The sequence below is a fragment of the Streptococcus caledonicus genome (assembly GCF_042656225.1).
Classification (GTDB): domain Bacteria; phylum Bacillota; class Bacilli; order Lactobacillales; family Streptococcaceae; genus Streptococcus; species Streptococcus caledonicus.
Genome location: NZ_JBHSOJ010000016.1, coordinates 66,982 through 124,652, shown reverse-complemented (window position 1 = coordinate 124,652; position 57,671 = coordinate 66,982). Strand labels below are relative to the sequence as shown.

Below are 57,671 nucleotides of genomic sequence, written 5' to 3'. Positions count from 1 at the left end.
ATTAACTGAGATAAGATAGTATTAATAACTATCCTATCTCTTTTTCTTTTAGAAAAAGATTAACTCACTCTGAAGTATCCTGTCTTGAAATAGGACACATTGATTATAACAATTGGTTAAAACATGCTAAAAAATTTCAAAATACCTATTGACATTATATATATAATGCGCTTAGGAGGAATAATATATGAAATTTTTTGGTAAAATGGTAGCTAACAAATTAGCTACTGTAGTAGTGTTACTAATCATTTTAGTAGGCTTGGGCTGTTTTTTTACTTGGAAAACAAATAAATTTAATGGAACTGTCAATGCTCAGTATAATTTTGTCCTCAAAAAATTCACAAAGGAAAATCAGTTACTCGTAGCTGGTGCAGAGTGGGAAACAACTCGTAATCAGAACTTTGAATCTGAGGCTACAAAGAAGTGGCCAAAATGGACAGCTTTTTTCAAAGATTTAATTATCAGCCGAGATATCGAAGTCAAAGTTCCAGTAAAGACAGAATTTAAACTTGATTTAACACAACTAAATCAAGATGATATCGAACTCAACGATAATGTTCTAACTTTCAAATCACCTTTGACAGTCAATGTTGATAGTCAACAAGATGGTACTCCTGATATTGTTAGCACCTCTTCTGGAATTGTTGATAAGGCTGTTGACCTTCTTACTGCTAGCAAAAAAGCAATGGATTTTCTAGAAGAAAAAGCCCAAGAAACAGTATATGAAACTAGCCAAGAGGCTATAAGGGATCGTGAACGTCAGGAAAAAGTTGCTAAATATGCAGCTGAAAATCTTGAAAAACTACTCAATTTAGATAATCAAAATCAAGAAGACATCGATGTTCAAATCTCTGTTTCTGACCTAACGTTTAAAAATATAGATCCTAAAAAATAGCTAAATAAGCTAAAATAATTTTTCTCAAAGTTGACAAAGTTCCTAATCTCTGATATATTATTGTTTGGGCACCTCTTCAGAGGTCAGAAAAAAGCTCCCTAGTTTCTAGGGAGCTATTTTTGTTTTTTACAACGTTTTAGTCTTAAACATTATTAAAAGCTCCCATTTTAGTCGTCACCTTTTATCTCCTACGAGATAAGTTACTTTCTATTTATATTATGGAGGATATTTCAAGATGATTCAACAAGCTTTTAGCTCTGAACACTATTTAAACCTACAACGTGACCATATTCTTGAGAGAATTGCGCAATTTGATGGCAAACTCTATATGGAATTTGGTGGTAAGATGCTTGAAGATTTTCATGCAGCCCGTGTGTTACCCGGCTATGAGCCTGATAATAAAATCAAACTCCTACACGAACTCCGTGAGCAAGTTGAAATTGTAATTGCTATCAATGCTAGTAACATTGAGCATTCTAAAGCCAGAGGAGACCTAGGTATTTCTTACGACCAAGAAGTCTTTCGTCTCATTGATAAGTTCAATGACCTAGATATCTTTGTAGGTTCTGTCGTTATTACACAATACTCTGGTCAACCTGCAGCTGATGCCTTCCGTAAAGAACTTGATAAACACGGCATCGCCTCTTACCTCCATTATCCAATCGCTGGATATCCAACAGCCATTGATCATATTATTTCACCTGAAGGAATGGGGAAAAATGACTATATCCAGACTAGCCGTAACCTCATTGTCGTAACTGCACCAGGTCCAGGTTCTGGTAAATTAGCAACATGTATTTCCCAACTTTATCACGATCAAATCAATGGTGTCACTTCTGGTTACGCTAAATTTGAAACCTTCCCTGTTTGGAACTTACCACTACACCACCCTGTTAACCTTGCCTATGAAGCTGCAACAGCAGACCTTGATGATGTTAACATGATTGATCCTTTCCACTTGGAGACCTACGGTAAAACAACTGTCAACTACAACCGTGATATTGAAATTTTCCCTGTGGTTAAGCGCATGCTCGAACGTATCCTAGGAAGCTCACCATACGCTTCTCCTACCGATATGGGAGTTAATATGGTCGGCTTTGCCATTACTGATAACGAAGCTGCTAAAGAGGCTTCTAAGCAAGAAATTATCCGTCGCTACTATCAAACCCTTGTTGAATTCAAGGCAGAGCGCGTTGGTGAAACTGCTGTTAAGAAGATTGAACTTCTGATGAATGACCTTGGTATTTCTCCTTTGGATCGTTTGGTGACAAAAGCTGCGCGTGAAAAAGCTGAGTTGACTGGTGCACCTGCTTTGGCTATGGAATTACCAAATGGACAAATCGTCACCGGTAAAACCTCAGAACTCTTTGGACCATCTGCCGCAGTTATTGTCAATGGTATCAAAGCCCTTGCTGGCATTGCTAAAGACACTCATTTAATCGAACCTGAGTATGTCAAACCAATCCAAAACCTTAAACTGAGCCATTTAGGAAATCGCAACCCACGTCTTCACTCTAGCGAGCTATTGATTGCCCTTGCCATTACAGCTATGAATAACGAAGAAGCTAATAAAGCTATGAAGGAACTTGGCAACTTAAAAGGCAGTGAAGTTCACTCAACTGTAAACCTGCCAGAAGAAGATAAAAACGTCTTCCGTAAACTCGGTATCAATGTTACCTTTGACCCAATTTACCAAAAAGACAAGCTCTTCAGAAAATAAAGCATGCTAAAAAAACTCAGGACTAAAACGTTTACAACAGACGTAGTTCTGAGTTTTTTAGCAATCAACACTTCAATTACCTTAACAGAAAACACTTTAAAGATTTATCTAGCCATCTTAGTAGTTTATTCTCCTTGTATTATCGGTTGGTCGAACTTACTCCGGAAATTAAATTGATACTAATCAATTTCCCTTTTTTACATTTCAAGCGTTGACTACACTCTCGCTTTCTAATATATCAGTTTGGACTTTAATAGTTTTTACACAGGCTGTCACACGACTTAAGACAAGTCGTTTAATCATAGCTAACTTTTATTCCATTCACTATAACTTTGAAATAGCAAAAAGAACTCAGTATCTTGGCATACTGAGTTCTTAAGGTAAATCTATGGCATCTATGATTAGAGAAAATAATTACTGATGTTATGGCTAAAAACATCTTGAGTAATCTTCCTGTCGTTTTGCTTACACTCAAAACGACTAGAATAAGCATAAAAGGAGTGATGTGCTACCAACTTGCTTTTGTCACACCTGGAATTTGTCCCTTATGAGCTAACTGGCGGAAATTAATACGACTCATTCCAAATTTTCGCATATAGGCATGAGGACGTCCATCAATTAAATCACGATTCTTCAAACGATTTGGGTTTGAATCACGTGGCAAACGACGAAGTGCTTCATAATCACCGGCAGCTTTTAGCTCTCTACGCAAATCAGCATAGCGTTCAACAAGTTCCTGCTGTTTTTTAAATTTAGCAATTTTTGATTTTTTTGCCATCTTTTTCCCTTTCTAAATTTTTCTGCTATCAATAGATACTAGCATTTTAATTAACGAGTTAATTAAAATACTCTTTTATTATAACGTAAATTTTCCAAATTGCAAGCAAAAACTATTAACTGGTTAATTATTTTTTTGAGTATTTTTGAGTTTTTATTTCCTCGCTCAAAAAAAACTACCCTTTCGAGTAGCTTTTGTGTCTTATCGCACTTCTGCTCCAACGTTTTCAACAAGAGCTTTAGTGATTTTTTCCATGTAACCTGCGACTTCTTCGTCGGTGAGGCTATCGGTTGGATTTTGGAAAGTAAGGCTATAAGCCATTGATTTCTTATCGTCACCAAGATTTGCACCGGCATACACGTCAAAGAGCTTGATGGCTGTCAAGCGTTTCACGCCCGCCTTCTTGATGGCTTCTACAATAGCTTTATGCGTGATGTGTTTGTCCAATAGCAGAGCAATGTCACGAGACACGGCTGGGAATTTTGTGATGTCTTGGAAGACTTGTTCAGTCGTTATAGCAGCTTCAACCGCATCAAGGTTGATTTCTGCCACATACGTTTCTGGAATGCCATATACCTTAGCCGTTTGCGGGTGAACTTGACCAACAAATCCAAGGGTAGCATCGCCAAATGTAATCGCTGCGGTACGACCAGGGTGCAGGCTAGCAACTGACTTGTCTGCTGTGTAAGCAACGGCTAAACCAAGTTTGTCAAAGAGAGTTTCAAGAATCCCTTTCGCATAGAAGAAATCAACTGGTGCAGTCGGTGTTTGGAAATCTTTTTCAGACACCAAGCCAGAAATCGCAAAGGCAAAGGTGTTCACTTCCTGTGGCAATTCTGTTTTCACATCGCCTGTTTGGTGGAAGATTTTTCCGATTTCATAGATAGCCACATTGGTATTTTTACGATTCACGTTATAGGCTACCGTGTCAAGCATCCCTGAAATCACATTTTGACGGAGAGCAGAACGGTCAACCGTCATTGGCCACATGAGTTCTGTAACCTGAGTTGGTTCTGCTGTAAATTCAATTGCTTTTTCTGGTGTTGTCAGAGCATACGAAATGATTTCAGTCAAACCAGCCCCTTCAGCAATCGTACGAACCTTGCGACGGAGTTTTTGAGTAGCTGTCAATTCACCAACAGTTCCCCCAGCTTCTGGCAAAGTGGTTGGTAAGTTATCATAACCATAGATACGAGCGATTTCTTCCACCAAGTCTGCTTGAATACTGATGTCCCAACGGCGACGAGGTACAGCAACAGTGAAGCGCTCTGCATTGCCAGACAAACCAAAACCAAGTTTAGCAAAGACAGCTTCAATGTCAGCATAAGTCAACTCAGTTCCTAAACGCACATTGACATAGTCAAGGCTGGTTGAAACCTCCACTGGACTTGTCTCAACTGCTCCAGCTTGAACACGACCAGAAAGGACCTCACCCCCTGCTAATTCTGTCAGCATCGCTGCTGCAAAATCAAGCGCTTCAGTAACGGTTTCAAGGTTAATCCCTTTTTCAAAGCGTGATGAGCTTTCTGAACGAAGGTTCAAACGACCAGATGTTTTACGGATGGATTTGCCATCAAAGACCGCTGCTTCAAGAACAACCGTCTTCGAGTTATTGTCGATTTCAGTTGCTTGGCCGCCCATAACACCTCCAAGTGCCACTGGCTTATCCACAACTGTAATGACGATATCATCAGTTGTCAATTCACGCTCTTCACCGTCAAGAGTGACCAATTTCTCACCGTCACGCGCATCACGAGCGACAATAGCATTGCCTTCAAATTTATCAAAGTCAAAAGCGTGCATTGGCTGTCCAAAGTAAAGAAGGACGTAGTTTGTGATATCCACAACGTTATTGATTGGGCGAATACCGGCATTCATCAAGACGTTTTGCAACCATTGTGGACTTGGTGCCACGGTCACATTTTCCACGACACGGCTCGCGTAAATCGCTACCTTATCGCTTTCAATAGCGACAGAAATCACATCATTAGCCGCTTTGCTATTTTCCACCAAAGCCTTCTTAGGGAAATGCACAGATTTGCCGTAAATAGCAGCCACTTCGTGAGCGACACCACGCATAGAAAGCGCATCCGCACGGTTTGGCGTGATCGACAATTCAATGATTTCGTCATCTAGGTCAAGGTAGGAGAAAATGCTATCGCCTGGCACGGCATCATTAGGCAAGATTTGGATTCCATCTGAAAATGCTTTTGGAATAATGCTATCTGGCAAGCCAAGCTCTTGGAGGGAACAAATCATCCCAAGTGACTCCATGCCACGAATTTTCCCTTTTTTAATTTTGTAGTTGTCTGCAATACGAGCTCCTGGAATCGCAACAATAACTTTTTGACCAGCTGCTACATTTGGTGCCCCACAGACGATTTGACGAGGTTGGTCGTCTCCAGTATCGACTTGGCACAAGTGCAGGTGCGTATCTGGCACATCGTCACAAGACAACACGTGACCAACTACTAATTTTGACAGACCAGCTGATGGAACTTCTACACCCTCAACCTCAATCCCTGTCGTTGACATTTTTTCTGCTAATTCCGATGATGGGACATCAATGTCCACCAACTCTTTTAACCATTTATATGATACAAGCATGATTTTTTCTTTCTTTATTTATTTTTTCTTTTTTAAGCAACCGCTTAGGCTGCATGGTCGCCATGAGTTGCTTTCCAGTTTCTAAGCAACAACCTGAGATAGTCCAGTGGACTATCTCACTCTTCTTTGTCCCAACTGTGGCGCAGCAGCGGTCTTGCTTGGAATGTGCGACCTTCGGTCGCTGTGCTGTCGCTTCTCAGCTTGGTATTATTTCAATTTTTTTCTGAGTAGCCAATCCACATCAACTTGATTTTCCGAAATGATAAATTGATGTTCTGAGAATTTTTCAAAGCCGTATTTGGCATAGAATCCTTGAGCTTGGGTATTGTGTTCCCAAACACCGAGCCATACCCAAGATTTATCCATATCTTGAGCAACCTCAAGCGCATAATCAAGAAGCATTTTCCCAAATCCCTGACCCTGATAAGCCTTCAAAATATAGATTCTTTGTATTTCAAAAGCATCATCTAGTTTTCTTTCAGTTTGGGCATTTCCCCAGTTTACTTTAAGATATCCGACTGGTTCATTATTGACCATAAGGAAATCAATTTCCGTTTCCGAATGGTCCAGTTCTGCTGATAATACTGCCTTATCATACTGATTCGCAAAAAAAGTTTGTAACTGCTCCTCAGTATAGTTATCTTCAAAAGTCTCTCTGAATGTTTTCATAGCTAGTTCTTGCAAGATTGGCACTTCTTCTTTCGCTACAGGCTTAATCCCTACTGTCATCACCATTCGTTTTACCTCTAATCCTTAATACATTTCTTTTTCAACATCTCAGTTACTATTTAAATTGCTCACTAAAGCGGACGTCGCCTTGGTAGAAGCCACGAATGTCATTGATGCCGTACCGAAGCATGGCAATACGTTCTTGACCTAGACCAAAGGCAAAGCCTGAGTACTCTTCTGAGTCAACACCAGACATTTCAAGAACTTGTGGGTGAACCATACCAGCACCGAGAATTTCAATCCATCCTGTTTTCTTGCAGACGTTACAGCCGTCTCCACCACATTTGAAGCATGACACATCCACTTCAACAGATGGCTCTGTAAATGGGAAGTAAGAAGGACGAAGACGAATCTTACGCTCAGCTCCAAACATCTTTTGAACAATCATCTCAAGAGTACCTTTCAGGTCACCCATTGAGATATTTTTCCCGACCACAAGTCCTTCAATTTGGTGGAACTGGTGGCTGTGCGTCGCATCGTCCGTATCACGACGGAAAACACGTCCTGGAGAAATCATCTTCAACGGTCCTTTTGAAAAATCGTGTTTATCAAGCGTGCGAGCCTGAACAGGACTGGTGTGCGTACGAAGCAAGATTTCTTCAGTGATATAGAAAGTATCCTGCATGTCACGCGCTGGGTGATCTTTTGGCAAATTCATACGTTCAAAGTTATAATAGTCCTTTTCAACCTCATAACCATCAACAACCTGAAATCCCATACCTAAAAAGATATCTTCAATTTCTTCAGAAGTCTGCGTCAACACATGACGATTTCCTACTTTAATCTGACGCCCTGGTAAAGTGACATCCAGACTCTCACTCTCTAACTGGCGTTGAATCTTAGCGGCTTCAACAATCTTTGCCGTTTCTTCAAATGCCGCATTCAAAACGTCACGGACTTCATTGACTTGCTTACCAACAACTGGTTTTAATTCATTCGACAGGTCTTTAAGCCCTTTCAAAAGGTCTGTCAAAGAGCCTTTTTTCCCAAGAACAGCGACACGTAGGTCTTGCAATTCCTTACTATGGTCACCTGTCATTTCCTTTAACTTAGCCTGAGTTGAAACCTTCAACTCCTCTAACTGTGCCTGTAAATCCATAATTAAGATACAAAGGGACGCTTCGGTTTGCCGAAAAATGCCGTCGAAAAATAGAAAATCTGACGAAGATGTCCTAACATCTAGGAAGATTTCTCTTTTTCCTAGGCATTTAGTCCCGTGTTTAGTTCAGCTATCCCGCTAAACCAAACCTTCCTTTCCATTATTTTTAAATAATCAGTTGAATAGCAAGTCTTAGACAAACAAATAACCGCATGCCAAAACCCCATTAGCGGAGCGTTGACACGCGGTACCATCCGTTTTCGTCTCAAAAAGACCTTAATTCACTAGCCCTCACTTGAGTGAATTCGCTAAGCTTTCCACGAGGGAACTTCCAGTCCACGATTCCCACTCCCTATCATTTGCCACCTAGTTACTAGTCTCAAAGGCTCTATTCAATTAGAGTTATTTTACCAAAAAATAGCTGAATTGGCAAATAGAATATCAGCATAACTAGCTAAAAACACATCTAAAAACATCGGAACTTGGTTTAAGAGGTAGCCAATCACACTTCCAAAAATTGGTCACGTTCATAAATTTAAAAACCAGCTTTTCTGAATTCCTCTAACATTGCCTTACGACGTGGGTAGTCTTTTTTCCACCCTGTTGCAACTTTTTGACTAATCACTTTACCATCTGGATAATCTTCTAACACTTTTAAATAACTAATCAAATAACGATAGGTGTCCCTAACTGAGACACTTTCCATGCCGTGCTGAATTTCATCTAAGATCACATCTCTCACTCGGTAGGGATCATAGGACTTCAAGCCTTCCTCATAACAATCAATTAAATCCAAACGTTTGAAATGACTTGATAAAATTTCCTCTAATAATCGACCAAATAACTGTTCTTGATTCATCAATTCAAAGCGGTAGAGACGACCACGATCATTTAAGTAATGCTCACGGAACTCAATCCACTCCTGATCAGTTGAGACCTCCTTAAGTAGCATGAGACTATCTAAATTGTCATTCCAGTAGTCCCAAATATAAGTTCTCAGCTCCTCTTTATAATCCTCAAGTCTCCCTTGTTTGTCATAAATCTCCATCAAACGTTCACTGTGACGAGACAATTTATCTTAAACGAGTTTACTATTTTAAAGCTAAAACACTATAGCATAGTAAAAATAGCTCATCTCACTCTATGCCAAATTTCAATTTTTCTAAAAAATCCTAAATAATGTGCCTACTAGGAGCTTTTGTTACCTGCTTAATATATCCCAATTCCTGAAGATACTTTATAGTGTCTTTTATTTTTTTCCTAGCAAATCGATCTGATAAAAACTCAATAAGTTGCCTGTCTTCAATACCATCTTTTTTATCATCGGTAAATGTTGTTGACTGAAATAAAATAAACATAATCTCTCTTTGTAAATCTGTAAAAGAACCTTCTTCTAACTCTTGCCAAAAATCATTTAACAAGGCAATCTTTTCTTCCAACATGCTAATCATATCATCTTGTCCAGAAGCTAATAAAGACATCATGTCCCAGACAAAGAAAGTCCCTTCCCCACGATTATCAAAATCGCCAGTTTTTTGAAAGGCCTTATAATAAATCGATCTAGATGCATTGATTTTTTGTGAAATCATCAATCCAGAAAAAATGTCTAGTTTTCGAGAAAGGTACCTCGATAAGATGTAACGACCTATTCTACCATTGCCATCATAAAAAGGATGAATATTTTCAAAAAAATAGTGAGCTAAAAAGGCTTTTGTTAAAAAAGGAATAGTCCGATCATTAATAAATTGAATCCAACTTGATAGCATAAGAATAATCGTTTCTTCCATAATAGGTGGGATGTGATCAATTTTACCATGTTTATCATCCAAAACACTGACTGGATCATTTCGAAACAATCTTCCATCAGGCTTATCATCTTGCCTTATTTCACCATCTGTTAATTTATCATAAATATCTCTGATAGATTCAATCGTATCTATTCTAAACGGTTCCTGCTCCAAGATATCTTGATAAAGTCTGACTGTGGAAAATAATCTAATACCACTCCCTTTTCCATCAGAAATCGCTTGATAGGCATCTGAAACCTCTCGTCTCGTTGTTTTGACACCTTCAATCTCATTCGTATCAATGACAGCTCGATATAATTGCTCCCTATAAAGATGATTTTGAGCAATTGGAGGTAATTGCGCACTAAGAGACAATATCTGATTTGATTTTTCCTGAATTTGTTGTGATAATATTTGAATTTCTAATAAAGGCACTACAAATAATGGAAAACGACGCCCTTTTGTTTCACCACGCTTCATCAAAACAGGATACATCTCTGTCTTGACTGTGCCTATATTATTTAACCTCTCTTGATATATTCTTTCGATGTCATCTGAATGTTTAAATTTGATGATTTTTAATTCTTTATAAGTCATAATCTCTCTAACTTTTAAAAAAATAGCTATTTTTTTAAAAGTTTAACACATATTCAAAACCAAATCAAACAAAAATAGAGTTTTTTACATTTTTTGTTCATGATCACTTTCCGATTCAATCAAGAACTATGTTGAGAAAAAAGGCAAAGAGCCCAAAAAAGAAGCCTCAAGATTGAGACTCCTTATTTGGGCTCTATAACTTCCGGATCTTGGGCGGTTACTGACTGTCTCTCCTTAACCTTTCAAAAATCAAAATCCTCTATTTCGAGTTCAGATAAGATTGCTTTTGCTCTAGCGATACCGTCTTCAGTCAAGGTAATGTACTTGGCTCTGTGGGATGACTGGTAAATCAAAGCATCCTCATCAAGTTGATTAATGACATCAAAGTCATAGTCTTTCCATGACTGATAAGGTGCCCTTCACATCTCCCCATGATTTGGGGAGACGTTCTCGAAAGCGATTTAAATACATTAGTGCTAATGTCAAATCTAACTGGGCCTGCTCTGCACTTCTTTTAACCATCTTAGTCACCATTAAGTAAATTTACTTAGATAAGCTTACTCAAAGCCATTCAATCTCTTCTAAAAATATCTCTTGTATAGACTTTTTGAGAAACATCATCTAAATCATTACTATATCTATTAGCAATAATAGCATTACTCAATGATTTAAATTTTTCCAAATCATTAACAACATCACTTCCAAAGAATTGGCTTCCATCCTCAAGACTAGGTTCAAAAATAATGACTTTAACACCTTTTGCCTTGATACGCTTCATGACACCCTGAATAGAACTTTGACGGAAATTGTCACTATTACTCTTCATAGTGAGACGATAAACACCAATCGTTATCTCTTGAGCATTACTTTCATCAAAGTTTGCTAACTCAAGGACACGATCAGCAATATAATCCTTACGAGTCCGATTACTTTCAACAATTGCCGTCATCATATTCTGAGGAACATCTGAGTAATTGGCCAATAATTGTTTTGTATCTTTTGGAAGGCAATAGCCACCATATCCAAAAGAAGGATTATTATAATGTGACCCAATACGAGGATCAAGACCTACCCCATCAATAATTTGTTGTGTATCTAACCCTTTTGACTCAGCATAGGTATCGAGTTCGTTAAAATATGAAACACGTAAAGCTAAGTAGGTGTTCGCAAACAGTTTCACCGCCTCTGCTTCGGTAAATCCCATAACTAAAACTGGTGTTTCGTCATCTAAAGATTGCTCTTTAAGTAACTCGGCAAATAATTGAGCTTTGTCTGTTAGCTCTTTATCAGATAGATCAGTACCAACAATAATACGTGAAGGATGCAAATTATCTTCTAGGGCTTTTGACTCACGTAAAAATTCTGGACTAAAGATGATGCGCTTGGTATTGTATTTGTCACGAACATGGGCAGTATAACCGACTGGAATTGTTGATTTGATAACCATAATCGCATGTTCATTAACTGACATGACCTTCTCAATCACTGCCTCCACTGCAGACGTATCGAAGAAGTTTTTCTTACTATCGTAATTTGTAGGTGCAGCAATAATGACAAAATCAGCATTACTATATGCCTCATCAGCATTTAAAGTTGCAACCAAGTCCAACTCTTTATTCGCAAAATATTCCTCAATCTTATCATCTTGAATCGGTGAAATACGGTTATTAATCATTTCAACCTTCTCAGGAATGATATCCACTGCAACAACTTTATGGCTCTGTGACAATAATGTTGCCAATGACAGGCCTACATAGCCTGTTCCTGCTACTGCTATTTTCATATTTACCTCAATTTAACTTCAGAAATACTACTTTTTTACAAAATATTTCAATAAAAAAAGTAGTAAAGCAATATTAATTTTACTCTAAAATTTCCAATTCTTATGGTGATTGTAATTAGTTATTTTAGAATCTATATGCCAATCTCAATAAATATATTAAATGATATTTATACATTATAAATTTCAGTTTATTATTTTTACCTTCAATCTCTTGCAAACTAATATTTGATAAAATCCTATCAAATTCAAAGTATGAATATAACTTTTTTACTTCTTTACTTGTTGTAAACCAACCGATAGTGCATTCTTTATGAAAGTAAGTCAATAAAAGCATTTCATGAAAAATATTATAAATAAAATATTTTTTTATGTTAAAATCAACATCATATTTTTTCACTTCATCAAAGATAGATTTACAATAATCTATCATTTTATAATTTAATTTGTGAGTAATCGAACTTAGATTAACCGAGTAATTATAGGATGATAATGGAAAATAACTAATTTTAGAAGAATTTATTATAACATCTAACATAAATATTCTATCTTGGGTTTTTCTTAATTTATCTTTAAAACGAATTTTATTTGCATCTAAAAATTTTTTTGAAAAACACTTTGCCCAGATTGCACCAAAAGAAAATTCTTTAAATTTATTAGGTGCATATAGTATATTCTTTATGATTTCTGACTTATCTTTATTAATATTTAATCCATGCTCATTTAAAACATATCTTGTAAAATGTTGTGTATTTAAATTGATTATTTTGTAATCAAAAATAATCAACTCAACATTTTTTTCGAAATTTGGTAAGTTCAAAAATTTTAAGTCGAAGATATCGTCGGCATCCACAAAAAAAATATATTCCCCCGAACAATTATCTAGACCGTTATTCCTAGCTGATGCTGATCCCTGATTTTCTTGTCTAATTAAGATTAGCTTACTATAAATTTTATTAATGTCTCTCAAATAAAGATTTAAATCCTTCGAGGTACTCCCATCATCAACCAGAATAATTTCAAAATTTGAAATATTCGTATTCACAATAGAATTCAAACATTTTTCAAGTAATTCAACTTCAGTGTTATATGTAGGAACTATAAAAGAAATTTTATAATCTAATAAATTCAAACCCGGCTCCTTATCGTTTAAAAAAAGTTTTGAATAATTTATTTCTATTTTTTTTTGTACTAAACAAAAACAAGCATACTAAATAAATCAATGCGCCTATAAAAATCTGTAACCCCAAGTTTAAAACAGTAGAAATAGAGGTGAAATTTAAATTTAACACTAAAATATACATTAAAAAACCTGAAACAAAATATTTTAAAGATACATTAAAATAACTCTTTAAAGGTAAATATTTTCTAACAAAGAATAATTGAATTGCACAAACTACTAACTCTGCACAAAAGGTTCCTATAGCCACCCCTATTACACCAAGTTTTGGAATCAAAATAGAATTTATTGTTAAATTAGCAACAGCACCTAAAATTAGAGAAAATATATAAAAATTATCCATTCCTTTCGGAATCAAATATTGTGTTCTAATTACATTAGCAATCCCTAAAAAGATTCCACTCGGTAATAAAATTTGAAACAAAATAATAACTATTTCAAATCCCTCACCGTAGTACCAAGGTACAAAAGTTTTAGAAACTGCCATTAATCCAAACCCCAAAGATGTAGTTAAAAATAATACTAGCTCTAACGATAAACCAATTAATCGTTCACTAGATTTTGATTCTTTTTTGGCATATAAATTAGACATTTTGGGTAACATGACCATCCCTAACGCTGTAACCAATGCCATAGGAATCTGAATAACTTTCTCACTACTATCAAAAAATCCGACTTGTTCAGTATTAGTTAGTAAACCTAACATTATTTTATCCATTATTTTATAAATACTAATTGCTACAACAGGTATAAATAAGATAATATTTGGCTTAATATGTGAAACAATATCGGATTTATTAATTTTAATTATATTTATTTTTTTTTTAATAAACGCCCAGAGATATATTTGATTCACGAAAGTACCTAATGCCATTATCACAGCATATTTCAATAAATCATCAGAACCATTAATTAGAGCAAAAATAAGTATAGTAATAAAGATCCTTATTACTATATTTCTCAAAACTAGAGCTTTAAATTCTTCTAATCCATAGAAAAACCAGTTTATATCAAACATTGAAGAAAGTATATATATAAACATTATAATATTTAGCGTGATATTCTTTATCAAAAAAAATATCACGCTAAAATAAAATATTGAAACGATAATACCCATTCCGAATTGGAAAATATATATGCTAAAAAATGATTTAGAAAGATTATATTTATCATCTCTAACTTTTGCAATTTGTCTATTTCCATAATTATCAAGGCCCAATTTAATAAGCATCATAAAATAGTAAATAATAGAATAACTATAGGAATATTCTCCCAAAGCTTTAACACCCAAAGTCCTTGTTAAATATGGTGTTGTAACTAAAGGAATAAGTAATACTAAAACCTGATAGATTGCTTGATAAATAAAATTCTTTTTTGAACTTTTCATAATATTATTTAATTTTTATCCTCATAGTAAACACAAATCTAATCAAAAATAGAGAATATAGTAAAGATAGTCCCCAAGGTAAACTAGACATTTGAAATCTGACCATACCGTAATAAACATAATAAAGAATAATGCAATAAATTATAAAATAATCCAATGTTACATAATTAAACAATCTGTTGTATACTCTATTAGCAAAAAAGCCAAAAGAACCAGACATTCCTATCACTCCAAAATAACCAAAGTCAGCATAGAATTGAGCAAACATAGTTACGAAAGCATTATATGTTTTATAATCTGAGACATAAGTAGTATAACTGGTTCTTTCTATAAAAGAAAGTGCATTTTGAAAAACAGAATTATTTTTACCATCCAATCCAAAAAAACTCAAAAATTCATAGAAAATATGCCAGAGTGTATACAATGATGTTGCCGTATATGTATATCCAGAATTTAAATAGTATGTTGTATTTACAGTTTTATCTAACATTACAACCGATCCAGTTAAATAGAAATATAAGGATTCTAAAAAACTTACATTTTTTTTCATATAAATAATTAAAAATATACTTATTGCTATAACAAAAAATATTAAATATTTTCTATTTACTTTTACAAATTTATTAAAGTTTACATAGGAGAAACTATCAAAATTCTCTGAATTCCATACAATATTTTTAGAAATTGCAAATAAATATGAAAACACCAAGCACATTACAAAATAAACTATGATAATTTTACTGCCATTTGATAAAAACCTAAGTATCGTGAATAATAATCCAGAAAAAATCAAAAACTTTTCACCTGGTTTATGGAAAATGCAGAATGCAGAAATTGCAATAAAAATATGTTCAAAAGGTCTAACAATGTATTGCATGATAGCTCCACCACTATCTACTTTACCAAGTACTAAAAGGATTTTATTTTCATCTAACGTTCTACCCTCTAATAATGACATAAATTGCTGTTTATAAAAAGACAAGCCTAATAACAAAATAATTATTGCTAGAAGTCTAATATTACCATAGTGTATAATGTAGGATTTAGTTGTTGTCAAATTGTTATTAAAATAAGAAGGTAAATATAAGTAATAGCCTAATATAAAACTTAAAATTCCTAGAGATAAAACTACTTCTGTTTTAAATTCGACTGAATATATACCAAATAATTTTAATGTATATAAAGTTAAAATTAAAAACCAAACCGAAGTAAATATAAAAATAGGGGATTTAAAATCTTTCTTTAAAACTAAGAAAGAATAAAACAGCAATAACATAAATGCCGTTATTATTAATAACATACTTTAAACCTTTCGAATTTAATAATTTCCCATCAAGAGTCTCAACCAGCGATATATATCTTTCGGACAATAACCAGATTGAATTCGTGAATCAAAAATAATATTTAATCTAGATAGCATACCAGAATAATTTGAAACTTTCTTGACCATATCTCTCTCATCAACTGTAAGTAAATCAGATAAATATGCCTCAATAAATTTTGCTTTGATTTGCATCGGTTTCGTCTCGACATTATTAGCTAAAATACCAAACACCTTAGATATAAAATAACTCAATCCTTTCTCCTTTTTACCAGAGACATTGAATCCATGTTGTCGATACAAAATATGTGGATTATTATCAAAAACAATATTTCTATTAATTATGCCAATATAATAAATAAGACTATCAAAACCTAAACTATTAAAATCATATTTAACTACTTCCATAATCATATTTTTATTGAACATTGTCGTGCAAGCAAATAGAAAAACTTGTGCCAAACCTTGTCCCAAAGTATTCTTCACTACATTTTTCTTAAATAATTCATGAGTAGGTTTTAAAGCTGAATCGGTAACTAGTAGATTTGCATAATACAATGCTGGTTTATCTAAATTTAACTTACTTAGTGAAGAGAGTGCGGCACTCAATTTATTCTCTCTCCATACATCATCTTGATCGCTGTATGCGAAAAACTCATAATCACTAAAGTTTTTTGAAGCATACATTAATAAAGATTTTATATTTTCTGCTACTCCTAAATTAACTTCACCTTCAATTATCGTAATATTTGGATACATTAATTTAATTTTATTCAAATTCTTTTTCTCTGAAGAAGCATCATCTCTAATAATTAGCTCAACAACAACCCCCTTTTGATTTAATATACTTTCTATCTGTTCAAAAATATATTCAGTTGGATTATAAGTTGTCATTAAAACTACAATTTTATTATTTAACATATTCCCATTGCTTTTCCTTTACATTATATTTTTTTATAACTTTTGCAGGATTACCAACAGCAATTGAGTAATCTGGAATTGACGTTGTTACAATACTCCCTGCCCCTATAATTGATTTTTTCCCAATTTTTACTCCTGGCAAAATGATTGCCTTTTCACCAATCCAACATCCATCACCAATTTCTACTGGTGAAAATACTAAATCTTGATTCATATAAAATTTTTTTGATTCTGGATTGATTCCATGATTTTCAGAAGTAATACAAATATCACTTGCTAACAAAACATTCTCTCCAATTTTTATGTCTGCACCTACTAAAAAGGAATTTCTATTACAGCAATAAGTACCACTACCGATGTATAGCCTAGAATCGCCAAAAAAATTGATTCTAGTATCATATCCTAGCACCACATTGTTTCCCTCTTTTATTTTATCAATATTATTAATATTTGATCTAGACTTAATTAATAAATTTGTCGTGATTGTCTTTTTGAAAAATATAACAGGGTGTTTACACAACATATATATCCAAATTTTAATTTTTTTTAAATTAAATTCAATCATTTTTTCCATTTTTCTTCAACAAAATCATACCCAAATTTCTTTGCAATTTTCTTGACTATCGGAATAGCAAATTGTGGAGTGACATCTTTGCCAAATTGTTTGAAATACCATTTCAGATATTCACTTCGACTCATAATTGAATAACCTTTAGTAAGTGAATAACCTCTTTTTTCAAAATATTTTATTGTTTTAGGAATCATTTTTCCTTGGAGAGCACCATGCTGTATATGTAAAATATTATCTGGTACTTCAATTAAATTTGATGCAATTTCATGCACACGACCACGAGTTTTAAGAACCTCATTTAATTCAAAAATCCAAGCATTATAATTTTCATTACCAACACATTCAAACAGAAATTTTTTTCGCCATATAGATGCTTGGAGGCAAACTCCATATTCTTCGTCTTGATAAATAACTTCATATGGATAACCTTCAACAAATTTTGGCTTAGATTTTTTAATAACTCTATTATTATCAACTAATTTTGCATAATCAATTTCATGAGACTTCATAAATGCAATTAATGTTTTAATTTTTTCATTGTCAACAAAATCTCCAATAAAAAAATCCTCAAGCAAAATGATAATGTATTTTTTATCAATGATTTCAAGCGCTTTTTGGACTTTTTTACTCCACTCTGCATTAGCACCTACAGGAAAACATTTAACATTTTCCCATTCTTTTTTGATTTCATTGGTAAAAACAAAAATGGGTGGATGATGTTTCCAGTACTTTTTAATCAAATTAATACAATCGTCCCACATTAACTCATATCCATCATAAATCGGTAAAACAATAGCCAAATCATCTACCATAAAAATTATCCTCCAGCTCTATCTTTTATTTCTACTATTTTATTATTATCCCCCCAAATTGCTTTAGAGTCGTATGATCTTTCTGGAAAAGCACCATATTTTAATTTTATTTGAAATTTATTTTCAGCGATAAAATACTCAACTCTATCAGATAACTTTTCAGGTCTACCAGAACATATATTAATTATTCCATTTACATTCGTTTGTAAAACAACATTACTAACCTGGCTACAAAACTCATCATAATCAATGAAATCAAATTGATTTAAACCATTTGTAAATGGAAATTCTTTTTCTCCTTTTTTTTCTGCTTGCACAATTTTTGAGAAAAGTGAACTACCATCTTCAGTGTTGCCAACTATATAAAAACCTCTAAGCCATTGAAAAATTATATTTTTCTTTTGACAAGCTAATTGCACAATACCTCTAAGTGCATTCTTACTTATCCCATACAAACTTTGGGGGTTACAAGGGGTCTCCTCAGAAACACTTCCTTCATAGAAACCTATTTCGTGCACACTTCCAAGAACTACAACTTGTTTTATGCCAGAATCAATCATTTTTGAAATGAAATCAGCATGATAAGGCAAATCTTGAATATGGCTTTTTGAATTATGGATGAAGCCATCTCTCCAAGCCATATGCAGTAAGATATCAGGTTTGTTAAAGTATTCATACGGATTATCAATTTCAAAAATATTTTCAATAACTATTTTTGAACGTTTATCAATAAAGCTATCATCAAAATCAGTTGCAATTACCTCGCTTCCAGCATCTAATAATTTTTTCACTACACCTTTACCTAGGTATCCGTTAGCTCCTGTTACTAAAATTTTCATAATAACTCCTCCACTGTTTATCACACTCCAATAGCCCTCTTTTAATTTGCGCTAAGGAGTCTACCCAAATTGTTATTTAATATCAAATTATCAAAATAAAACTCTCATTTACAAAAAGCAACAGAATTCCATAGTCATTGTTGATTAGTAAAAGGTCATTTCACCTGAATATTTCGTTCCCCAATAATACACTAATAAATTTTAACTTCTTAACAAAATTCTATACATGATTTTTTTTAATTTCTCAGGTATATGAACAAAGGTATAAATTAAAACTATATTTTGCATTTTTTCTACTCTTGTAATCATTTTGTTGTCAAACATAAAATGATTCAACACTTTCCAACTCTCAATTTGCTTTCTATTACTACGTCTAGTATACATCCCATTTCCTATACGTGCATAAACTAGAACTTTATTTAAGTTAGCGAATCTAGCTCCTGAATTTATCATTCGAACCCATAAATAGTAATCTTCAACAAATGGCAAATCCTGATATCCTCCTGCTGCCACTACTACAGACTTTTTATACATCACTGTCATATGGCACAGCGGATTACGTCTTTTACTCATTTTTAAAATGTCATCATGTTTTTCTGGCATTACTTTTAATGATTTTGTTTCTGAAATATCATTATCAAATTCTGCAATATTAGTTCCAAAAACATCAACTTTAGGATTATTTTTAATAAAATCTAATTGTTCCTCAAATCTTGTACTAGCAGCAATATCATCGGAATCCATTCTAGCAATCCAAACGTAAGTACATTTCGTGATACCATATTCGAGGGCCTTCCCCAAACCAGAATTTTTTTCCATTGAATAAGTTTTAAAATATGGAAGTTCACTCTTAAAGTGATCAATAACCTTATAAAGCTCACTAGTCAATGGCCCATCTTGAATCAACACCACTTCATCTGGCTTTATGGTTTGATTAGAGGTTATACTTTCAATTGCTAATTTTAAAAACTCAGGATTTTCTTTATGATATACCGACATCAAAACAGAGAATTGTATTTTTGCGCTACTCATTATTTCTCCTTAATTCTACCAGTTCCACCTTCAACAACACCTTCACTTTTGAGCACACTAATGAAAGTTCCAAAGAAACATTTTAAATCAAACAAGAAACTCATTTTTTTAGCATACTCACCATCAAGTTTGGCTTTTACATCAATTTCAAGCTCATCTCTACCATTAATTTGTGCCCATCCTGTCAATCCTGGATGAATGTTATTAGCACCATACTTATCACGTTCTTCAATCAAGTCATATTGATTCCACAATGCTGGTCGAGGTCCAATAATAGACATTTCACCCTTGAAGATATTAAATAACTGAGGTAATTCATCTAGACTAGTCTTTCTCAAAAAGCCACCAACCTTTGTAATCATTGCCGCTGGATTTTTGAGCATGTGAGTTGGCATATCACTAGGAGCATCAATATACATGCTTCTAAACTTGTAAATCATAAAATACTTTTTACCTTTTCCAACTCGTTTTTGTTTAAAAAGAACAGAACCTTTTGAGTCTAATTTTATCGCAATTACAATAATCAATAATATCGGGCTTAACACTAGAATAGCCAAACCTGAAATAATGACATCTAACATCCTTTTTAGCTTTAAGTACATGTTTATCTCCTCAATTTTTACCTTTTTAGAAGTCAAACTCCCTTGACCTCTAAGAAAGTAAAAATAATTTACTTTCTACTCCTGTTTTGCAAACTCAATTAATTTTTCTTTCAGTGTAACGACATTCAAATCTAATAATTTACTGATGAAATCTTCCACTTCTGCCATTGGTTTTGGTGTGACTTTTCCGATAAAGATTTTTTCATGGATTTGGTCACTCACACGTTCTTCTGATGACAACAATTCCTCATAAAGTTTCTCACCAGGGCGAATTCCTGATTCGACAATTCCAATCTCTTTTTCAGTGTGTCCACTAAGTTTGATGACTTTTTTAGCTAAGTCAAGAATCTTAACCGGCTCTCCCATGTCAAGAATAAATACTTCGCCCCCTTTAGCAAGGTAACCTGCTTGAATGACTAGTCGACTTGCCTCTGGTATGGTCATAAAGTACCGTGTCATTCGGAAGTCTGTTACAGTTAAGGGACCTCCTTGGGCAATCTGGTCTTTAAAGACTGGAACGACACTGCCGCGGCTTCCTAGAACATTACCAAAACGAACAGCAACAAACTGAGTTTGACCTGCTTCATTTAGTCCTGTGACAATCATCTCTGCGACACGCTTGGTAGCCCCCATCACATTTGGTGGGTTAACAGCTTTATCGGTAGACACCATGACAAACTTAGCAATACCAGCCGCCTTAGCTGCTTCAGCAACATTTTTTGTTCCAAAAATATTATTTTTAACTGCCTCACGAGGATTATATTCCATCAAAGGAACATGCTTATGAGCGGCAGCATGATAGATTACATCTGGTTTATAGTCTTTTATTAAGGAAAAAATCAAATCACGATCCTGAATATCTGCAATAATTGGGATGATTTCAAATTTTTCCTTGTACTTATTGGTTAATTCACGATGAATGAGGTAAATTGAGTTTTCTCCATGCCCTAGCAATAATAATCGCTTAGGAGTAAACTGCGATATTTGACGACAAATTTCAGAACCAATTGATCCTCCAGCACCCGTCACAAGAACTGTCTTATCTGAGAAAAAGTCACTTAATTGGCTTTGATCAAGCACTACTTCTTTTCGTCCCAAAAGATCTGCAATATCAATTTCTTTCAATTGATCCGTATTCACCTGTCCTAAGACTAGCTCCTCTACTGGAGGCATCACATTGACCGGAAGGTTGATTTCCTGGCAGATATCCAGAATCGTTTCTTGCTCACTCGCAGTTATTGAAGGGATTGCAATTGTTAACTGGTCTACACTTAACTCTTGAACCAGTCTAGGAATATCAAAATGATTGCCTAACACTTTAACACCGTGCAGGTAGCTTCCTTTTTTATCTAAATCTTTATCTAATATACCAACAATGTCAATATCCGTATCGCTATTTTGAACTGTTCGAATAAAAACACTTCCACCAGAACCTGCTCCTAGAACTAATGTTTTTTTCTTGTTAGTTTTTTTATGTGATTTATCTTTATAATGCCACTCGTAGACCAATCGCCATAAAATTCTTGGTGTAATCAGCATAGCATAAGATAACAAGGCACCTAAACAAATAAAACGCAAGCTAAAAACATTAAAAACAAAAAAAGAAAATCCTGTAAAAAAGACATAACTAGAAACTACCGAGATTCCGACACTGCCTAAACTTCTGTAGTCCGTGAAACGGTTAATAACCGAGAAAACTTTTAACATATAGGCAATGATAAGATAAAATAACGGAACTAAAATAATGGCAATTCTAAAATAATCACGAGTAATATGCGCAATAACATCTAAAAAGATTTGGCTAAGATACAGTGAGCTAATGATCAGCAAAGTATCTAATGCCATTAAAATGATTTTCTTATGATTACGTGTTAAAGTCATCCTAAATTATTCTCCAAATTCTCCTTTAACGCACTGTAAGGCTGCTGCTATGACTTGATGCATGTCATAGTAACGGTATTGACCGAGACGTCCACCAAAAATAACATTTTTTTGCTTCTCAGCTAATTTTTGATATTCCTTATAGAGATGATTATTGCGCTCGTTATTGACTGGATAGTACGGCTCATCCCCTCTAGTCCAAGTTTTTGAATACTCCTTGGTAATAATGGTTTTATCTTGCATACCGAACTCAAAGTGCTTGTGTTCAATGATACGTGTGTAAGGTGTCTCTGCATCGGTATAGTTAACCACAGCATTTCCTTGATAATTTTCCACGTTCAAGATTTCTGTGTCAAAGTGAAGGCTTCTGTACTCCAATTCACCAAGTTCGTAGTCAAAAAACTGATCAATCATTCCTGTGAACACAATTTTGGGAAAACTTTTTAAATACTCTCCTTTCTTATCAAAGAAGTCAATACCAGTCTCAACATCAATGTTCTCATGCGCTAGCATTTTTTCCACAATCTGAGTATAACCACCGATTGGTATGCCTTGGTAAGTATCATTAAAATAATTATTATCATAAGTTAAACGAACTGGTAAACGGCGAATAATAAAGGCTGGTAATTCAGTCGTTGGCTTGCCCCATTGTTTTTCGGTGTAGTCTTTGATGAGTTTTTCATAGATATCTGTACCAACAAGTGAAATGGCTTGTTCTTCGAGGTTTTCTGGTATCTTGCTATTTAGCACTGCACGTTGCTCATCAATCTTAGCTTGTGCTTCTGCTGGGGTTACAACACCCCAAAGTTTATTAAAGGTATTCATGTTAAATGGAAGGTTATAGATTTCACCCTTGTAGTTAGCCACTGGACTATTAGTGTAGCGATTAAATTCCGCAAATTGGTTCACATAGTCCCAAATTTCCTTATCAGATGTGTGGAAAATATGAGCACCGTACTCGTGCACTTGAATTCCTTCTACTTCTTTGGTGTAGATATTTCCTGCAATATGGTTACGTTTTTCAATAACCATAACTTTTTTTCCTTTTAAAGCAGCTTCATGAGCAAATACTGACCCAAAAAGACCCGCACCAACAACCAAATAATCATACATACCAAAAAAAGTACGTCCTGTGGGCACCTCTTCTTTTTCCATTAACAGCTAAATACCTTTCTATTTTTAGTGCTAACCATTCTTTGGCACACACTCCTCCATAATAAGCATATTAATTATAGCACAAATAATGGGAGTTTGACAGTTTTAAATTATAAAAAGTTCTATAACAGTTGATGCGATTTTACTAATAAAAATGTTGGACAAAAAGTCTAAAAAATAATAAATACCTTAGTTTAACTAACTCTGACAACTTCAAAAAGCGGATTTATTTCGCTTTAAACTTCAAAAGAGAAGACCAATCTAGTCCTCTCCTGTTGTTCATTATAAGTCACCCCGCTACAGCTAACAAAGCTCCGATTAACATCGCCAAGAAACGTTGATTTTAAGCTATTTTATATTATTCGATTTTAAGAGAACGGTTAAAAATTGAGTTTTTACCAACCTCTTTCGTTTCTATTATTCTGTACCTAGAACGCTATTTTGATGGTGACGTTTTTTAATAACATGATCCTTGATGATTTGATAGAGACTGGCTGCTAAAGGTACTGCTATTAGCATTCCTAAAATACCAGCTAGAGCACCGCCTATTGTGATAGCTACTAAAACCCACATGCCTGGTAAACCAATTGAGCCCCCAACTACTCGAGGGTAAATAAGATTACCTTCAAATTGTTGCAGAACTACTAGAAAAACAACAAACCAAAGTGCTTGAGTGATTGATTGAGTCGCTAGTAAAATAAACCCGATAACCAAGCCAATATAAGCTCCTACAACAGGAATAATGGCAGTAAATGCAACTAATACTCCTACTGTTGCAGCATATGGAAAGCCAAAGAGAGTCATTCCGAGAGCTGTAAGTGTTCCCAAAATCATTGCTTCCAGAGTCTGGCTGACAACAAATCCATGGAATCGTTTATCTAAAATGCCCACCACATAACGCACTGGTCCTGCATATTTTCCAAGATAAGTATCCATCAAAAGCCCAACTTGTCTGACTAAAGTTTCTTTATTTCCCAAAACATAGAGGGAAAAAATGAGGCTGACAAACACATTGAGTAAGGTTGAAGCAATAGAAGAGACTGAGGTTAAAACACCTGTCAAAACGCCTAAGACCTGTTGTAAAATTTGTTGACTATAGCGACTAATCGTTTGAGCTAAGTCTTTATCTTGTCCAATATAATCAAGTATTCTAGAGACGTAGGTATTATCATTCATTTCATTAATCCATTGATTAATAACAGAAGTATCTATCGCTAAAAGAGACTTAATACTTTCAATCAAATCTGGGAGGACAATAGAAAAAATCCAGACAATGACCACCACAAAAGTCAAATAAGCCAACGTCATTGATAAGCCACGCTTGACATTTTCTGCTCGTGTACCTGATAAAACGATACCAAATACACGTTCATAAACAGACATAACGATATTCACAATATAAGCGATAGCTGCACCAATTAAAAACGGTTGACTAGCCGACCAAACGGTACCTAAAAAATTAGCACCAGCCTTCCAATAGGCTTGAATCATGTAACAAAGTACAAATGCCGTGACAATCGAGTAAACGTGTTTTTTTTCAAAATTCATATGTTGATTATACCACACTTTCATTCAAATAAGATCCCAACACCTCCGCTAGACTCTCATAGGCTAACTGACTGAGGTGCAATCCATCTGTTGTGTACTTACTGGCTAACTGACCATCACCATCCAAAAGCAAGGGATAAAGGTCAATAAAATCCACTCCCGGCAAAGTTTTCAGATTGGCATTAAGTAACTGAATATCTGCATTTTTCCTTATTTTTACCATTTTGGAAAAAGCTTGCGCTTCATTTACAGGAAGAACCGAGAGCAGGTAGATTTCTGATTGAGGACTTAACATGCGAAGCTGGCTAACCAGCTCTGCTATTTTGCCAACCGTATCCGTCACCGAATAACCCAAACCAAGGTCATTGACCCCAATCATGAGAAAAAGCTTGCTAGCTTCAAGCGTTGCTACCTGCTCATCCAAATGTTCTAATAACCAGTTCGTATCTGTCCCTGCAATACCACGATTAACAAGTGGCAAATGTCTTCCCAGATATTTTTTGATTGGAAAAAATTCTGTAATCGAATCCCCTACAAAAACGATGCTTTCCGGCTCTACTTTTTCATTTTCCAAACGAAACTGTGCCAAGCGTTTTTGGTGATAAGCTGATAACTCTGGACTAATGGTATCAGTATTAGGCATCTAAATCTCCTTAAATAAAAAATCTCCTTTTACCTATTATAGCAAAAATGGTGCCTTAAACAAAAAACTACCTCAACATATGAAGTAGTTCTTAATAGATTATTTCACTTTTTCCTCTTTGTAGTCGCATTCTTCATGGCTACATGTGACTTGTTTGCCACCGCCACGAACTTTCTTTTCAACAAGGTAATGACCTGATTTTGGACAAGCGCGACCAACGGGCATATCCCAAGAAGTAAATTCGCAGTCTGGATAACGGTCACAACCGTAGAAAATGCGATTGCGTTTTGTCTTACGTTCAATGATTTGACCTTGTCCACAGGTTGGACAGGTCACGCCAATTTCTTTTGTAATGGCTTTTGTATTATGACAGTCTGGGAAATTGCTACAAGCGTAAAACTTACCAAAACGTCCCAACTTGATAACCATTGGATGACCACAGAGGTCACAATCAAAACCAGCTGGTTCATCCTTGATTTGGATTTTTTCGATTTCAGTCTCTGCTTTTTCCAACTCTTTAGAGAATGGCTGATAGAAAGCATCTATGACTTTTTGCCACTCTTCTTTACCAATTTCAACTTCGTCAAGTTTGCCTTCCATTTCTGCCGTAAACTTAACATCTACAATATCTGGAAAAAATTTGATAATGAGAGAGTTAACGATTTCACCAAGTTCTGTTGGTTCAAAGCGTTTTGCTGCTAATTTGACATAGTAGCGACGCTGAATCACATCAAGTGTCGGAGCATAAGTTGACGGACGTCCCACACCATTTTCTTCAAGCGTCTTGATAAGAGTTGCTTCCGAATAGCGTGCTGGTGGCTGAGTGAAATGCTGCTCTGGGCTTGTTAACACTTTTTTAACCGTGTCGCCTGCCGCCATTTCTGGAAGCATTTTATTTCTATCAGAGTCATTATATACAGCCATGTAGCCATCAAATTTGACCTGACTGCCATTAGCAACAAACATAACACCATTTTGTGACAGTTCCACCTTCATGGTATCAAAGACTGCAGCCGTCATCTGACTAGCGACAAAACGATTCCAGATGAGGGTATAGAGTTTAAGCTGATCTTTGTCTAAATATTTCGCAATACTCTCTGGTGTTTGATAGACATTTGATGGGCGAATCGCTTCGTGAGCATCTTGGGCGCCGGTGCTATTTTTGACACGATTCCCGTGCTTGGAATATTTGTCACCGAAACGTTCACTAATGTACGCTGCCGCTTGACCTTGGGCAATTGGACTAATACGAGTTGAGTCCGTACGCATATAGGTAATCAGACCCTGCTGGCCAGACCCGAGATTAATCCCTTCGTATAATTGCTGCGCAACCATCATGGTTTTACGGGTACGGAAATTAATTTTATTAGCTGCGTCTTGTTGCATTGATGATGTAGTGTAAGGAAGCGGAGCATTTCTACGACGTTCTTTCTTCTCCACATTATCAACAAGGAATTCATCTCCCTGTAAACGTGCCAGAACCGCCTTGACATCGTCATGATTAGTTAATTTGAGCTTTTTACCATCCACTCCATAAAAAGATGCTTCAAATTTTTTGGTTCCCTTTTTAAAGGCACCGTTGATGGTCCAGTATTCTTCTGGTTTAAAAGCCTTGATTTCATTTTCACGGTCAATAATAAGCTTTAGGGCAACAGATTGCACACGCCCCGCTGACAAGCCTTTTTTAACTTTCTTCCACAAAAGGGGTGAAATCGAATAACCAACGATACGGTCGAGGACGCGGCGTGCTTGTTGAGAATTCACTAAATTCATGTCAATTTGACGAGGTTCAACAAAGGCATTTTTTACCGTATCCTTTGTGATTTCGTTGAAAACAACACGATTCTTATCTGTCAAATCCAAGTCTAAAATGTGCGCCAAGTGCCAAGAAATCGCTTCTCCCTCACGATCCGGGTCACTTGCGAGGTAAACTTGCTTGGCACCCTTAGCTTCCTTTTTCAATGTCTTAATCAGGTCACCTTTACCACGAATATTGATGTATTCTGGCTCATAGTTATTCTCAAAATCAATAGACATAGAGGATTTTTTCAAATCACGGATATGTCCAACAGAAGCCACAACTTTATAATTGCGTCCTAAATATTTTTCAATGGTTTTAGCTTTGGCTGGTGACTCTACAATAACCAAATTCTTTGTCACCTTACTAGCTTTTTTCTTCGATGTTTTTTTCGTTTTACTAACTGTTGCAGTCGCCATAGATTTTCCTTTATTTTTTCAATTAAATCTATAGCATGATAACCCAGTTTTTTAATCCTGTCAATAGAAAACTTCTCCTATAGGAAAAAGTCAATTTTCTAAAAATACTCAGAAATGATGTCAAAGCCTGTAGTGACGCACTTTGCACCTTCTTGGATTAGATGATGACAGCCATCTGATTTTCCATCCAAAATATTACCTGGAACGGCAAAAATATCTCGTCCTTCTTCCATAGCTCGTTCACAAGTAATCAAACTTCCCGAGCGCATTTTTGCTTCCACCACGATAATGCCACGAGACAGTCCAGCTATGATCCGATTGCGCTCTGGAAAATGGAATTTCTTCGGTGCCTGACCAACCTCATATTCGGTCAAGAGAAGTTGATTTCTAGAGATATAGTCTTGTAATTTTGCATTTTCTTTAGGATAGTAAACATCTAAGCCACAACCGATAACCGCAATCGTTGCTCCACCATTTTTCAAAGCAGCCACATGGGCACTGGTATCAATCCCACGCGCCAGACCAGAGACAATCACAAAGCGATTCCCCATCTCCTTAATCAGCTTGGCTACAGATTGGGTACCAACTTCTGAGCACTTCCTAGAACCAACGACTCCTAGTTTTTCCTTATTCAAAAGATCTAAGTTCCCTTGGTAAAATAGCAGAGCAGGTGGATTATAGATATTTTTGAGTTCAAGTGGGTATTCCTTATCCAAAATTGACAAACTAGGAAAACGGTTGAACTCCTCACGCAGTTCCTTACTATTAAGATTTTTAAAGGTTTCGATAAATAGAACAGGATTTTTACATTGAGAAACCACTGCCATATCGCGTAAAGATAGAGATTTTTCAACACGCTTTTGATAGTCTAGGATATTTAAAATATTAAGATTGGTTAACCCAGCTTTTCGTAATTTGTATAAGTCAAAATTGTTCATGCCTTACCTCCACTTGATTATTCGTAGAAAAGCAAAAAAAGTTGAGCACCAACTCAACTTTCTAAGTATTTAATAATTTTAGCGGGATTACCAGCAATGACCACATTATCACCAAAAGACTTGGTCACAACGGATCCTGCACCAACAACGACATTATCACCAAGAGTTACCCCCGGTAAGATGGTCACGCCACCACCTAACCAGGCATTATTGCCAATAGTGATTGGTGCGCCATATTCTAGACCTGAGATACGTTCCTTGGCATCCAAGGGATGGAGGGGCGTCAAGAGCTGACAATTGGGACCAAACATGGCATTGTCACCAATTCTAATCTCACAGACGTCCAAAAAGGTCTGATTAAAGTTGGCATAAAAATTGTCACCAACATAGATGTTACTGCCATAATCACAGACAAAGCGTGGTTCGATCAGCAAGTTTTCACCTGTCCCTCCAAACCATGATTTGACCAGCGCCTTGCGCTTCTCCCTGTCGTCTTCATCATTAAATAAACGCATGTTCTCTCTGGCTTTTAAGCGCATGGCAACCAGTTCCGCATCCCCTGCATCATAGAGTTGCCCAGCTAGCATCTTGTCACGTTCCGTCATCCTAGTCTCCAATCATACTCTTAATCGGCTCAAAGGTCTTACGGTGAATCGGAGTAATCCCTAATGTTTTCAGACCTTTTAAGTGGTCTGCTGTGCCATAACCAGCATTTTTGGCAAAGGCATAGCCAGGAAAAGTTTCATCATAATCTGCCATCATATCATCACGCGTCACCTTTGCAACAATAGAAGCTGCGGCGATTGACAACGAATTGGCATCCCCTTTGATAATAGACTGCTGCGGCAAATGAACATCCAAAGTCATGGCATCAATCAACAGTCCATGTGGTTTGATTGATAGGTTTTCAAGCGCCTCTATCATGGCTAACTTGGTCGCCTCATAGATATTGACCTCATCAATGACCTGACTATCCTTTATTCCAATACCGACTGCTAAAGCCTCTGCCATAACAGCATCGTAAATGGCACGGTGCTTGCTTTTGGGAATTTTTTTACTGTCATTCAAGCCTTGAATTTTACAGTCTTTCGGCAAAATGACTGCTGCTGCGACAACCGGACCAGCTAAGGGACCTCTGCCCACTTCATCAATCCCTGCGATCAGCTCAATCCCTTCGGCATACCAGGCCTTTTCGTAGCACAGCATTTTTTCCAAACGTAGCTCCTCGTCAATGAGGGCTTGAATGGCTTTGCGACGTTGTTTAATCGCTGTCTGCACTCCTGCACGGGCATCCTTGGCAAAGTCTTCCCATCGACTGTCTTCAAGAGTTGTAATACCTTGGAGGACTTCCTTAATTTCCTTAATCGTTGCCATCTAAATCACTGACCTTATCTAGCGTGTAAAGACCGAGCTTGCCATCACGAACTTCTTTGACAAATAATTGGTAAAAGCGGTCATAATCGTCTCTAAAACCCAATTTTCGAGTCATAGACATAATAATTTCAGGAGCCTCATCGTCAAGGTTAATCCCCTTAAATCGTTCCTGTAAACGCTCTGGGTAATTTTCTTTGAAATAGGTCAAACCAAAAATAGTCACCTCATCCATGGGCAACAATTGATCCTTGATTGCGCCTGTCAAAGCTAATTTTAGCCCAACTAACTCATCTTCAAATTTGGGCCAAAGAATTCCTGGTGTGTCCAAGATTTCCAAATTTTTATTGGATTTCAACCATTGCTGCCCCTTAGTAACACCTGGTTTATTGCCGACAACTGCAATTTTCTTCCCTGCTAAGCGGTTCATTAGCGTTGATTTACCAGCATTTGGAATACCGATAATCATGGTGCGTAGGGTTTCTTTTTGAATACCACGTTCACGCAACTTAGCAATCTTATCTGCCATCAAGTCTTGTGCTGCCTTGGTTACTTTTTTAACTGTAGATTGCTCTTTGGAGTTGATTAACAAGGTTTTAATGCCTTGTTTTTCATAGTAGCTCTGCCATTCTTTAATCAAAGCCATGTCAGCTAAATCAGCCTTGTTCAAAATGAGCAGACGAGGTTTGTCTCCTACAATCTTTGTCAGCATGGGATTTTGACTGGATAAGGGAAGCCTTGCATCCACCAAAATTGTCACGAAATCCACGTGCTTTAAATTTTCTTGTACCTGTCTCCGAGCTTTAGACATGTGCCCAGGAAACCATTGAATAGTTGCCATGAGTTTATAGTTCCTTTCATATCAAGGGTTTGAATAGCCAAATCTCAATTATTTAATTCAGATAGAAATCCTCAATCTTCTTTCCATTAATATCTTCATTCTTATCTATTATAGCATGATTTTGAAGATTTGACCGTCATATGTTTTCATCTAACAAACAGTCATTTTCTCTCTAGATAATGCTTACCAAAACTCAAAATGTTTTTTTGGGTTGCTTTCTTATAAAATACAGATACTAAAAAATCTGAGGAATCCTGTTTAGAAAAAATCTTCTTTTGAAAAGAGTAAAAGCTGTTCCTTGAACTGAAACTGCTTCTACTCTTTTATTTTCCATTTTTTTAAAAAGTCATCCAAATGCCAGCTAGGCTTAAAGTCGGGCTTACTATTTTGAGCAAACGCCGTCACTAGATTCCAAAGCGACTTTTGAATCAAGGCTTGTTGCTTTTTGTCCAACTGATTCATAGTCCCAAATGCAGATAAGAGTTTGAGAATAGCTTCCTTAGTTGTTAAATCATTAAGACTGTTAATACCTGCATCCATCAAGGTATCAAAAAGTAAATCAACGATTACTTTCAATTCTGACTTGCTAAGTTCTGATACCCATTGGTCAAATGTTTTATCCAATTGCTTGCTGAGATTGGTTGGTTCATTGCTAATAAAATGGCCTTTTTCAGAAATTTTCCAAGTCGTTACTGCATGCTGCGACACTCCAAATTGGTTTGCATCTATGATAAATGGTGTTACATCCAATTGTAACATAACACCTACAATTGATTCTTTAGGTCTCATGACAATTAGTTTATCTCGAATCCCCTGGTAACCTTCTTTCTTGAAAAAAATTGGCTTAAAACCTGGAGCATCAAGCATAAAGACTGCTTTAATTTTCTTTTGAAGCACCGCTTTTTGATGACTGGCTGCATAAACTGCTAAATTACCACCTTTGGAATGTCCTGTCACATAGACTGGTTGCTCTGCTTTTTCCAAAAACTGTTGAAGATAGGTGACCGCAGAACGCTGGGCTGGAATCTCGCTCATATAGGTCAATTTAAAATCTTCTTTCCAACCAATGAGGGTATCATCTGTTCCCCGAAAAACCAGCTGCCAATGATTAATAGAAGGAATATGGAAAACCATTGCCGCAAACTGTTTTTCAAACTCTTTACTAATATCATTCACATAATGAGATAGTATCAAATCTTTGAAACGCTTGCTATTGAGCATAGCATCAAATAGCTTCACTCTATCCTTGGTTAGCATAAAATCATACTGAATAGCAGATTTTTCTTTCTTTAATCTCTGGCGCATATCTTTAAAAGAAAGGGCAGTATCCTGCGTTACATAACCATCAAAAGGGAGGTAGGCCAACTCATTAAGGCAAACAATATCCAAATCATTCAAAGCCAATTCTTCAAAATCTTTGTTTGAAGCACTGTTAACATAATCACAAATCGTTGGCATAACGTCGCCCTCCTTCAATCCTTTTGATTGTACAAATATTTCAGTCGCCAGTCAAGAAAAAAAGTGGTATAATGTAAAACAGTTTGATTTCCAAATAAAAGAAAGGGAATGTTAATGAGTAAAATTAACCCAATTATCAAAATAGCCAAAGTACAATTTTATAGATTTATCGTTGCTTTATGTGGAGTGATCGGTGTTGGTATGCAAATCTATCAAGATGGCTTTGGTATGCTACTTTATTATACCGTTATTTCAAACATCCTTGTTTTTAGTTTTCTCTTCTATCTTATTGGCTGGGAAGGTAAGAATGGTTCTATAAATCATTCTTCAAAATTATTACGTTCAAAGGGGGCTGTAACAATGGCTATCATGATCACAGCCGTTGTCTATCATTTTATGCTAGCTCCTTTAGCAGAACCTCACGCTTATTGGAATATTCGTAATTTCCTTGTTCATTACATAGCACCAATCGGATTTATTCTTGATACGCTTATAATTGATAAGAAAAATAGCTATCGTTGGTTTGACCCACTAACTTGGACTTCATTCCCTTTAGGGTATTTTGCTTTTGCTATTTTTAATGGTATGGTATTACAACTACCGATTCCTGGCGCTAAAGACAGCCCTTATGCTTACTTCTTTATTAATGTCAATAAATTTGGACTTCAAAAGGTACTCATTAATTCACTTATCATTGCTTCAGCCTATGTTGTCGGAGGTTACCTTCTTCTTTTAGTGAAAAAACTTGTTGGAGCTAACTGCAAAGAAACTGTCAGATGAGGAGCTTGATAAACCTTTCAGAATACAGTAAAAGGCATGGAATGATGTTCTTAAAAAACGTCAATTCTATGCCTTTTTAATTGTTCGATAGTCATTTTATGGTAGATTGAGAAAATATAGTTAATTGAACATAGATTAGGACAAAATATAGAATAACTAATTAGGATTATCTTTGATCAAAATGATTCATCGACGTCATGTTCTTAATTCAAATTACTATAATAGGGCAAGGCTAGGAGCTTCTGATAGAACTAGACTTCATCAAAGCTATTTAATGATGTCCTAACCTTTATTCAATCCACTATAAAAGACAGTATGAAACTTGACTTTTTGACTCTATCCTTTTTTAACGACTCTATAATTTGATACCACAAAAAAACGACCTTAGCAGAGGTCGCTTAAACAGTAACTCATTATTTACCTAATTTTGCTTTAGCTGCATCTGCAAGAGCTGTGAAAGCTGCTGCATCATTAACAGCAAGGTCAGCAAGCATTTTACGGTTTACTTCGATTTCAGCAAGTTTCAAACCATGCATCAATTGTGAGTATGACAAACCATTCATACGAGCAGCCGCGTTGATACGAGTGATCCATAATTTACGGAAATCACGTTTTTTCTGACGACGGTCACGGTATGCATAGTAGTAAGAGTTCATTACTTGCTCTTTTGCAGTACGGAACAAGATGTGTTTTGCTCCATAGTAACCTTTAGCTAATTTAAGAATACGTTTACGACGTTTGCGTGAGACAACGCCACCTTTAACACGTGCCATTTATATTTTCCTCCAAATAATTCAGTAAGTAGTTGAATGCTTCTAGCGATTAACGCATTTGAGTAAGCATTGCTTTGATACGTTTAAAGTCACCAGCATGTACCATGCCTGCTTTACGCAAGTGACGACGTTGCTTTTTAGTTTTCCCGTGGAAACGGTGAGATGTGAAAGCACGGAAACGTTTAAGACCACCAGAACCTGTACGTTTGAAACGTTTAGCTGATGCGCGGTGTGTTTTTTGTTTTGGCATTTTAGAATTCTCCTCTATAAATATATTATCTGACTATTTCTTGTCAGGGATTGGTGCAAGTTGCATAAACATTTGGCGCCCATCCATTTTAGCGCGTTGCTCAATAATTGCAATATCTTGTGTTGCTTCAGCAAATTCTGCTAACACCTTTGCACCAATTTCTTTATGGGTAATCATACGTCCTTTAAATCGAATAGAAACTTTGACTTTATTTCCCTTTTCAAGAAACTTACGGCCATTACGAAGTTTTGTCTCAAAGTCACCTTTATCAATTACTGGGCTAAGACGAACTTCTTTAACCGTTACAACGCTTTGTTTTTTACGTTGTTCTTTTTGTTTCTTTTGATATTCGAATTTGAACTTACCATAGTCCATAATTTTCGCAACTGGCGGTGTCGCTTGTGGTTGAATTAAAACCAAATCAACATTTGCTTGGTCAGCAATGGCTTGCGCTTCTGACAATGGCTTGATTCCTAATTGTTCACCTTCAAGACCAACCAAACGAACTTCGCGAACACGAATTTCGTCGTTGATGAATAGATCTTTTTTAGCTATGATCTTCACCTCTTCATTTTTTTAGAGAAAACCAAAAGCGGACTTGACAAACCAAGCCCGCACACATTTTATTTCATTACTGAAATTTGACATGTAGGGCCAGACAACCTAGGTCGCAAGGCGAGAAGTTCTCACTTCTGCTTTTCTCATTGCTACCATTGTAACAGATAGACTAGCCCTTGTCAATAATTTTTTTCGCTTTTTCTTGAATAAAGTTGACAACTCCTTCAATGTTAACCCCTGTTGTATCAAAAGTAATAGCGTCATCAGCCGCCTTAAGCGGTGATACTTTACGGTGACTATCTTTATAATCGCGCGCCGCAATCTCTTCTTTTAACGTTTCAAGATCCGTTGGAATTCCTTTTTCAAGGTTTTCTTTATAACGTCTTTCTGCACGCTCATCAACAGAAGCAATTAAGAAAATTTTTAATTCTGCATCAGGTAAAACAACTGTCCCTATGTCACGGCCATCCATAATAATGGCTCCTTTTTCAGCGATTCGGCGCTGTTGCGCAACTAATTCTTCACGAATTTCTGGTAAAGCTGAAATCCAAGAAACATTATTTGTGATATCATTTTGACGGATGGCCAGGGTGACATCTACATCACCTAGAAAAACCAATTGATTTCCTTCAATGTCTCTGCCAAAAGAAATAGGGTGTTCATCTAATTGCTGTAAAATCATCGCTACATTTTCATCTGTCAAATCATTTTTCAAAGCAAGATAAGTTGCACAACGGTACATCGCACCTGTATCTAAATAAGTGTACCCAAGATTTTTAGCAATAATTTTCGCTACCGTTGATTTCCCACTTGAGGCAGGTCCATCAACAGCAATTCTAATATTTTTCATGTCTTACTTTCTAATCAATGTAAACCACATCGCCAGGATTTGCCCACCACGTTCCACCAGGACCAGTCATTTTTTCAGGATTTAAGGCATAAAGCTTGTCTAAAGATATTCCAACACGTGCCGCAATAGCACCCGCCCCCTCACCTGCTTCTACAACCGTCGTTCCACCATTTCGGATAACCGCTTCAGTCTGACTAACACTGGTCGTTTCAGTGGGTTCTTCTAATTGTGATACTGACTGCGTTTCGCTAGAATCAGACTCTGATTTTTTATTTTTAGTATCAACTTGAGTAGAAGCACCGTAAAAACCAGTCGTAGCCTCTTCACGACTCGTATTGCCATTTGAGGTATAGAAAGCGAACAATAAAACTCCAACAAAAATAACGAAAAAGATACTCAGCAAAATTGTCAAAATCGGTGTTTGAACGCCAGCATTTTTTCGCTCTTTCCTAGACTCTCCCTGTTCATCTTTGGGAAACACCTGCTCTTCCCATGGTTCTTTACTCATGATTTCTCCCTTGTTAAATCTAAAAATTCATATTACAATGATACCATGAAAGTATCTATAATTCCAGAAAAATGTATTGCTTGTGGCCTTTGCCAAACCTACTCAACAGCCTTTGATTATCATGATGACGGCATTGTTAAATTCACTAATAGCAATCTACTCACTCAACAGTTTGATGACACAGATCATGACACACTTCTCGCCGTCAAATACTGCCCAACCAAGGCCCTTATTAATGAGTAGAAACCTTTTTGTCGTCCTGGTAGTGTTCAAAATAGTCCAACTTGATAAAATTATCCAAAAGCTCAACTTCTCCCACAAAATCTGGGTGAATGGCAAGAGCATCCAGAAAATATTTCTTAGGCCACTTTCTCATGTAGTATAACTGGCTTTGACCGTTTGTCAAAACTAAACTTAAAGTGGTCTTGGTTACTTCTACTTTCTCAATATCAGAAATGAGCACATAGGTTTGCTTCCAAAACTGACTATCGACAATCTCTAAGCGACCATCGTCTCCAATGATAAAGTAACGATGGAAGCCAAGACTAAACAGGGTTCCAAATACTCCTATCATAACAAAAAATGCCATTGGAACGTCTGTTTTTTCATAGAGCATGGACAAACCAATAAAAATAGGTAAAAAGGTCAGTGACCAATAAATCAATAACCATGATAACTCTGGTTGCCAATGATATCTGATTTTCCCAAAAAGTTTAATCATGTCACTTCCCCTTTCCATATAATGACATCAAAAGGAGGTTGGGACAAAAATATCCCCGCCTCTTAAATTTTAGTTTATAGATAACTTGATGCAGTGGTTGATTGGAGGTCTGCTTTTTATTTTCAAGTGTCTGCCTAAAATAATCCACTGGACAGATTTAGCCTGAGCTTAGAAATGAGATAACAAGAGGAAGCCAAAACTACGAAATCATGACTCCTGTCCTATTCTCATTGTAACATATTTTATAGCTTGTTTCTAATTTTTATCCCTATATGTTGAAATCCCGATGATAACATCAACTGCTTTTTCCATGGTTTGTAGGCTGACATATTCAAAGCGACCATGCATGTTTTCACCGCCTGCAAAGATGTTTGGTGTTGGAATTCCCATAAAGGAAATTTTAGAGCCATCTGTACCGCCACGAATTGGTTCGATGATTGGTTTAATCTCAAGATTTTCCATAACAGACTTGGCAATATTAACTGGTGTCATGTCTTTTTCAATGACTTTTTTCATGTTATAGTATTGGTCGTGAAGGGTCAAAATGACGCGTTCTTCTCCGAGTTCTGCATTCATCTTAGCTGCGATTTTCTCCATTTCAGCTTTGCGATTTTCAAAAGCCTTATCCTCAAAGTCACGGATAATATAAGAGCTTGTCGCCTCATCAACAGTTCCACTCAAACCATGAAGATGATAGAACCCTTCATAACCTTCTGTATGCTCAGGGCGTTCTCCAGCAGGTAGTTGATTATGGAAATCTGTTGCTAATTGCAGGGCGTTAATCATGCTATTTTTAGCTGTTCCTGGATGAACATTTCGCCCGATAAAGCGAAGTTCCGCTGCGGCTGCGCTAAAAGTTTCATATTGAAGTTCACCGAGTGGTCCACCATCAATGGTATAGGCAAAGTCAACGTTAAAGTCCTCAACATCAAATTTATTAGCACCAACACCAATTTCTTCATCTGGACCAAACCCAACACGGATTTCTCCATGCTCAATTTCAGGGTGGCTTGCAAGGTATTCAACAGCAGTCATAATTTCAGCAATACCTGATTTATCATCAGCACCAAGAAGTGTTGTCCCATCTGTTGTAATTAAGGTTTGTCCTTTGTAATTATCAAGATTTGGAAAATCCTTTGGAGATAGGCTATAGCCTGATGAACCAAGTGCAATATCACCACCGTCATAGTTTTCAATGACTTGTGGCGCAATATTTTCAGCATTAAAATCAGCGGTATCAATATGAGAAATATAACCAATGGTGTGCTTGAACCCCTCGCCATTAGCTGGTAAAGTACCAACAATATAGCCATTGTGCTCTAAATAATGCACATCAACAAGCCCAATGCGCTCCATTTCTGGCTTCAAGATATTGAGTGCAAAATCCGTTTGACTTGGTGTAGATGGTGTTGTCGTGCTGTTTTCATCTGAACGTGTGTTAATTTTAACGTAGGTTAAAAAGCGGTCTAGTAAATTTTCGTACATGTTAGTTTCCTTCTAAATCTTATGATAAGCATTGTAAACCTCTTGACGATTGAGGTTGTAAGTTTTAGCGACTTCCTTGATGGCTTGATTGGGCTTTTTCCCTTGAGAAATGAGCTGTGCAACTAAATCCTCTAGGTCTAATTCGTCCACGATGTCATCAGAAATAACATCCTCAGAAGCTCCTGAAACTAAAATCAAGCATTCTCCTTTCAGAGGATTTTCTAATAGATAAGTTAAAACTTCTGAAATCTTTCCACGTTGGTATTCTTCGTAAAGTTTAGTCAATTCTCTAACCACGACAACATCACGGTCACCATAGATTTCCAACATATTTTCCAGCGTATCAGATACACGATAAGGGCTTTCGTAAAAAATTTGGGTCTCTGGGTAAGCTTTTTTTTCTTGGAAAAATGCCTTTTGCTGCCCTGCTTTTCTCGGTAAAAAACCATGAAAAATATGTGGTTGAGGAGCTAATCCTGATGCAATTAAAGCTGTGATGCCAGCAGAAGCCCCTGGCAAAGAAACGACAGAAATCTCTTCTGAAATGGCCGATTTAACCAAATCATGTCCTGGGTCAGAGATGGAGGGCATTCCCGCATCAGATACCTGAGCCAGACTTTTGCCTTCTTTTAATAGAGCAATCAAGTCTGGTATTTTTTCAAAAGCATTGTGTTCGTGAAAGGAGATTTGTCTCGTTTCAATATCAAAATGCTTTAATAACAAACCAGTGTTTCTCGTGTCCTCTGCGCAGATAACATCAACATTTTTTAACGTTTCAACTGCACGAAAAGTCATGTCTTGTAGATTTCCAATAGGGGTTGGAACCAAATAAAGGGTTCCATAACTTGTTTTCCCCTTAAAGGATTTTTGAACTTGCATGGTGTTCTCCTTTTAGTACGATACGTGAGTCTGTGACAGACACCCGTCAGTTCTCAAATCATCAAAATTAGAAAAATCAAAATGATAATCTTGTTATTATTGATTTTCTCTATTAATTATTTTCGACTGTATAGAAGTTCCATACAAAAGGCACAATCTTCTTTATTTTCCCGATGTTGACCATAAAAATCATTGCAAACATGGAATCCTTCTTCATAAATGGATTCCATATGCTCTTTTCCTCGAGTCGAGTGTCTGAGAGGCTGTTCATCAATAATTAATTGACTAAGATGCTCCCGTAAGGCTGTATTTTCCATACGAAGACGCGCATTTTCTTCAAAAACTTCTTGGACTTTCTTTCTCATGGCATCAAATTCTGCTAGACTTACCATAAATTGTTGAGAGAAAGCTTCCATTTGTTCCAGTAATGCTTTTTTATTCATTCATCCTCCTTCTTCTCTAAGCAATCACAAAATAATCTAAGGCATTTTGAAAACTAACATTAGCTTGCCACATGCGTCTTGCTTGATAACAGTCTGTTAACAACTTTGGATTATTTTTTTCTGATAGGATAACCGTTAGTAATCTAAACGTCAAATCTTGAAAATCTTTTTCTGATGCAAGGGATGATAGTCTTGACACTTCTAAATAAGCTTTGTCACTCTCTTGATTTAAAAGTTTGACAAATTTTTCCAACATTCGTTCCAAATCTAACACCTTACTATTTTGGGACAAGGCTAGCGCCTCTGATTCATTTGTTGCAACTTGCGCTAGAAGACGTGCTTGACTTTTCAAAAGTCCTTGTTGTAACAATAGGTCTTCTAAATATTGCTGATTTTTGACAAAGCGAAATAATTGACAACGGCTTTTAATTGTTGGCAGTACCTTACTTTCATCACTGGTGAGCAAGATCACGTAAGACTGACTTTGAGGCTCTTCAATAAATTTTAAAAGACTATTTGCCGCATTACTATGCATTTTATCTGCATCTTTAATGATAAAAACTTGTGATTTTCCTTCAAACCCTGAACGAGAAAAATCACGCGTCAACTCTCGAATAGTATCTGTTTTTATCAGTTGTCCTTGAGGTTCCACAATTTTCACATCTGAAAATTCTCGTTGTTCAATTAAACGACAGGATCTACAAACTTCACAAGGCAAACCATCGGAGAGTTGTTCGCAAAATCGACTTTTGGCTAACCAAAGCGCTAATTCAAACGAACCAAAGTCTCCAGAAAAAAGATAGGCATGGCTCATGTGACCATTCTTTAGAATATAAGAAAACCGTTCAAAATGTTTGGATTGGTGTAGGGCTAATTTCATTTCTCTACCTTTTCTAAGGCTGATAAAACAACTTGATAAGCATCATTGATAACTTTTTCAAGAGACTGACTCGCATCAATCGTTACCACGCGATTACTTTCTTGATTAGCTAATTTCAAATAACCAGAACGTACTTTCTGATGCATGCTGAGAGCTTCTAAATCGAGCCGATTAACTTCTCGCTCTGCATTTTTTGAAATACGATCTAGTCCAATCTCTGACGGCACATCAAAATACAGGGTTAGGTCTGGTTTATGCCCATCTGTTGCATAGTCATTAAGCCAATCAATGGCAGAAATATCAAGACCTCGTCCATATCCTTGATAAGCCACTGAACTATCAATAAAACGATCGACCAGAACCAATTTACCTGCTTTTAAAGCAGGTAAAACCTTTTCAACTAAGTGTTGGCGGCGAGCGGCGATATAGAGCAAAAGCTCTGTTTTTTCATCCATATTGGTATGTTCGACATCAAGAATAACATCTCGAATTTTTTCTGATATTGCGATGCCACCTGGCTCTCTAGTTGTGATGATTGCATCGTCAACTTTCTCCTGTAATCGTGGCACCAAAGCCTCTAATACACTTGTTTTACCAGCACCATCTGGACCTTCAAAAGATACCAAAAAACCTTTTTTCATATGACTTCTTTCTGTTTATCATTTCTTCTATTTTACCAAAAAATCATGTAAAAGAGAGTGGGACAAAATCGTTAAATCGTCAACAAATGACGATTTCGCTTTTCCTCGCTTTCTGGTTTATAAGCTCAAGCTGAAACTGTCCACTGGACAGTTTCACTCCCACATCCGCATAGCTCCAAAGGTTTTGGAAACCTTTGGAGGTGAGGAATAAGTCGAACGAAGTTCGTCTCAATCGTTAAGGTCTGAGAGACCTTTGAAAGGTTGGAAATAAGATGAACGGCGTTCATCACATTCGTATAGGATGGCCGCTAACGATTGAGTGGTACTAAAATAGTCCAGTGGACTATTTTAGGTTCGAGCTTGAAAACGAATGAGCGAGAATAATCCAGTGGATTATTTTAGGTGGACACTTGAAAATAAAGAAGTGTCCAGTCTAGGACTTCCAATCAACCACTGCGTCGATCTGTTATTACTATCAAAAAGAGAAGGTTGAGATATTTTGTCCCAACCTCTAACAAACTAAAATCCCGCCTTAGCCTGTGTTTTGACAAGACTATCAATCCTTATTCCTTGATTCTCTAATTTTTCTCTAAGGATTTCTGCATCAAAATTTCCATCAATTTGAACTTCTACGACGACCTTCCCATGACGTTCATCAGCAATTACCGTACGTCTAATGTTAAGATTTTCATCTGAAATGGTTTTGACAATTTTTTCAAGAACTCCGACACTATCTTCAGTCAAAACACGCACACGAATCCCTTCCTCACCATAGCCTGAAACCCTGAGAAATGTTCGGAAAACATCTTTATCCGTAATAATACCAGAAACATAGCCATCTTCCGCTACTGGGAGGACACCAATGTTGTGAGTCATCATTAGGAAAATAGCATCTTCAAGACTAGCGTATGGATCAACTGTGATAACATTTTTTATCATAACATCACGTATTTTTGTCTTATTGAGTAAATAATTCATCTCGTAGATAGATAAACTTGTGGCCTTGGAAGGCTGAGCCTCCGCCATTGTGCCTTCTGTAACAAGACCAACTAAGCGATCCTTTTCAATAACTGGAAGTCTACGCAATCCTTGTTCTCTCATTAAGTCAGCTGCATGAGCTACTGTTGTTTCTGGCGAAACATAGACAACTTTTCGAGTCATAAAATCTTTTACTGCCATAGAAATTCCTCCGACTATTTTCTTAATATCATTATAACATGTTTTTGGAAAGGTTTACATTAAAAGAATGATATTTACTGAAAAATCACTTTTTTGGTTCTAATGCTGGTCTCGTCTTTCACGTCTCTCTTGAATAATTTGCAACACATCACCACGTCTTGTTTCAATATCTCCTTCTCGCCTACGCTGAAAAGAGGAGTTTAACACCGCACCGATAATCAAGATCTTAGCAAAAAAGATAAACCAGAACATGACTACCAAAATCGCTACTGAACCAAAAAATCGTAAATCTTCTAACCTTGCGATAGCCAAATTAAAGTAAGCTCCAAAAAGACTAGTTGTTAGCAAGAGAACAATACTGGTAAAAAGTGTTCCTGGTAAAACGTTTCTTATTCGTTTTATTTTGACATTTGGCAAAATAAAATATAGCAAGCTTACAGCAATTAAAAAAACCAGAAACGTCAAGGGCTGAGTTAGATGCGATAGACTGTTGTAGAGTCCGCTATCAATATGCCAGTGTTGGTAAATAATATTAAGCACCGCTTTGCCAAAGGTAGATATAAAGATGGCTAAGATCAAAAACAAGACTAAAATCACACCTGATAGCACACCGATTGCATGAGATAGTACAAAATCGCGATGCTCTTGCACATCGTAGGCTTTATTAATTGCTTTTTGTAAAAAGGTCATACTTTTAGCAGTCGTCCATAGTCCCGTTAAAACGGATACCCACACAAGACCACTTGATGAGGTGTTAAAAATATTGCTTATAATACCGGACGTGCTTACATACAATTGATGCGGTAAGTTATCCCTTAAAAAAAGCAAAAGTTCACTGGTATCAATATTGAGATAAGGAAAAATATTAGCTAATAAAATCAGAAAAGGAAAGATGGTTAATAGTAAGTAGTACGCTACTGCAATGCTTGATAAATCCATTTCCGAAGCCTTATAATGCTCTAGAAAAAAAGTCAAGAATTGACTGTTCTGAAGACGATTCACTAATTTTTTCATCTTGACCTTACTCCTTAGTAGCTTTTAATTTATCAGATTGGCTTATTTTTTTACAATTAAGCCACTTTTACACATCCTTGAAAGTTCTATCTATCTCTGTTTTTCCAAAGAAATACATCACTTAATACGTTCGTTCTTCTCCTTGACTGGTCAAAATAACTGGACCGTCTTTTGTGATGACAAATTGATGTTCATATTGACAAGAAAGTCCTCCATCAAGTGTTTTATGAGCCCACCCAGTCTTTACATCGGTATCAATTTCCCAGGTACCCGTATTAATCATTGGTTCAACAGTCAAGACCATGCCTTCTTTCAAGCGCAGACCACGACCAGCTATTCCATAGTTAGGCACCATTGGTTCCTCATGCATTGTAGGACCTACACCATGTCCCACTAGGTCACGTACTACACCGTAGCCATGACTTTCTGCGTATTTCTGAATCGCAGCACCAATATCTCCGATACGATTTCCAACAACTGCTTGTTCAATACCACGATACATTGCTTCTTTAGTCACAGCCATGAGATTTTTGACTTTGTCAGACACGTTTCCAATAGCATATGCCCAACACGAATCTGCTAAGCCACCTTTGTAATTTTCAGTGTGCTTTTTCATCTCAGCAACATTATCAAAATTTAATTTTGAAACATCTAGCACCGCTTTATCCAAAGGCTCAGATAAAACCATGTCAACCTTTAAAAGGTCACCATCTTTGAGGATATAATGACGCGGAAAAGCGTGTGCAACTTCATCGTTGAGTCCACAGCAAGTCGCATAAGGATAATCCATGAGATGACCGTCTACACCGATTTGAAGAGGTAAAACATTTTCTTCTTTACAGCGGCGACGAACATATTCCTCAACTTCCCACATGTCAACACCTGGTTTTAACAATTCACGAAGGCCTATATGAATTGAGGCAAGAAAATCCCCTGCTTTATCCATAGCTTCAATTTCACGTTGTGATTTTAAAGTGATCAAATTTTTCTCCTTTTTATATCTTAATCTTTATTTTCAAGAGACTAGAAAAATACCTTTGTCTCTTCATTTAGACCCTTTCAGTATCTTGAGATGGTCTTTTATATGTTCTGCTAGATTGCTGTTTCATTTTCAAACTACTAACTGTTTATGATTACGTGGTTTTTGTGGTTACCATCGCTTTAGCAACCATTTGATTTTCCAAATAAATCTCAATATCCAAAATACTGCTACGGCGATTTTCCATAACAATTTTAGACGCAATGGTTAAACGGTCATCAATTTGAACAGCCTCTAAAAAGTATATCATCATTTGGTCGATTATAACATTCTTTTTACTTTTTTTAGTTAAAAGACGATGCGCTACTTCTTTGAAATATTCTGCTAAGACACCTTGCGCTAATTGACCTAAATGATCTAACATGACAGGCTCTACGACAAAGGAAAAACCATCTTTTTCATGATGTAGGTGCGCCAACATTTGTTCGCTATAGGTATGAAGATTAGGGTGACGAAGATTTTGCATTCCCTCTAAGATTTGACGACGAGTAATCACTCCTAGAAGCGTTAAATCATCAGCCACAACTGGTACCATATTATAATCTTCAAAAATCATTTTTTGACTAATATTAGCCAAACTAACACTCGGTTTGGTTGTAAAAGGAATGTTTGTCATGACCGAACTAATGGTTTCTTCAAGCTCTCTCTGAGCAATGTCTCGCATACTCACCACACCAATAACTTTTTCATTTTCATTGACGACAGGAAAACGGACGTGATTAGTTTTCTTAGTCAGGCCGTGGAAATCTTTAACTTTATCTGTTCCAAATAGATAACCATATTCTGACTTAAACTGATAAATCTCATCAACTGTTTTAACATCAGTTTTTATACGTGCGTTGGAGAGGGCTTGGTTAATCATAGTCGCTACACTGAAGGTATCATAGCTCGTCACCATAACAGGAATTCCGGTGTGCTCTGCCATTTCCTTAACCTTGTCAGATACCGAAAAGCCTCCTGTCACTAGAACGGCATTTTGATGTTCTAAAGCTAGAAGTTGGATATCCTCACGGTCCCCTACAATGAGAAGTCCAGAATTAACTAGATAACGCAAAATATTTTCACGAGTCATCGCTCCAATTGAAAATTTACTAAATTCACGACCCAAGCCACTTACTCCAGCTACAATGTCCGAGTCAGAAATTCTAGCAATTTCTGCATAAGTCAGTTTATCCAATCGGACACGCATTTTTTTATCAACACGTACTGTCCCTGAACGGGGACGAGTTTCTACAATTCCACGATTTTCAGCCTCTTTAATGGCACGATAGGCAGTCCCATCACTAACCTTGAGGTGATTAGAAATTGAGCGAACACTGACACGTTTCCCTACTGCTAGATTTTCTAAATAATCTAAAATTTCCTGGTGCTTACTCATAAAGAAGTTCCTAAGTTTGTCCTAAGAGTACGCCTAATATTGCCTCAGCATACTTAAAACAGTTTTGTTTCCTTTCCCAACAATTTCTTTTACATGATCATCATCCAGTCTTTAAAATAGTCTACTCTTTTTTATCAGTCTCTTTCACCACTACGGAAAGTTATAGAAGTGACAATTTCATTGCCATAAATACCAAAGCGACCATGCGCCTAGGAATAATTGTAGCTGTGTCAAGAGCATTCAAAGATGATTAACTACTTAGAAACTAAATTATATATCATACTTGTTATGCTAGTTAAATTTATTTCAACAGATTTACAGTACAAATAATAGAGGTATCTGAAGCTGCCGAAGACTATTATTTAAGTTTCTTTTTTACATAGATATCACTTAAACCGTACAGCTATATGCAGAAGTAGTTATCAAGGTCGACGAAGTCGCCACATCCAGCGCTTTCCGCGATGGGGTTGGCAAGACAAAAAGGAATGGAACCTGTAGGAGGTTTTGATGCCGACTTCGCGAACTTCATTTCCCACTTTCAAAGGTCTCCTAGACCTTTGAAGCGCCCCGCACCACATAAAGATAAGTGCTAAAAAAGAAAATAACTAGCACAACAGGTTATATCATATGATGTTAATTGTCATTTTCTTTGTACAACTCAAATGCTAAATACTTACGCACTTTATGGGTGTAACGGTCACTGCCTTTGTAACGACGTTTCACTTTAAAGCCAGATTTTTCTGCAACCCGCTGACTTGCCTTATTTTCCTCATGAGTAACAAGGCAGAGCTTTTTTAAACCAAATTCTTGAAAACTCAAAAAAGCAATCGTTTTTAGCATCTCCGTAGCAAAGCCTTGTCCTTGAAACTCTTTTTTAACAAAGTAACCTAGCTCCGCCCATCTTTCAACTGGATCTAACTTATCAAACTTAATAGCTCCAATAAGTTTACCAACTGATTTCTCTTCAACTGCCCAAACCCCCAATGGATTTTTTAGAAAACCGTGCACTAGAAGATAGTCACTCTCACTTCTTGTTGTCCTCATCGGAAAGATAAAATCCAAATTATCAGGGTTACTTGCAATCGCATAAAAACTTTCCGCATCTGCAAATGAGAACGGTCTTAGGTACAGATGTTCTGTCTCTATAACAGAATAAGTTGCTAAAATAGTTAACAAGTCCAAAATAAAGCCTTTCTCAAGGTTAATCATTTATATTATATCATAAAAAAGACTTTCTTTTATATAACAGATCAAAAAGACAAAGAAAAAAACATAGAATTCAATCATAAAAATGTAATGATTCTATGTTTTTGACTAATGATATCAGTTAAAATATTTGATTTAAACGGTATTGCCACAGTAGGAATCACAAAAATCAAATGAATAAGCCAAATCTATCACGATTTTAACAATTTAATACCCTCTGTTAATCCAAATGGCTCAATTGTAAGATACTGATTTAAACCACCACGAAAGACTGTGCCGAGTGTATTGGTAACCTCAATACGAAGGTCATTTTCTCCGTCCTTGAATAATCCTGTTGTATCAAAACGATATGAAGGTGAGATTTTCACACCAGCAGATTGACCATTGATAAATACTTCAGCAGCTTCGTAAGAGGCACCCAAGTCATGTCCAGTGACTACAAAATCAATACAAATAAATCCTAATTTTACAAAGAGGATTTATTCATAGATATGCTTGTCTTATCCTATAGAATAATTTTCTTTAACTCCTTCTTCACATGATTTCAATTATCACTTTTATTTTTTTATGATAAGTATTACATCCCTAAGAAAACTGTGCATACGGACCAATGTTTGATTTAATTCAGATACGTAGCAAGCTGTTGCAATTTGCTGATTTTTCGTCTCCAAATCAAGAAAAGTCATTTGGCAACTTTCCAAAGAGCCATCTAATCTTACTTCAATATTGGATGGAATATAAACCAAAATTTCAGTTTCAGTTTCCGCTAAACGTATTTCCGACGTATCATTTTGAAGAAGGTATTGTGCAGGTCTAGCTTTATTTAAGCCATGTTCTTCCCAAAATTTTTTCAAAAAAGCATAGTCCCATGCTCCTGGAAAATGTAATGCATCACGCCAATCATATGGACTCTCAAAGGCCTCTCCGACACTAGAATCAAATGAATAGTGACTATTATGCCATGACCAAATACCATGAGCTCCATAAGTAATCCCGCTACTAGCACCCGACAAAACACATTGCCAAGCCGCTTTTCTCACATCTTCTCTGGAAAAACGGCCATAGATTCTTCTACTATACCCCATCTGCTCATAACAAGGTTCAGAGTTTAGCGTAGGTTTTTGTGGTGAAAACCGTGAAAAGATTTCCGCTAGTTGATAAGACATTTCACGATAGTTACTATTATGCCCTGACTGAAACATATAAAAATCTAAATTTGGACTTTCTTTAAGCACCACTGGTAAATCAGCTTCTCTACCTCTAATATGAAGAGTCGTTAACGCATCTCGATTATTTTCTTTGACACGATTAAGAGCTGTTAGATAATAATCCTCAATTACTTCATCTGTTTGAAAGTCCGTATCTCCACTAATAATATAAATAGGTTTAAATCGATCGTAAAGTGACATAACCTTATCAACGTAGCTTACTACATTATCTTTTGGAAAAATACCGAGCTGTTTAATCGGCATTTGACTAGCCCAAGTATTAGGTAAATAGTTACACCAAAATAATACTAAAGCGATTGTCATATTTTTTTGATAGGCTTTTTCAAACATTCTAAAAGCTCTTTTAAAATAGACTTCATCGTATATTTCAAAATCAAATGTACCATCAGGTTTAATTTTAAATGGCTTAAAATCTAACGTAGTCTGACTAGCATCCCACTGCTGAAGCATATTTACCTGAATGGTGTTAAAACCTTGAGTTTTTCTAAAATCTAAATAATACTCCCAATCACTTTCACTGATATTAGTGAAAGCACTCCAACAGGTGTCTGCTAAATAAAAGACAGGCTTATCATCTTGCGTAAAATAACGCTGTCCTTTTGCAACCTGAAACATATTTTTCTCCTTTTACTAACCGTCGATAGACTTATAAAAACCACCTCGATCTGTTTTTCTAGGATACAACCATTCAAGAAACAAGTCAACCCATTTATAGACTTGAGCGTTTTTATTACTAGCCTTAATACCCGTCCGTAAATCGCCTAATACTAAACCGTGTTTCCCTTTATCAAAAACATGCAACTCATAGGCAACACCATATTTTTCAAGTTCCAGTGCAAAGCAGAGTGCGTTCTTGACAGGAACGAGTGTATCCTGACGTGTATGCCAGATAAAACATGGTGGTGTTTTATCTGAGACATGACTAATTGGATTCATAGCCTCACTAATTTTCCTATCCCCATAAGGATGACCAGTAGTGGCTAGTGCCACCTTATTGAAATTGTCTTCTTGTTTATCTGAAATATTAAAATCTAGTGCAGCATAACCAAGCATAGCATGTGTTGGACGGTATAGTTCTTTTGGTTTTCCAACTTTTTCTTCTAACCAATCTTCATGCCATAAAGTTGCAAGTTGCCCCGCCAAATTGCCTCCAGCAGAGTAACCGGAAACCACAATAAAGTCTTCATCAACATTAAATGTTTCAGCATTTTCTCGTAAAAAAGCTGTCGCTGTCGCCAATTCAACGAGAGGATTTGGAAAAACAGATACTGGATTCTTAGGCAATTCAGTCAGATTATCACTATCGTAAGCTGCTCGTCCCTCTGTGGCATAATGAACAACAACCACATGAAAGCCTTCTGCTAGAAAACGTAAAGCCACTTGTTCGTCTTCACGGAAAGACGTCCAAAAATAAGCTCCTCCCGGGCAAACCACAATTGTAGGATACTTACGTTTTAAATCAATTTCATGACTAGGTTCTTGAAAATAATATTTTGCATAGGCACCATTTGTACCAATTTTTTGTTCAAGATACTTCATCGCAGCTCTCCTTATGAATCATTCGGCATGTTGCTCTTGTTCAAGATTACGTTTATCAAGAATTTTAACAAATGGGTAATAGATTGCAGCACTAACTGGAATCATCAAAAGTTGCGCTACACCAAGCTTCCAACTACCTTGTAAAAGACCTGACAAAAAAATCGGAGCTCCAAATGGCACTTGCATACCAATTGCACGTGGTAAAATACCTACAACCGTCAAGATATAACCAAGGAGAGTACATACCATTGGAGATAAAATATAAGGAATGGCAAGAATTGGATTCATTACGATTGGCAAGCCAAAAATAAGAGGTTCATGGATACCAAAAATAGCACCTGGCGCTCCTAGACGTCCCAAAAGTTTAAACTGTTTACTCTTTGTTACAAAGAGAACAAGAACAAGACCTAACATTGGCGAAAAGTTTGCAAAAACACTCCAAAATGAACCTGTTACCAAGTGCGGCATTGCTTCACCAGCTTGGTAGGCGGCCAAGTTTTCTAAGTCAAGCGTGGTCATGATTGGACGAATAACTGCCATAACAACAATTGCTCCATGAATACCGAATACCCATAGTAATTGCATAACAAAGAGAGCTAATAATAATGACCATATATTGCCTCCAAGTCCTTGTAGTGGGATTTGAAGAACAGTATAAATAAATTGATGAAAACTACCAAAGCTTGTTTGAGCAAACACACCGGAAATGATAGTGAAAATAATAGCAACAATAAAAGCTGGAATCAAACTCGAAAACGTTCTAGTAATAAATGGAGGTACCCCATCCGGCATTTTAATAGTCCAGTTTTTATCCAATGCAAAGATATAAATCCGAGAAGCCAATAGACCAACAATCATTGCTGCAAAGAGACCACGCGCTCCCAGAAAATCAAAAGTCAAAGCTGATACAGGCATTGGTGCACCTTCCACAGTAAAGAGTGAAATTGGCGTCAAAACAAGAAAGGCAAAAAGAGAAACGTAACCCGCTCCAGCACCATCTTGCTTGAATGATTTGGCTAACTCATTAGCAATAGCAAATACAGTATACAAAGACAGAGCATTAGTTGTGAACGTTGCAGGCAACGCTAATAATGCTTTAATAGGAGCAATTAAATTTTGATATGCTTCAATTTGCATTGATGAGAGTAGGGTACTTAAAGCCCCAATCATCATAATCGGCAAGGTTGACATCAACCCATTGGATATAGCAGACATATAACGATTGCTTTGAATTTTGTTAGCAATGTCCTGACCCTTCTCAGTAAATGTTTCAACAAATCCCATTGTAGCACCTCATTCTCTATTTTTCTTGATACAATTTTTCTGCTAAGGACAAAATATTTTCGCAGTTTCCTATTGCATAATCAAACGAAGGAATTGCTGCTGTTGGCAATTGTGTATTTTCTTTAATTTCTTGTAACCGATAAGAGACTTGTGGTCCAACCATAATAATCTCAAATTCTTGATACATATCTTTATATTCAGAAAGTCCTACAGCTTGAATCGTTAAAGTCATGCCTCTTTCTGACCAATATTTTTCCATTTTTTTCATTAACATACTAGTTGACATTCCACCAGCACATACCAATAAAATTTTCATCTTCTTACTCCTTACCTTGATATAATGTAATAAATTCACGAATCATTTCAACAGCTAACATACTTGTCATTAAATGATCCTGTGCATGAACCATTAATAGCGTGAGGTTTATGTTATCACCACCCGCTTCGCTAAACAGCAATTCCGTTTGAGCTTTGTGAGCTACCTTAGACTTTTCATCGGATTCTTTTAATAAATTTTCTGCTTCAGAAAATTTGCCAAGTTTTGCTTTTTCTAGTGCTTGAAAAGCTAGCGATCTCGCGTCCCCTGAATTAGCTATGAGTGTCATAGCTGCTAACTCAGTTGTTGAATTGTTCTCCATTTCTTTCTCCTTTATCATATTATTTTTATATTTTCGGTTATACTGATATAAAAAACTTCCTCCTCTCTTTACCTTTAAAAAGTAATACTTCAAATGTTATATTTGCACAATAACTATCTTTTCTTCAGAATAAACTCATGATTTTACAAACCAAAATAATTCCTTCCTACACTTTAAATTATAGCGCTTTCATGATATCATTTAAATAACATATTTTTGTAAAAAACATATCATTTCTTTAGGTAGATTTATGGATTTTAATCAGTTAGAAAAAGTATTACTTGAAATTACTCAAAGCGAGCACCGTTATCTTAATCATGAAACACCAGACTATCTCAAAAAGCAAACATTAATACCACACTCAAACAATGTTTTTCAATTTCAATATTCCAAAAATTTCAACAAACAACCTGGAAATCCTGTAGATTTTTTCATCCGTAAACAAAGTCGCTTTACGCCTGTTCCAAATCATGTTACTGATGCTATCGAACTCAATTATGTCTATAGAGGTCAGAGTCTCCACTATATCAACGATAAAGAAATTTTATTAAATGAAGGTGATTTGATTCTTATTGATACTAATGCAACTCATGCTGTTAATAGCGCTGATTTTAATGATATTATCATCAGTATTAATATCAATCCTGATTATTTTAGGAAACATTTTCTAAATCGCCAGCAAAACCGCTCTGCTCTATCCCAATTTCTTTTTCAAGCTATCTCTGATAGTCAAAACCATAATCAATATCTTCTCTTCCGCAAGCAACATTCTTCTCATCTTCGGCTTCTTTTTCAACAGTTACTCTGCGAAGTTTATGATCCACAAGTGCTAAATCGTATGGTGTTAAATCATTATTTTCAGTTGATTTTACTAGAGTTGATTCGTTCTTTTTCTGTTGAAGCTAATGGTACCAGTGATGATAGCCATAAACAGCAGCTAACTTTAGACATTCTCTCTTACCTTAGCACTCACTATGCCAATACTTCCTTAGAAAGCTGTGCAGAATACTTTGGTTACAATAGTAGCTATTTTAGTAGCTTGGTAAAATCTTATACTGGACAGACGTTCAAAACATTATTACAAAATAGTCGACTTGAAGCTAGTATCCCTTTCCTTCTTAACAGTAAGCAACCTATTCGTGATATTGCCTTAGAAGTTGGCTTCAGTAATCTCAATCAATTTTACAAACTATTTAAAGATAAATATCACCAAACTCCAGCGGATTTTAGGCGACAAAATAAGCACTCAGGGTAGTTATCTGAGTGCTTATTTTTTATTTTACATTTAATACGATAAAGCAAAACTAGCGTTTGAGTTTAAACAATATCATAAGGACTGTTGCCCTATCCACTCCCAAAGGGTAACTGGCAATCCTTGATCAATGACTTTTCTACCATCAAAATCAACATTAGGATCATCTTGATAAACATAGATCCAAACACCGTGACTGAAGTAACGTCTAGGACGACCATCTGCTTCCTTGTAGCGACCTGTTTTATCCACAACATTTTCATAAAGTGTGTAGTGAAGATTAGCCGCTCCTAAACCTTTCAAATGGTGATAAAGAGGAATCGTTGTCTCTTTAGGGGGAACTAATTCATCTCCTTTAGCATGGACAAACCATAAAGGGGTGGTTATTAAACGTTCTAATGGCTCTGCACCTGCATTTTCCAAGTAGAACGGTGCACAACAAGCGATTCCTCCAGCGAAAAAGTCTGGATAATCTAACAACATTCTTAATGTCATAAAGCCACCGTTAGACAATCCACCGATATAAATACGTTTTTTATCAATATTATCTACATGTCTACTAATAAAATCATCAATAACCTTTTTTAAAGGGATACTATAAATACTTTGATTGGAACGTCCAAGTTGATCTTTACCATCGTCCATCCAAACCGTAGGGCACTGCGGAACCAACACCCATGCCTGTCCTAATTTCTCTTGAATAGAACGACTGGACAAAACAGTAACTCGATTACCTGTATAGACAATATGTGGATCTTGCCCTCCTTCACCGGCACCATGCAGCCAGATTACCAAGGGTAGAACACTATCCTCTACATCTTTTGTTGGCTGATAGTAAGCATAATTAAGCTCTAACTGTATTTCCTTCGTATAAGCAACACGCCATCCTTCAGTATCGGGACTTCTTTCTTCTCTACAGGAATCATACACTAACCCACTACATTGCTCAGTGATTTCTTTGGTTTGAGTGATCCGATATTGATTTGTAATATAACGACTTTCTAAAATGGTACCTACTGTTCGTTTATTAAGACGTTCTTCTGCCAATTCTAGCGTAATGTATGAAGAAGACGTTCGCTCATTCCCATAGGCATCACTTGGATAACAGTCTAAAACTCTTGGATAACCTTTTAAAATCTGTTTTTCCCCTGAAACTCTGTCCGTTATGGATATGATTTGTTCATTTTCTTTATCACGACATTCAACGTAAACATTAAACGTTTCTCTCGAAACCAAACGATGATCAATCTCCTCCGGCAAAGGCAAAATCAATTTTGTGATAAATGGTCCATTTTCAGTCATCTGTGTAACAGTTATATATTCCATCATTTACATCCTTGAATAAAATATTTGTTAATCGTTATTTTCTTGATTATCAACAAAATATTAAGATAAATTGATACGATAATAAGAGATGAAAATAATCCACATTATCTTATCATCTTCTTACTAAATAACTTCTTTAATCTGGATTTGAACTCTCATAGTTTCAAAATTAATATATCATCAAACTTCAAGCATCATCTTGATCATTTTTTCCCACTTCGCCAGTTTTCGTAGGCGAACGTTCTGGAAGGATGGTTCTGGTGATACTTGATGTGTGGTCAGGCGATTTAGAATGGTTGTTGGATAAACATTGTTAGCTATACCTGCCATATAAGCGACACCAGTGCAGGACGCTTCTTCAACCGTTGCAATGTTAATATCAGCATTAGTCAAATTGCTTTGGAATTGCATAAGGTAATGATTTTTAGTTGGACCACCATCCACACTGATTTGCTTAATCGGTAAATTGGAAACATCCTTCATTGCACTAATCACAGCGTTAATCTGATAGGCGATGCTTTCCAAAGTTGCTTTAGCCAGTTCCGCTCGACCAGTTATTCGGGTCATACCTACAAAAGAAGCCGTGACATCATCCCTAAAATAAGGAGCACCTAGTCCTGAAAAAGCTGGAATAAGGTATGTTTGGTCTTCTGGATTGGCTTTAGCAACCAAGTCTTCCAATTCATCCGGTGAGGTAATCAGTCCCACTTGGTCTTTTAACCAAGTAATGACAGCTCCTGAGTAATTAACATTTCCTTCAAGAACATAATGACAGATTCCTTGAGACTGCCATCCAACTGAGACTGCTAGATGGTTAGGAATCATACTGACCTCAGTTCCAATATTCATCATGATAGAGGAACCTGTTCCATACGTTGCCTTGATAGCTCCTGGTTGCTCACCTTTGTGAGCAAAAAGTGCAGCGTGAGAATCCCCCATCACGGCATGAATGGGAATCACAGCAGGGAGAATGCCATCAAAGTCTGTCCAACCAAAATGACTATCAGATGGCTTAATTTCAGGGAGGTAAGACCTCGAGATATCAAATAATTGACAAAGTTCTTCGTCCCACGATAAGGTCGTTAAATTCATTAACTGCGTCCGACTAGCATTAGAGACATCTGTCACAAAAGACTCCCCTTTGGTTAATTGATAAACTAACCATGAATCTATTGTTCCGCAAGCTAACTCTTCCGGCAACTCGTCCATCTGTCTTAGAATCCAAGCGTATTTAGCTGCTGAAAAATAAGGTGACAAGGGCAAACCTGTTTTTCGTTTGACCATAGAAGCCTCGGAAATATTGAAACTATCTGTTATCTCCTTAGCCCTGGCACACTGCCAAACAATCGCATTCTCGACTGGCAAGCCTGTCTTTCTATTCCAGACTAAAGCAGTCTCCCTTTGATTCGTGATTCCAACTGTTTTGATCTCAGTTTGATCAGTACCAACAACGATTTCTCGAACAAGAGATAGCACATTGTTATAAATCTCTAACGGATCATGAGAAACCCAACCTTTTTCATTGACTAATTGCTGATGTGATTTGCTGACTTTCTTTACAATGTTTCCCTCATCATTATATAAAAGTACCTTAGTACCTTGCGTACTTTGGTCTATGCCGAGTACATAAGCCATAACATTATCCTCTATTTGGACGGAAATAAGTTGGTTCATCACCAGATAGGTAAGCTTTAACTTCTTCCTCGATTGGATCATACAAATCTGGTTTGATGCCTAGATATTTACAAGCCTCATAAAGCACAGGTACAACATCTGAAGGAATAGCTGCAACGTGGTGAATATATGGTCCATAGACCAGATGAGATTCTAAACGATTGAGATTATCAAATTCCACATAGCAATATGTTCCTTGATTATAAGGACCTTCAATGCCTTTAGCATTACCAATCAAGAGCGAATAGTCACCATTATCTCCATCAAAGCGGCAAAGGGTGTAATCACTTGTTTTGGCTCTAAAACCAACTGATCCTGGGTAGTCAAAAACGAAGTGGCGAGGTGGTAAAGTTGGTTTTGTTTCTGCTGTCTGATAAGCAAAGACGCCTAAGTGTTGTAACAATTCACCATTTGGGTTTTCAGGGTGACGGCAGTTGACATCGGCAAAGATAGCACGGTATTCGCCAAGCGATGCCGCTTCAACAAGTAGTTCTGAGATTGCTCCATGAACGTCTGTTTCACAAACAAATGGAATACCTTCCTCTTGCAACAAAGATAGAGAAGCATATGGTAAAATACCAATTTCTTCTTGCAAAGCTGTCCAACATTGGATCACTCCTGCATTACAGCCATAGAAATGACAAAGGTTTTCAAGTGCAACCTTCAAAGCTGCAACCATATTGAGCTCATCTGCCGTGATTTGAACATCAGTATTAGTGTAAAACCACTCTTCAACAGTAGCAACCTTGTCACCTTCTTCTGCCTTAACACGGTTAATTTCATCGACTAGTTCACGAATTGGTACTGGTGACAATGAAATATTAAATCGCTCAAGAAGTTCTCCTTCATTGCAAATAACTGTCCAAAAGTCAAATGGACGTGGACCAACTTGCAAGATGCGAGTATTTTTAAAGGTTTTTACGACATTGCAGACCTTAACAAAGTCTTTCACGCCACGCTCAAAAGCTGGGTCATCAACATCTGAATTTTTGATGTAGGTAAATGGTACTTTAAAACGACGTAAGACCTTACCTATTGCAAAAAGTCCACATTGGCTATCACGAAGTCGTGAGCCATCTGGAGCAGGTGTTTCATCTTTTGGTCCCCAGAGCAAAACGGGTACATCTAATTTTTTCGCTAAGCGAGCAACTGCATACTCTGTTCCAAAATTTTCATTCGCAATAAAAAGTCCATCAATACCAGCCGCCTTATATTTAGCTGCTGCAGCTTCAACACTAGCATCATCATAAATCAGACCGTCTTCATTGATGTCTTTTATATCAACGTAATCAATACCCCAAGCATCTAATTTTTCACGGGTGTAATTGGCATATTCGATTGCAGCATCTGCACTAAACAAATTGCGACGTGTTGGTGCAAAACCAAGAGTTATTTTATCCATATTATTTTCCTACTTTCTTTAATAGTGTTTTGAC

59 protein-coding genes and 1 other annotated feature (1 of these 60 running past the window's edge) are annotated in these 57,671 nt (G+C 36.4%); of the genes, 5 read left to right on the top strand and 54 right to left on the bottom strand.

Going from position 1 to position 57,671, the window contains the following annotated elements; all coding sequences use genetic code 11:
- Nucleotides 1-187 precede the first annotated feature (187 nt).
- Both ACFPQ3_RS04625 and ACFPQ3_RS04620 read left to right on the top strand, forming a co-directional pair.
- Nucleotides 188-895 (top strand): hypothetical protein, encoded by a 708-nt coding sequence (locus tag ACFPQ3_RS04625; RefSeq protein ID WP_156805750.1) that lies wholly within the window; start codon nucleotides 188-190, stop codon nucleotides 893-895.
- A 235-nt stretch (nucleotides 896-1,130) separates the two neighbouring features.
- Entirely contained in the window at nucleotides 1,131-2,615 is a 1,485-nt protein-coding gene (locus ACFPQ3_RS04620) for a DUF1846 domain-containing protein (protein WP_156805749.1), read from the top strand.
- A 508-nt stretch (nucleotides 2,616-3,123) separates the two neighbouring features.
- Here the strand turns inward: ACFPQ3_RS04620 and rpsN are convergent.
- The 28 genes from rpsN to ACFPQ3_RS04480 all read right to left on the bottom strand — a co-directional run bounded on the left by rpsN (nucleotide 3,124) and on the right by ACFPQ3_RS04480 (nucleotide 32,709).
- Nucleotides 3,124-3,393, bottom strand: coding sequence for a 30S ribosomal protein S14 (gene rpsN, locus ACFPQ3_RS04615; RefSeq protein WP_156805748.1), 270 nt, complete (start codon nucleotides 3,391-3,393; stop codon nucleotides 3,124-3,126).
- Between the two features lie 201 nt (nucleotides 3,394-3,594).
- Entirely contained in the window at nucleotides 3,595-6,000 is a 2,406-nt protein-coding gene (pheT, locus tag ACFPQ3_RS04610; protein ID WP_156805747.1) for a phenylalanine--tRNA ligase subunit beta, read from the bottom strand.
- Nucleotides 6,001-6,207: 207 nt separating this feature from the next.
- Entirely contained in the window at nucleotides 6,208-6,732 is a 525-nt protein-coding gene (locus tag ACFPQ3_RS04605) for a GNAT family N-acetyltransferase (RefSeq protein ID WP_380433838.1), read from the bottom strand.
- Nucleotides 6,733-6,784: 52 nt separating this feature from the next.
- Complete coding sequence (pheS, locus tag ACFPQ3_RS04600) at nucleotides 6,785-7,828, bottom strand: phenylalanine--tRNA ligase subunit alpha (RefSeq protein ID WP_156805745.1); 1,044 nt, start codon at nucleotides 7,826-7,828, stop codon at nucleotides 6,785-6,787.
- A gap of 535 nt (nucleotides 7,829-8,363) precedes the next feature.
- Nucleotides 8,364-8,900, bottom strand: a complete 537-nt coding sequence (locus ACFPQ3_RS04595; RefSeq protein WP_156805744.1) for a hypothetical protein — start codon at nucleotides 8,898-8,900, stop codon at nucleotides 8,364-8,366.
- Between the two features lie 100 nt (nucleotides 8,901-9,000).
- The gene (locus ACFPQ3_RS04590; RefSeq protein WP_156805743.1) at nucleotides 9,001-10,212 is read right to left on the bottom strand and encodes a Fic family protein; all 1,212 of its coding nucleotides are present in this window, start codon (nucleotides 10,210-10,212) and stop codon (nucleotides 9,001-9,003) included.
- A 242-nt stretch (nucleotides 10,213-10,454) separates the two neighbouring features.
- The gene (locus tag ACFPQ3_RS04585) at nucleotides 10,455-10,565 is read right to left on the bottom strand and encodes a hypothetical protein (RefSeq protein WP_380433674.1); all 111 of its coding nucleotides are present in this window, start codon (nucleotides 10,563-10,565) and stop codon (nucleotides 10,455-10,457) included.
- A 34-nt stretch (nucleotides 10,566-10,599) separates the two neighbouring features.
- Entirely contained in the window at nucleotides 10,600-10,734 is a 135-nt protein-coding gene (locus tag ACFPQ3_RS04580) for a hypothetical protein (RefSeq protein ID WP_269747721.1), read from the bottom strand.
- Between the two features lie 49 nt (nucleotides 10,735-10,783).
- On the bottom strand, nucleotides 10,784-11,995 hold the full coding sequence (locus ACFPQ3_RS04575; RefSeq protein ID WP_156805742.1) for a nucleotide sugar dehydrogenase: 1,212 nt from the start codon (nucleotides 11,993-11,995) through the stop codon (nucleotides 10,784-10,786).
- 124 nt (nucleotides 11,996-12,119) lie between these two features.
- Nucleotides 12,120-13,124: a glycosyltransferase family 2 protein gene (locus ACFPQ3_RS04570; protein ID WP_198039889.1), complete on the bottom strand. Its 1,005-nt coding sequence runs from the start codon at nucleotides 13,122-13,124 to the stop codon at nucleotides 12,120-12,122.
- Between the two features lie 10 nt (nucleotides 13,125-13,134).
- Nucleotides 13,135-14,559 (bottom strand): oligosaccharide flippase family protein, encoded by a 1,425-nt coding sequence (locus ACFPQ3_RS04565; RefSeq protein ID WP_156805740.1) that lies wholly within the window; start codon nucleotides 14,557-14,559, stop codon nucleotides 13,135-13,137.
- Nucleotides 14,560-14,563: 4 nt separating this feature from the next.
- Complete coding sequence (locus tag ACFPQ3_RS04560) at nucleotides 14,564-15,859, bottom strand: O-antigen polymerase (RefSeq protein ID WP_156805739.1); 1,296 nt, start codon at nucleotides 15,857-15,859, stop codon at nucleotides 14,564-14,566.
- 18 nt (nucleotides 15,860-15,877) lie between these two features.
- Entirely contained in the window at nucleotides 15,878-16,801 is a 924-nt protein-coding gene (locus ACFPQ3_RS04555; protein WP_156805738.1) for a glycosyltransferase, read from the bottom strand.
- On the bottom strand, nucleotides 16,791-17,375 hold the full coding sequence (locus tag ACFPQ3_RS04550) for an acyltransferase (protein WP_156805737.1): 585 nt from the start codon (nucleotides 17,373-17,375) through the stop codon (nucleotides 16,791-16,793). The genes ACFPQ3_RS04555 and ACFPQ3_RS04550 overlap by 11 nt, the downstream gene beginning before the upstream one ends.
- Entirely contained in the window at nucleotides 17,363-18,184 is an 822-nt protein-coding gene (locus ACFPQ3_RS04545; protein ID WP_156805736.1) for a hypothetical protein, read from the bottom strand. The genes ACFPQ3_RS04550 and ACFPQ3_RS04545 overlap by 13 nt, the downstream gene beginning before the upstream one ends.
- A 5-nt stretch (nucleotides 18,185-18,189) precedes the next feature.
- Nucleotides 18,190-19,023 (bottom strand): NAD-dependent epimerase/dehydratase family protein, encoded by an 834-nt coding sequence (locus ACFPQ3_RS04540; protein WP_156805735.1) that lies wholly within the window; start codon nucleotides 19,021-19,023, stop codon nucleotides 18,190-18,192.
- A gap of 201 nt (nucleotides 19,024-19,224) precedes the next feature.
- Complete coding sequence (locus tag ACFPQ3_RS04535; protein WP_198039888.1) at nucleotides 19,225-20,055, bottom strand: glycosyltransferase; 831 nt, start codon at nucleotides 20,053-20,055, stop codon at nucleotides 19,225-19,227.
- A complete protein-coding gene (locus tag ACFPQ3_RS04530; protein WP_156805734.1) occupies nucleotides 20,055-20,657 on the bottom strand; it encodes a sugar transferase in 603 nt (200 codons plus the stop codon). The genes ACFPQ3_RS04535 and ACFPQ3_RS04530 overlap by 1 nt, the downstream gene beginning before the upstream one ends.
- A 75-nt stretch (nucleotides 20,658-20,732) precedes the next feature.
- Complete coding sequence (locus ACFPQ3_RS04525) at nucleotides 20,733-22,538, bottom strand: polysaccharide biosynthesis protein (RefSeq protein ID WP_156805733.1); 1,806 nt, start codon at nucleotides 22,536-22,538, stop codon at nucleotides 20,733-20,735.
- A gap of 6 nt (nucleotides 22,539-22,544) precedes the next feature.
- The gene (glf, locus tag ACFPQ3_RS04520) at nucleotides 22,545-23,651 is read right to left on the bottom strand and encodes a UDP-galactopyranose mutase (RefSeq protein WP_156805760.1); all 1,107 of its coding nucleotides are present in this window, start codon (nucleotides 23,649-23,651) and stop codon (nucleotides 22,545-22,547) included.
- 459 nt (nucleotides 23,652-24,110) lie between these two features.
- Nucleotides 24,111-25,241 carry an AI-2E family transporter gene (locus tag ACFPQ3_RS04515; RefSeq protein ID WP_156805732.1) on the bottom strand — a complete coding sequence of 377 codons (1,131 nt, stop codon included), beginning with the start codon at nucleotides 25,239-25,241 and terminating at the stop codon, nucleotides 24,111-24,113.
- A gap of 7 nt (nucleotides 25,242-25,248) precedes the next feature.
- On the bottom strand, nucleotides 25,249-25,884 hold the full coding sequence (locus tag ACFPQ3_RS04510; protein WP_156805731.1) for an SGNH/GDSL hydrolase family protein: 636 nt from the start codon (nucleotides 25,882-25,884) through the stop codon (nucleotides 25,249-25,251).
- A gap of 99 nt (nucleotides 25,885-25,983) precedes the next feature.
- Nucleotides 25,984-28,101, bottom strand: a complete 2,118-nt coding sequence (gene topA, locus ACFPQ3_RS04505; protein ID WP_156805730.1) for a type I DNA topoisomerase — start codon at nucleotides 28,099-28,101, stop codon at nucleotides 25,984-25,986.
- A 98-nt stretch (nucleotides 28,102-28,199) separates the two neighbouring features.
- Entirely contained in the window at nucleotides 28,200-29,039 is an 840-nt protein-coding gene (dprA, locus tag ACFPQ3_RS04500) for a DNA-processing protein DprA (RefSeq protein WP_156805729.1), read from the bottom strand.
- 53 nt (nucleotides 29,040-29,092) lie between these two features.
- A complete protein-coding gene (locus tag ACFPQ3_RS04495) occupies nucleotides 29,093-29,644 on the bottom strand; it encodes a sugar O-acetyltransferase (RefSeq protein ID WP_156805728.1) in 552 nt (183 codons plus the stop codon).
- A 1-nt stretch (nucleotide 29,645) separates the two neighbouring features.
- Nucleotides 29,646-30,413: a ribonuclease HII gene (locus tag ACFPQ3_RS04490; protein ID WP_156805727.1), complete on the bottom strand. Its 768-nt coding sequence runs from the start codon at nucleotides 30,411-30,413 to the stop codon at nucleotides 29,646-29,648.
- Nucleotides 30,400-31,251 (bottom strand): ribosome biogenesis GTPase YlqF, encoded by an 852-nt coding sequence (gene ylqF, locus ACFPQ3_RS04485; protein ID WP_156805726.1) that lies wholly within the window; start codon nucleotides 31,249-31,251, stop codon nucleotides 30,400-30,402. Before ylqF ends, ACFPQ3_RS04490 begins: the two co-directional genes overlap by 14 nt.
- Before the next feature lie 315 nt (nucleotides 31,252-31,566).
- Entirely contained in the window at nucleotides 31,567-32,709 is a 1,143-nt protein-coding gene (locus ACFPQ3_RS04480) for an Mbeg1-like protein (protein ID WP_156805725.1), read from the bottom strand.
- Nucleotides 32,710-32,850: 141 nt separating this feature from the next.
- Here ACFPQ3_RS04480 and ACFPQ3_RS04475 point away from each other — a divergent pair, with 141 nt between their 5' ends.
- Complete coding sequence (locus ACFPQ3_RS04475) at nucleotides 32,851-33,489, top strand: Pr6Pr family membrane protein (RefSeq protein ID WP_156805759.1); 639 nt, start codon at nucleotides 32,851-32,853, stop codon at nucleotides 33,487-33,489.
- A 413-nt stretch (nucleotides 33,490-33,902) separates the two neighbouring features.
- Here the strand turns inward: ACFPQ3_RS04475 and rplT are convergent, their stop codons facing one another.
- The 5 genes from rplT to ACFPQ3_RS04450 all read right to left on the bottom strand — a co-directional run bounded on the left by rplT (nucleotide 33,903) and on the right by ACFPQ3_RS04450 (nucleotide 36,428).
- Entirely contained in the window at nucleotides 33,903-34,262 is a 360-nt protein-coding gene (gene rplT / locus ACFPQ3_RS04470; RefSeq protein ID WP_000124834.1) for a 50S ribosomal protein L20, read from the bottom strand.
- Between the two features lie 49 nt (nucleotides 34,263-34,311).
- Nucleotides 34,312-34,512 carry a 50S ribosomal protein L35 gene (gene rpmI, locus ACFPQ3_RS04465; RefSeq protein WP_027974444.1) on the bottom strand — a complete coding sequence of 67 codons (201 nt, stop codon included), beginning with the start codon at nucleotides 34,510-34,512 and terminating at the stop codon, nucleotides 34,312-34,314.
- Nucleotides 34,513-34,545: 33 nt separating this feature from the next.
- The gene (gene infC, locus ACFPQ3_RS04460) at nucleotides 34,546-35,076 is read right to left on the bottom strand and encodes a translation initiation factor IF-3 (RefSeq protein WP_156805724.1); all 531 of its coding nucleotides are present in this window, start codon (nucleotides 35,074-35,076) and stop codon (nucleotides 34,546-34,548) included.
- A gap of 14 nt (nucleotides 35,077-35,090) precedes the next feature.
- Nucleotides 35,091-35,216, bottom strand: a sequence feature (ribosomal protein L20 leader region).
- Between the two features lie 23 nt (nucleotides 35,217-35,239).
- Complete coding sequence (gene cmk / locus ACFPQ3_RS04455) at nucleotides 35,240-35,920, bottom strand: (d)CMP kinase (protein WP_156805723.1); 681 nt, start codon at nucleotides 35,918-35,920, stop codon at nucleotides 35,240-35,242.
- 10 nt (nucleotides 35,921-35,930) lie between these two features.
- On the bottom strand, nucleotides 35,931-36,428 hold the full coding sequence (locus ACFPQ3_RS04450) for an SAG1386/EF1546 family surface-associated protein (protein WP_156805722.1): 498 nt from the start codon (nucleotides 36,426-36,428) through the stop codon (nucleotides 35,931-35,933).
- Nucleotides 36,429-36,473: 45 nt separating this feature from the next.
- Here ACFPQ3_RS04450 and ACFPQ3_RS04445 point away from each other — a divergent pair, with 45 nt between their 5' ends.
- On the top strand, nucleotides 36,474-36,671 hold the full coding sequence (locus tag ACFPQ3_RS04445; protein WP_156805721.1) for a ferredoxin: 198 nt from the start codon (nucleotides 36,474-36,476) through the stop codon (nucleotides 36,669-36,671).
- Here the strand turns inward: ACFPQ3_RS04445 and ACFPQ3_RS04440 are convergent.
- The 17 genes from ACFPQ3_RS04440 to ACFPQ3_RS04360 form a co-directional block, all read right to left on the bottom strand.
- A complete protein-coding gene (locus ACFPQ3_RS04440) occupies nucleotides 36,661-37,149 on the bottom strand; it encodes an EbsA family protein (protein ID WP_156805720.1) in 489 nt (162 codons plus the stop codon). The two genes, ACFPQ3_RS04445 and ACFPQ3_RS04440, sit on opposite strands and share 11 nt — an antisense overlap.
- A 255-nt stretch (nucleotides 37,150-37,404) precedes the next feature.
- Entirely contained in the window at nucleotides 37,405-38,634 is a 1,230-nt protein-coding gene (gene pepT / locus ACFPQ3_RS04435; protein ID WP_156805719.1) for a peptidase T, read from the bottom strand.
- Nucleotides 38,635-38,646: 12 nt separating this feature from the next.
- Nucleotides 38,647-39,513 carry a 16S rRNA (cytidine(1402)-2'-O)-methyltransferase gene (gene rsmI / locus ACFPQ3_RS04430; RefSeq protein WP_156805718.1) on the bottom strand — a complete coding sequence of 289 codons (867 nt, stop codon included), beginning with the start codon at nucleotides 39,511-39,513 and terminating at the stop codon, nucleotides 38,647-38,649.
- Nucleotides 39,514-39,629: 116 nt separating this feature from the next.
- Nucleotides 39,630-39,956, bottom strand: a complete 327-nt coding sequence (gene yabA / locus ACFPQ3_RS04425) for a DNA replication initiation control protein YabA (protein WP_156805717.1) — start codon at nucleotides 39,954-39,956, stop codon at nucleotides 39,630-39,632.
- A 16-nt stretch (nucleotides 39,957-39,972) separates the two neighbouring features.
- Nucleotides 39,973-40,836 carry a DNA polymerase III subunit delta' gene (locus ACFPQ3_RS04420; protein WP_156805716.1) on the bottom strand — a complete coding sequence of 288 codons (864 nt, stop codon included), beginning with the start codon at nucleotides 40,834-40,836 and terminating at the stop codon, nucleotides 39,973-39,975.
- The gene (gene tmk, locus ACFPQ3_RS04415; protein ID WP_156805715.1) at nucleotides 40,833-41,477 is read right to left on the bottom strand and encodes a dTMP kinase; all 645 of its coding nucleotides are present in this window, start codon (nucleotides 41,475-41,477) and stop codon (nucleotides 40,833-40,835) included. The genes ACFPQ3_RS04420 and tmk overlap by 4 nt, the downstream gene beginning before the upstream one ends.
- A gap of 519 nt (nucleotides 41,478-41,996) precedes the next feature.
- The gene (locus ACFPQ3_RS04410) at nucleotides 41,997-42,656 is read right to left on the bottom strand and encodes a CBS domain-containing protein (RefSeq protein WP_156805714.1); all 660 of its coding nucleotides are present in this window, start codon (nucleotides 42,654-42,656) and stop codon (nucleotides 41,997-41,999) included.
- Nucleotides 42,657-42,755: 99 nt separating this feature from the next.
- Nucleotides 42,756-43,670: a YihY/virulence factor BrkB family protein gene (locus tag ACFPQ3_RS04405; protein WP_156805713.1), complete on the bottom strand. Its 915-nt coding sequence runs from the start codon at nucleotides 43,668-43,670 to the stop codon at nucleotides 42,756-42,758.
- Nucleotides 43,671-43,791: 121 nt separating this feature from the next.
- Nucleotides 43,792-44,652, bottom strand: a complete 861-nt coding sequence (locus ACFPQ3_RS04400; protein WP_156805712.1) for a methionyl aminopeptidase — start codon at nucleotides 44,650-44,652, stop codon at nucleotides 43,792-43,794.
- A 151-nt stretch (nucleotides 44,653-44,803) separates the two neighbouring features.
- The gene (gene spxR / locus ACFPQ3_RS04395; RefSeq protein ID WP_156805711.1) at nucleotides 44,804-46,087 is read right to left on the bottom strand and encodes a CBS-HotDog domain-containing transcription factor SpxR; all 1,284 of its coding nucleotides are present in this window, start codon (nucleotides 46,085-46,087) and stop codon (nucleotides 44,804-44,806) included.
- 633 nt (nucleotides 46,088-46,720) lie between these two features.
- The gene (locus ACFPQ3_RS04390) at nucleotides 46,721-47,269 is read right to left on the bottom strand and encodes a GNAT family N-acetyltransferase (protein ID WP_156805758.1); all 549 of its coding nucleotides are present in this window, start codon (nucleotides 47,267-47,269) and stop codon (nucleotides 46,721-46,723) included.
- A 215-nt stretch (nucleotides 47,270-47,484) separates the two neighbouring features.
- Nucleotides 47,485-47,715 (bottom strand): hypothetical protein, encoded by a 231-nt coding sequence (locus ACFPQ3_RS04385; protein WP_156805710.1) that lies wholly within the window; start codon nucleotides 47,713-47,715, stop codon nucleotides 47,485-47,487.
- A 135-nt stretch (nucleotides 47,716-47,850) separates the two neighbouring features.
- Nucleotides 47,851-49,137: a glycoside hydrolase family 140 protein gene (locus ACFPQ3_RS04380; RefSeq protein WP_156805709.1), complete on the bottom strand. Its 1,287-nt coding sequence runs from the start codon at nucleotides 49,135-49,137 to the stop codon at nucleotides 47,851-47,853.
- A gap of 15 nt (nucleotides 49,138-49,152) precedes the next feature.
- Nucleotides 49,153-50,061: an alpha/beta hydrolase gene (locus ACFPQ3_RS04375; protein WP_156805708.1), complete on the bottom strand. Its 909-nt coding sequence runs from the start codon at nucleotides 50,059-50,061 to the stop codon at nucleotides 49,153-49,155.
- A gap of 18 nt (nucleotides 50,062-50,079) precedes the next feature.
- The gene (locus tag ACFPQ3_RS04370) at nucleotides 50,080-51,345 is read right to left on the bottom strand and encodes a PTS sugar transporter subunit IIC (RefSeq protein WP_156805707.1); all 1,266 of its coding nucleotides are present in this window, start codon (nucleotides 51,343-51,345) and stop codon (nucleotides 50,080-50,082) included.
- A 16-nt stretch (nucleotides 51,346-51,361) separates the two neighbouring features.
- The gene (locus tag ACFPQ3_RS04365; RefSeq protein ID WP_156805706.1) at nucleotides 51,362-51,661 is read right to left on the bottom strand and encodes a PTS sugar transporter subunit IIB; all 300 of its coding nucleotides are present in this window, start codon (nucleotides 51,659-51,661) and stop codon (nucleotides 51,362-51,364) included.
- 4 nt (nucleotides 51,662-51,665) lie between these two features.
- Nucleotides 51,666-51,983 (bottom strand): PTS lactose/cellobiose transporter subunit IIA, encoded by a 318-nt coding sequence (locus ACFPQ3_RS04360; protein ID WP_156805705.1) that lies wholly within the window; start codon nucleotides 51,981-51,983, stop codon nucleotides 51,666-51,668.
- A 250-nt stretch (nucleotides 51,984-52,233) separates the two neighbouring features.
- Between ACFPQ3_RS04360 and ACFPQ3_RS04355 the strand changes: the two genes are divergently transcribed.
- Nucleotides 52,234-53,238 carry a helix-turn-helix domain-containing protein gene (locus ACFPQ3_RS04355; protein WP_156805704.1) on the top strand — a complete coding sequence of 335 codons (1,005 nt, stop codon included), beginning with the start codon at nucleotides 52,234-52,236 and terminating at the stop codon, nucleotides 53,236-53,238.
- Between the two features lie 72 nt (nucleotides 53,239-53,310).
- Here the strand turns inward: ACFPQ3_RS04355 and ACFPQ3_RS04350 are convergent, their stop codons facing one another.
- From ACFPQ3_RS04350 to ACFPQ3_RS04335, 4 genes are all read right to left on the bottom strand, one after another.
- On the bottom strand, nucleotides 53,311-54,561 hold the full coding sequence (locus ACFPQ3_RS04350; RefSeq protein ID WP_198039887.1) for a prolyl oligopeptidase family serine peptidase: 1,251 nt from the start codon (nucleotides 54,559-54,561) through the stop codon (nucleotides 53,311-53,313).
- Nucleotides 54,562-54,741: 180 nt separating this feature from the next.
- On the bottom strand, nucleotides 54,742-56,196 hold the full coding sequence (locus ACFPQ3_RS04345; protein ID WP_198039886.1) for an FGGY-family carbohydrate kinase: 1,455 nt from the start codon (nucleotides 56,194-56,196) through the stop codon (nucleotides 54,742-54,744).
- Nucleotides 56,197-56,200: 4 nt separating this feature from the next.
- Nucleotides 56,201-57,637 carry an L-fucose/L-arabinose isomerase family protein gene (locus ACFPQ3_RS04340; protein ID WP_156805701.1) on the bottom strand — a complete coding sequence of 479 codons (1,437 nt, stop codon included), beginning with the start codon at nucleotides 57,635-57,637 and terminating at the stop codon, nucleotides 56,201-56,203.
- Between the two features lies 1 nt (nucleotide 57,638).
- A protein-coding gene (locus ACFPQ3_RS04335) for a transketolase family protein (protein ID WP_156805700.1) crosses the window boundary here: on the bottom strand, nucleotides 57,639-57,671 show its 3' end. The gene runs 915 nt beyond the window's last position; the window shows 33 of its 948 coding nt (coding positions 916-948); its start codon lies off the right edge, out of view — the gene reads right to left on this strand; it ends in the stop codon at nucleotides 57,639-57,641.

Bases quoted from the DNA above. Each gene is read 5' to 3' on its own strand.
- ACFPQ3_RS04625 (WP_156805750.1), top strand. From the start codon at position 188: ATGAAATTTTTTGGTAAAATGGTAGCTAACAAATTAGCTACTGTAGTA.
- ACFPQ3_RS04620 (WP_156805749.1), top strand. From the start codon at position 1,131: ATGATTCAACAAGCTTTTAGCTCTGAACACTATTTAAACCTACAACGT.
- rpsN (WP_156805748.1), bottom strand. From the start codon at position 3,393: ATGGCAAAAAAATCAAAAATTGCTAAATTTAAAAAACAGCAGGAACTT.
- pheT (WP_156805747.1), bottom strand. From the start codon at position 6,000: ATGCTTGTATCATATAAATGGTTAAAAGAGTTGGTGGACATTGATGTC.
- pheS (WP_156805745.1), bottom strand. From the start codon at position 7,828: ATGGATTTACAGGCACAGTTAGAGGAGTTGAAGGTTTCAACTCAGGCT.
- ACFPQ3_RS04590 (WP_156805743.1), bottom strand. From the start codon at position 10,212: ATGACTTATAAAGAATTAAAAATCATCAAATTTAAACATTCAGATGAC.
- ACFPQ3_RS04580 (WP_269747721.1), bottom strand. From the start codon at position 10,734: ATGGTTAAAAGAAGTGCAGAGCAGGCCCAGTTAGATTTGACATTAGCA.
- ACFPQ3_RS04575 (WP_156805742.1), bottom strand. From the start codon at position 11,995: ATGAAAATAGCAGTAGCAGGAACAGGCTATGTAGGCCTGTCATTGGCA.
- ACFPQ3_RS04565 (WP_156805740.1), bottom strand. From the start codon at position 14,559: ATGAAAAGTTCAAAAAAGAATTTTATTTATCAAGCAATCTATCAGGTT.
- ACFPQ3_RS04560 (WP_156805739.1), bottom strand. From the start codon at position 15,859: ATGTTATTAATAATAACGGCATTTATGTTATTGCTGTTTTATTCTTTC.
- ACFPQ3_RS04555 (WP_156805738.1), bottom strand. From the start codon at position 16,801: ATGTTAAATAATAAAATTGTAGTTTTAATGACAACTTATAATCCAACT.
- ACFPQ3_RS04550 (WP_156805737.1), bottom strand. From the start codon at position 17,375: ATGGAAAAAATGATTGAATTTAATTTAAAAAAAATTAAAATTTGGATA.
- ACFPQ3_RS04545 (WP_156805736.1), bottom strand. From the start codon at position 18,184: ATGGTAGATGATTTGGCTATTGTTTTACCGATTTATGATGGATATGAG.
- ACFPQ3_RS04540 (WP_156805735.1), bottom strand. From the start codon at position 19,023: ATGAAAATTTTAGTAACAGGAGCTAACGGATACCTAGGTAAAGGTGTA.
- ACFPQ3_RS04535 (WP_198039888.1), bottom strand. From the start codon at position 20,055: ATGAGTAGCGCAAAAATACAATTCTCTGTTTTGATGTCGGTATATCAT.
- ACFPQ3_RS04530 (WP_156805734.1), bottom strand. From the start codon at position 20,657: ATGTACTTAAAGCTAAAAAGGATGTTAGATGTCATTATTTCAGGTTTG.
- ACFPQ3_RS04525 (WP_156805733.1), bottom strand. From the start codon at position 22,538: ATGACTTTAACACGTAATCATAAGAAAATCATTTTAATGGCATTAGAT.
- glf (WP_156805760.1), bottom strand. From the start codon at position 23,651: ATGTATGATTATTTGGTTGTTGGTGCGGGTCTTTTTGGGTCAGTATTT.
- ACFPQ3_RS04515 (WP_156805732.1), bottom strand. From the start codon at position 25,241: ATGAATTTTGAAAAAAAACACGTTTACTCGATTGTCACGGCATTTGTA.
- ACFPQ3_RS04510 (WP_156805731.1), bottom strand. From the start codon at position 25,884: ATGCCTAATACTGATACCATTAGTCCAGAGTTATCAGCTTATCACCAA.
- topA (WP_156805730.1), bottom strand. From the start codon at position 28,101: ATGGCGACTGCAACAGTTAGTAAAACGAAAAAAACATCGAAGAAAAAA.
- dprA (WP_156805729.1), bottom strand. From the start codon at position 29,039: ATGAACAATTTTGACTTATACAAATTACGAAAAGCTGGGTTAACCAAT.
- ACFPQ3_RS04495 (WP_156805728.1), bottom strand. From the start codon at position 29,644: ATGACGGAACGTGACAAGATGCTAGCTGGGCAACTCTATGATGCAGGG.
- ACFPQ3_RS04490 (WP_156805727.1), bottom strand. From the start codon at position 30,413: ATGGCAACGATTAAGGAAATTAAGGAAGTCCTCCAAGGTATTACAACT.
- ylqF (WP_156805726.1), bottom strand. From the start codon at position 31,251: ATGGCAACTATTCAATGGTTTCCTGGGCACATGTCTAAAGCTCGGAGA.
- ACFPQ3_RS04480 (WP_156805725.1), bottom strand. From the start codon at position 32,709: ATGCCAACGATTTGTGATTATGTTAACAGTGCTTCAAACAAAGATTTT.
- rplT (WP_000124834.1), bottom strand. From the start codon at position 34,262: ATGGCACGTGTTAAAGGTGGCGTTGTCTCACGCAAACGTCGTAAACGT.
- rpmI (WP_027974444.1), bottom strand. From the start codon at position 34,512: ATGCCAAAACAAAAAACACACCGCGCATCAGCTAAACGTTTCAAACGT.
- cmk (WP_156805723.1), bottom strand. From the start codon at position 35,920: ATGAAAAATATTAGAATTGCTGTTGATGGACCTGCCTCAAGTGGGAAA.
- ACFPQ3_RS04450 (WP_156805722.1), bottom strand. From the start codon at position 36,428: ATGAGTAAAGAACCATGGGAAGAGCAGGTGTTTCCCAAAGATGAACAG.
- ACFPQ3_RS04445 (WP_156805721.1), top strand. From the start codon at position 36,474: ATGAAAGTATCTATAATTCCAGAAAAATGTATTGCTTGTGGCCTTTGC.
- ACFPQ3_RS04440 (WP_156805720.1), bottom strand. From the start codon at position 37,149: ATGATTAAACTTTTTGGGAAAATCAGATATCATTGGCAACCAGAGTTA.
- pepT (WP_156805719.1), bottom strand. From the start codon at position 38,634: ATGTACGAAAATTTACTAGACCGCTTTTTAACCTACGTTAAAATTAAC.
- rsmI (WP_156805718.1), bottom strand. From the start codon at position 39,513: ATGCAAGTTCAAAAATCCTTTAAGGGGAAAACAAGTTATGGAACCCTT.
- yabA (WP_156805717.1), bottom strand. From the start codon at position 39,956: ATGAATAAAAAAGCATTACTGGAACAAATGGAAGCTTTCTCTCAACAA.
- ACFPQ3_RS04420 (WP_156805716.1), bottom strand. From the start codon at position 40,836: ATGAAATTAGCCCTACACCAATCCAAACATTTTGAACGGTTTTCTTAT.
- tmk (WP_156805715.1), bottom strand. From the start codon at position 41,477: ATGAAAAAAGGTTTTTTGGTATCTTTTGAAGGTCCAGATGGTGCTGGT.
- ACFPQ3_RS04410 (WP_156805714.1), bottom strand. From the start codon at position 42,656: ATGGCAGTAAAAGATTTTATGACTCGAAAAGTTGTCTATGTTTCGCCA.
- ACFPQ3_RS04405 (WP_156805713.1), bottom strand. From the start codon at position 43,670: ATGAAAAAATTAGTGAATCGTCTTCAGAACAGTCAATTCTTGACTTTT.
- spxR (WP_156805711.1), bottom strand. From the start codon at position 46,087: ATGAGTAAGCACCAGGAAATTTTAGATTATTTAGAAAATCTAGCAGTA.
- ACFPQ3_RS04380 (WP_156805709.1), bottom strand. From the start codon at position 49,137: ATGTTTCAGGTTGCAAAAGGACAGCGTTATTTTACGCAAGATGATAAG.
- ACFPQ3_RS04375 (WP_156805708.1), bottom strand. From the start codon at position 50,061: ATGAAGTATCTTGAACAAAAAATTGGTACAAATGGTGCCTATGCAAAA.
- ACFPQ3_RS04370 (WP_156805707.1), bottom strand. From the start codon at position 51,345: ATGGGATTTGTTGAAACATTTACTGAGAAGGGTCAGGACATTGCTAAC.
- ACFPQ3_RS04365 (WP_156805706.1), bottom strand. From the start codon at position 51,661: ATGAAAATTTTATTGGTATGTGCTGGTGGAATGTCAACTAGTATGTTA.
- ACFPQ3_RS04360 (WP_156805705.1), bottom strand. From the start codon at position 51,983: ATGGAGAACAATTCAACAACTGAGTTAGCAGCTATGACACTCATAGCT.
- ACFPQ3_RS04355 (WP_156805704.1), top strand. From the start codon at position 52,234: ATGGATTTTAATCAGTTAGAAAAAGTATTACTTGAAATTACTCAAAGC.
- ACFPQ3_RS04350 (WP_198039887.1), bottom strand. From the start codon at position 54,561: ATGGAATATATAACTGTTACACAGATGACTGAAAATGGACCATTTATC.
- ACFPQ3_RS04345 (WP_198039886.1), bottom strand. From the start codon at position 56,196: ATGGCTTATGTACTCGGCATAGACCAAAGTACGCAAGGTACTAAGGTA.
- ACFPQ3_RS04340 (WP_156805701.1), bottom strand. From the start codon at position 57,637: ATGGATAAAATAACTCTTGGTTTTGCACCAACACGTCGCAATTTGTTT.